The 57,671-nt window shown below is 38.0% G+C and carries 49 protein-coding genes, 1 other RNA gene and 4 pseudogenes (1 of these 54 running past the window's edge); 10 read left to right on the top strand and 44 right to left on the bottom strand.

The window, feature by feature from the left end:
* Positions 1-674: the 5' portion of a (Fe-S)-binding protein gene (locus ACFX4L_RS10830; protein ID WP_377405089.1), read on the bottom strand. It extends 658 nt beyond the left edge of the window; the window shows 674 of its 1,332 coding nt (coding positions 1-674); it begins with the start codon at positions 672-674; its stop codon lies beyond the left edge, outside the window.
* Positions 671-2,077 (bottom strand): FAD-binding oxidoreductase, encoded by a 1,407-nt coding sequence (locus ACFX4L_RS10825; RefSeq protein ID WP_377405086.1) that lies wholly within the window; start codon positions 2,075-2,077, stop codon positions 671-673. The genes ACFX4L_RS10830 and ACFX4L_RS10825 overlap by 4 nt, the downstream gene beginning before the upstream one ends.
* A gap of 84 nt (positions 2,078-2,161) precedes the next feature.
* On the opposite strand from ACFX4L_RS10825, the gene ACFX4L_RS10820 reads away from it, so the two are divergent.
* The gene (locus tag ACFX4L_RS10820) at positions 2,162-2,803 is read left to right on the top strand and encodes a hypothetical protein (RefSeq protein WP_089362242.1); all 642 of its coding nucleotides are present in this window, start codon (positions 2,162-2,164) and stop codon (positions 2,801-2,803) included.
* A gap of 64 nt (positions 2,804-2,867) precedes the next feature.
* Here the strand turns inward: ACFX4L_RS10820 and ACFX4L_RS10815 are convergent, their stop codons facing one another.
* The 16 genes and pseudogenes from ACFX4L_RS10815 to nirB (ACFX4L_RS10740) form a co-directional block, all read right to left on the bottom strand.
* Positions 2,868-3,674, bottom strand: coding sequence for an ABC transporter permease (locus ACFX4L_RS10815; protein ID WP_377383291.1), 807 nt, complete (start codon positions 3,672-3,674; stop codon positions 2,868-2,870).
* On the bottom strand, positions 3,674-4,618 hold the full coding sequence (locus tag ACFX4L_RS10810; protein WP_284470753.1) for an ABC transporter permease: 945 nt from the start codon (positions 4,616-4,618) through the stop codon (positions 3,674-3,676). Before ACFX4L_RS10810 ends, ACFX4L_RS10815 begins: the two co-directional genes overlap by 1 nt.
* On the bottom strand, positions 4,582-5,721 hold the full coding sequence (locus tag ACFX4L_RS10805; RefSeq protein ID WP_377405103.1) for an ABC transporter ATP-binding protein: 1,140 nt from the start codon (positions 5,719-5,721) through the stop codon (positions 4,582-4,584). Before ACFX4L_RS10805 ends, ACFX4L_RS10810 begins: the two co-directional genes overlap by 37 nt.
* Before the next feature lie 40 nt (positions 5,722-5,761).
* A complete protein-coding gene (locus ACFX4L_RS10800) occupies positions 5,762-6,862 on the bottom strand; it encodes an ABC transporter substrate-binding protein (RefSeq protein WP_377405083.1) in 1,101 nt (366 codons plus the stop codon).
* Positions 6,863-6,881: 19 nt separating this feature from the next.
* Positions 6,882-7,886: a TAXI family TRAP transporter solute-binding subunit gene (locus ACFX4L_RS10795; RefSeq protein WP_284470750.1), complete on the bottom strand. Its 1,005-nt coding sequence runs from the start codon at positions 7,884-7,886 to the stop codon at positions 6,882-6,884.
* Between the two features lie 162 nt (positions 7,887-8,048).
* Positions 8,049-9,425 (bottom strand): sigma-54-dependent transcriptional regulator, encoded by a 1,377-nt coding sequence (locus tag ACFX4L_RS10790; protein WP_377383215.1) that lies wholly within the window; start codon positions 9,423-9,425, stop codon positions 8,049-8,051.
* A 24-nt stretch (positions 9,426-9,449) separates the two neighbouring features.
* Positions 9,450-11,459: a transporter substrate-binding domain-containing protein gene (locus tag ACFX4L_RS10785; protein WP_377405080.1), complete on the bottom strand. Its 2,010-nt coding sequence runs from the start codon at positions 11,457-11,459 to the stop codon at positions 9,450-9,452.
* Positions 11,460-12,412: 953 nt separating this feature from the next.
* Positions 12,413-13,006, bottom strand: a complete 594-nt coding sequence (locus ACFX4L_RS10780) for a YdeI/OmpD-associated family protein (RefSeq protein WP_377383219.1) — start codon at positions 13,004-13,006, stop codon at positions 12,413-12,415.
* 82 nt (positions 13,007-13,088) lie between these two features.
* Positions 13,089-13,481, bottom strand: a complete 393-nt coding sequence (locus ACFX4L_RS10775; protein ID WP_377383294.1) for an SRPBCC family protein — start codon at positions 13,479-13,481, stop codon at positions 13,089-13,091.
* A gap of 93 nt (positions 13,482-13,574) precedes the next feature.
* Positions 13,575-13,892 (bottom strand): annotated as a pseudogene (locus ACFX4L_RS10770) (ArsR/SmtB family transcription factor); the annotation flags it as partial.
* 791 nt (positions 13,893-14,683) lie between these two features.
* Positions 14,684-15,145 carry a hypothetical protein gene (locus ACFX4L_RS10765; protein ID WP_284470746.1) on the bottom strand — a complete coding sequence of 154 codons (462 nt, stop codon included), beginning with the start codon at positions 15,143-15,145 and terminating at the stop codon, positions 14,684-14,686.
* A gap of 306 nt (positions 15,146-15,451) precedes the next feature.
* On the bottom strand, positions 15,452-15,772 hold the full coding sequence (locus ACFX4L_RS10760) for a hypothetical protein (RefSeq protein ID WP_125160794.1): 321 nt from the start codon (positions 15,770-15,772) through the stop codon (positions 15,452-15,454).
* A gap of 475 nt (positions 15,773-16,247) precedes the next feature.
* On the bottom strand, positions 16,248-16,673 hold the full coding sequence (locus ACFX4L_RS10755) for an OsmC family protein (protein ID WP_377383222.1): 426 nt from the start codon (positions 16,671-16,673) through the stop codon (positions 16,248-16,250).
* Between the two features lie 246 nt (positions 16,674-16,919).
* Positions 16,920-18,536 carry a family 14 glycosylhydrolase gene (locus ACFX4L_RS10750; RefSeq protein WP_284470744.1) on the bottom strand — a complete coding sequence of 539 codons (1,617 nt, stop codon included), beginning with the start codon at positions 18,534-18,536 and terminating at the stop codon, positions 16,920-16,922.
* Positions 18,537-18,742: 206 nt separating this feature from the next.
* Entirely contained in the window at positions 18,743-19,060 is a 318-nt protein-coding gene (nirD, locus tag ACFX4L_RS10745) for a nitrite reductase small subunit NirD (protein WP_284470743.1), read from the bottom strand.
* Positions 19,061-19,077: 17 nt separating this feature from the next.
* A complete protein-coding gene (gene nirB, locus ACFX4L_RS10740; protein ID WP_377405077.1) occupies positions 19,078-21,492 on the bottom strand; it encodes a nitrite reductase large subunit NirB in 2,415 nt (804 codons plus the stop codon).
* 205 nt (positions 21,493-21,697) lie between these two features.
* On the opposite strand from nirB (ACFX4L_RS10740), the gene ACFX4L_RS10735 reads away from it, so the two are divergent.
* Positions 21,698-22,024: a MerR family transcriptional regulator gene (locus ACFX4L_RS10735; RefSeq protein ID WP_483878233.1), complete on the top strand. Its 327-nt coding sequence runs from the start codon at positions 21,698-21,700 to the stop codon at positions 22,022-22,024.
* 171 nt (positions 22,025-22,195) lie between these two features.
* Here ACFX4L_RS10735 and cobA read toward each other — a convergent pair whose 3' ends face one another.
* The 4 genes from cobA to ACFX4L_RS10715 all read right to left on the bottom strand — a co-directional run bounded on the left by cobA (position 22,196) and on the right by ACFX4L_RS10715 (position 28,903).
* Positions 22,196-22,966, bottom strand: coding sequence for a uroporphyrinogen-III C-methyltransferase (gene cobA / locus ACFX4L_RS10730; protein ID WP_377383226.1), 771 nt, complete (start codon positions 22,964-22,966; stop codon positions 22,196-22,198).
* A 108-nt stretch (positions 22,967-23,074) separates the two neighbouring features.
* Positions 23,075-25,225, bottom strand: a complete 2,151-nt coding sequence (nasC, locus tag ACFX4L_RS10725; protein ID WP_377383228.1) for an assimilatory nitrate reductase catalytic subunit NasC — start codon at positions 25,223-25,225, stop codon at positions 23,075-23,077.
* Between the two features lie 96 nt (positions 25,226-25,321).
* On the bottom strand, positions 25,322-27,643 hold the full coding sequence (gene nirB / locus ACFX4L_RS10720; protein ID WP_377383230.1) for a nitrite reductase large subunit NirB: 2,322 nt from the start codon (positions 27,641-27,643) through the stop codon (positions 25,322-25,324).
* Positions 27,644-27,697: 54 nt separating this feature from the next.
* Complete coding sequence (locus ACFX4L_RS10715; protein ID WP_377405074.1) at positions 27,698-28,903, bottom strand: nitrate/nitrite transporter; 1,206 nt, start codon at positions 28,901-28,903, stop codon at positions 27,698-27,700.
* 644 nt (positions 28,904-29,547) lie between these two features.
* On the opposite strand from ACFX4L_RS10715, the gene ACFX4L_RS10710 reads away from it, so the two are divergent.
* Complete coding sequence (locus ACFX4L_RS10710) at positions 29,548-30,090, top strand: ribonuclease H-like YkuK family protein (protein WP_089362260.1); 543 nt, start codon at positions 29,548-29,550, stop codon at positions 30,088-30,090.
* A 216-nt stretch (positions 30,091-30,306) separates the two neighbouring features.
* Here ACFX4L_RS10710 and ssrS read toward each other — a convergent pair.
* The 5 genes from ssrS to ACFX4L_RS10685 all read right to left on the bottom strand — a co-directional run bounded on the left by ssrS (position 30,307) and on the right by ACFX4L_RS10685 (position 34,331).
* Positions 30,307-30,493, bottom strand: a non-coding RNA gene (gene ssrS / locus ACFX4L_RS10705) — 6S RNA.
* Between the two features lie 134 nt (positions 30,494-30,627).
* A complete protein-coding gene (locus ACFX4L_RS10700; protein ID WP_377383234.1) occupies positions 30,628-30,984 on the bottom strand; it encodes a Mur ligase domain-containing protein in 357 nt (118 codons plus the stop codon).
* Between the two features lie 343 nt (positions 30,985-31,327).
* A complete protein-coding gene (locus ACFX4L_RS10695; protein WP_284470736.1) occupies positions 31,328-32,581 on the bottom strand; it encodes an MFS transporter in 1,254 nt (417 codons plus the stop codon).
* Positions 32,582-33,035: 454 nt separating this feature from the next.
* The gene (locus ACFX4L_RS10690; RefSeq protein WP_377383236.1) at positions 33,036-33,917 is read right to left on the bottom strand and encodes a mechanosensitive ion channel family protein; all 882 of its coding nucleotides are present in this window, start codon (positions 33,915-33,917) and stop codon (positions 33,036-33,038) included.
* A gap of 21 nt (positions 33,918-33,938) precedes the next feature.
* Positions 33,939-34,331 carry a sporulation protein gene (locus ACFX4L_RS10685; RefSeq protein ID WP_250211803.1) on the bottom strand — a complete coding sequence of 131 codons (393 nt, stop codon included), beginning with the start codon at positions 34,329-34,331 and terminating at the stop codon, positions 33,939-33,941.
* 672 nt (positions 34,332-35,003) lie between these two features.
* Between ACFX4L_RS10685 and ACFX4L_RS10680 the strand changes: the two genes are divergently transcribed.
* On the top strand, positions 35,004-35,537 hold the full coding sequence (locus tag ACFX4L_RS10680; RefSeq protein WP_284470734.1) for an IseA DL-endopeptidase inhibitor family protein: 534 nt from the start codon (positions 35,004-35,006) through the stop codon (positions 35,535-35,537).
* Positions 35,538-35,714: 177 nt separating this feature from the next.
* Here ACFX4L_RS10680 and ACFX4L_RS10675 read toward each other — a convergent pair whose 3' ends face one another.
* The 4 genes and pseudogenes from ACFX4L_RS10675 to ACFX4L_RS10660 all read right to left on the bottom strand — a co-directional run bounded on the left by ACFX4L_RS10675 (position 35,715) and on the right by ACFX4L_RS10660 (position 38,698).
* Positions 35,715-36,704 carry a hypothetical protein gene (locus tag ACFX4L_RS10675; RefSeq protein WP_377405070.1) on the bottom strand — a complete coding sequence of 330 codons (990 nt, stop codon included), beginning with the start codon at positions 36,702-36,704 and terminating at the stop codon, positions 35,715-35,717.
* Positions 36,691-37,038 carry a PadR family transcriptional regulator gene (locus ACFX4L_RS10670; protein ID WP_061463248.1) on the bottom strand — a complete coding sequence of 116 codons (348 nt, stop codon included), beginning with the start codon at positions 37,036-37,038 and terminating at the stop codon, positions 36,691-36,693. Before ACFX4L_RS10670 ends, ACFX4L_RS10675 begins: the two co-directional genes overlap by 14 nt.
* Positions 37,039-37,260: 222 nt before the next feature.
* Positions 37,261-37,547: pseudogene (locus tag ACFX4L_RS10665) on the bottom strand (GntT/GntP/DsdX family permease); the annotation flags it as partial.
* 6 nt (positions 37,548-37,553) lie between these two features.
* Positions 37,554-38,698: pseudogene (locus tag ACFX4L_RS10660) on the bottom strand (glycerate kinase).
* A 118-nt stretch (positions 38,699-38,816) separates the two neighbouring features.
* Between ACFX4L_RS10660 and ACFX4L_RS10655 the strand changes: the two are divergent.
* A pseudogene (locus ACFX4L_RS10655) lies at positions 38,817-39,030 on the top strand (IS1595 family transposase); the annotation flags it as partial.
* A 923-nt stretch (positions 39,031-39,953) separates the two neighbouring features.
* Here the strand turns inward: ACFX4L_RS10655 and ACFX4L_RS10650 are convergent.
* Positions 39,954-40,547 carry a branched-chain amino acid aminotransferase gene (locus ACFX4L_RS10650; RefSeq protein WP_377383242.1) on the bottom strand — a complete coding sequence of 198 codons (594 nt, stop codon included), beginning with the start codon at positions 40,545-40,547 and terminating at the stop codon, positions 39,954-39,956.
* A 171-nt stretch (positions 40,548-40,718) separates the two neighbouring features.
* On the opposite strand from ACFX4L_RS10650, the gene ACFX4L_RS10645 reads away from it, so the two are divergent.
* Positions 40,719-41,837 (top strand): NAD(P)/FAD-dependent oxidoreductase, encoded by a 1,119-nt coding sequence (locus ACFX4L_RS10645; protein WP_377405067.1) that lies wholly within the window; start codon positions 40,719-40,721, stop codon positions 41,835-41,837.
* Positions 41,838-42,113: 276 nt separating this feature from the next.
* Here the strand turns inward: ACFX4L_RS10645 and ACFX4L_RS10640 are convergent, their stop codons facing one another.
* Together ACFX4L_RS10640 and ACFX4L_RS10635 are read right to left on the bottom strand one after the other, a co-directional pair.
* Positions 42,114-42,857: a uracil-DNA glycosylase family protein gene (locus ACFX4L_RS10640; RefSeq protein ID WP_377405064.1), complete on the bottom strand. Its 744-nt coding sequence runs from the start codon at positions 42,855-42,857 to the stop codon at positions 42,114-42,116.
* A 241-nt stretch (positions 42,858-43,098) separates the two neighbouring features.
* Complete coding sequence (locus ACFX4L_RS10635; protein WP_377405061.1) at positions 43,099-43,371, bottom strand: hypothetical protein; 273 nt, start codon at positions 43,369-43,371, stop codon at positions 43,099-43,101.
* A gap of 306 nt (positions 43,372-43,677) precedes the next feature.
* Here ACFX4L_RS10635 and ACFX4L_RS10630 point away from each other — a divergent pair, with 306 nt between their 5' ends.
* Entirely contained in the window at positions 43,678-43,986 is a 309-nt protein-coding gene (locus ACFX4L_RS10630) for a hypothetical protein (protein ID WP_377405058.1), read from the top strand.
* A 20-nt stretch (positions 43,987-44,006) separates the two neighbouring features.
* The gene (locus tag ACFX4L_RS10625; RefSeq protein WP_377405055.1) at positions 44,007-44,498 is read left to right on the top strand and encodes a hypothetical protein; all 492 of its coding nucleotides are present in this window, start codon (positions 44,007-44,009) and stop codon (positions 44,496-44,498) included.
* A gap of 205 nt (positions 44,499-44,703) precedes the next feature.
* Here the strand turns inward: ACFX4L_RS10625 and glaH are convergent, their stop codons facing one another.
* The 6 genes from glaH to fmdA all read right to left on the bottom strand — a co-directional run bounded on the left by glaH (position 44,704) and on the right by fmdA (position 50,275).
* Positions 44,704-45,642: a glutarate dioxygenase GlaH gene (gene glaH / locus ACFX4L_RS10620; protein WP_377383252.1), complete on the bottom strand. Its 939-nt coding sequence runs from the start codon at positions 45,640-45,642 to the stop codon at positions 44,704-44,706.
* Positions 45,643-45,969: 327 nt separating this feature from the next.
* Complete coding sequence (locus tag ACFX4L_RS10615; protein WP_377383254.1) at positions 45,970-46,311, bottom strand: DUF3870 domain-containing protein; 342 nt, start codon at positions 46,309-46,311, stop codon at positions 45,970-45,972.
* 29 nt (positions 46,312-46,340) lie between these two features.
* Positions 46,341-47,558: an L-2-hydroxyglutarate oxidase gene (gene lhgO, locus ACFX4L_RS10610; protein WP_230302683.1), complete on the bottom strand. Its 1,218-nt coding sequence runs from the start codon at positions 47,556-47,558 to the stop codon at positions 46,341-46,343.
* Between the two features lie 14 nt (positions 47,559-47,572).
* Positions 47,573-48,247, bottom strand: a complete 675-nt coding sequence (locus ACFX4L_RS10605; RefSeq protein ID WP_377405052.1) for a GntR family transcriptional regulator — start codon at positions 48,245-48,247, stop codon at positions 47,573-47,575.
* Positions 48,248-48,795: 548 nt separating this feature from the next.
* Complete coding sequence (locus ACFX4L_RS10600; RefSeq protein WP_061463260.1) at positions 48,796-49,068, bottom strand: zinc ribbon domain-containing protein; 273 nt, start codon at positions 49,066-49,068, stop codon at positions 48,796-48,798.
* Positions 49,069-49,096: 28 nt separating this feature from the next.
* Complete coding sequence (fmdA, locus tag ACFX4L_RS10595) at positions 49,097-50,275, bottom strand: formamidase (protein WP_284470726.1); 1,179 nt, start codon at positions 50,273-50,275, stop codon at positions 49,097-49,099.
* 1,069 nt (positions 50,276-51,344) lie between these two features.
* Here fmdA and ACFX4L_RS10590 point away from each other — a divergent pair.
* Complete coding sequence (locus ACFX4L_RS10590) at positions 51,345-52,097, top strand: alpha/beta fold hydrolase (protein ID WP_377405049.1); 753 nt, start codon at positions 51,345-51,347, stop codon at positions 52,095-52,097.
* Positions 52,098-52,104: 7 nt separating this feature from the next.
* On the top strand, positions 52,105-52,689 hold the full coding sequence (locus ACFX4L_RS10585; protein ID WP_284470724.1) for a TetR/AcrR family transcriptional regulator: 585 nt from the start codon (positions 52,105-52,107) through the stop codon (positions 52,687-52,689).
* A gap of 354 nt (positions 52,690-53,043) precedes the next feature.
* Here ACFX4L_RS10585 and ACFX4L_RS10580 read toward each other — a convergent pair whose 3' ends face one another.
* The 4 genes from ACFX4L_RS10580 to ACFX4L_RS10565 form a co-directional block, all read right to left on the bottom strand.
* Positions 53,044-53,235: a DinB family protein gene (locus ACFX4L_RS10580; RefSeq protein ID WP_377383296.1), complete on the bottom strand. Its 192-nt coding sequence runs from the start codon at positions 53,233-53,235 to the stop codon at positions 53,044-53,046.
* A gap of 75 nt (positions 53,236-53,310) precedes the next feature.
* Positions 53,311-53,883 carry a site-specific integrase gene (locus tag ACFX4L_RS10575; protein ID WP_250211804.1) on the bottom strand — a complete coding sequence of 191 codons (573 nt, stop codon included), beginning with the start codon at positions 53,881-53,883 and terminating at the stop codon, positions 53,311-53,313.
* Between the two features lie 489 nt (positions 53,884-54,372).
* The gene (gene uvsE, locus ACFX4L_RS10570) at positions 54,373-55,344 is read right to left on the bottom strand and encodes a UV DNA damage repair endonuclease UvsE (protein ID WP_377383262.1); all 972 of its coding nucleotides are present in this window, start codon (positions 55,342-55,344) and stop codon (positions 54,373-54,375) included.
* Positions 55,345-55,543: 199 nt separating this feature from the next.
* Positions 55,544-56,647, bottom strand: a complete 1,104-nt coding sequence (locus ACFX4L_RS10565; RefSeq protein ID WP_377405046.1) for a trans-sulfuration enzyme family protein — start codon at positions 56,645-56,647, stop codon at positions 55,544-55,546.
* Between the last annotated feature and the right edge of the window lie 1,024 nt (positions 56,648-57,671).

Below are 57,671 nucleotides of genomic sequence, written 5' to 3'. Positions count from 1 at the left end.
GTGAGCAGCTCGATGGAAAGACGGTTGATTCGAGACATCATGGATTCCATGATGCACCCAGCAAAAAATGCCACTCTTAATTTCGTTTCCCCTTTTGCCGGTATTATCGTTCCTGTCCGGATTCGTTTGGAGGACGACTCGATAGGAGGAAGTGCTTGTTCTAAATGTGCAAGGGCAGGGGAAACCTTTTGCAGTACATTCGATGAACGGATAAGTTTGGATAGCCCCGTTTTTTGATAAAGGTGGACTGCACTCCCAATCCTATTCATTCGTTTTGGATATGGAAAAAGATGAACCAATGCCAGTTTTTTGATTTTCGTCATTTTATTTTTTTTGTTCGCTGGTGGGGAGGCTTCAATCGCTTCTTTTGCCGCTTCCAGTATATGTCCGTATGGCACACCGACTGGACATGCGGTTTCACAAGCACGACAGCCCAAGCATAGGTCGATCGGTTCAGCTAAATCTTTTTGGAAATCTATTTTCCCTTCGGCTGCCAGTTTCACTAGATTGATTCGGCCGCGTGGAGAAGCGGACTCTACACCCATTGATTCATATGTAGGACATGCTGGTAAACAATAACCGCATTTTACGCATTGGTTTGTCCAATCATAGGCATCTGAATATAAATTTTGGACCGCTTCATTTGTCTCGTTGGATTTAACAGGTAGATTCATGTAACCAACACGATCCTTGTCTGGCCCTTATCAGGAAAAACCTTTCCTGGATTCATGATATTATTGGGATCCCATGCTTTTTTAATTTTTTTCATCATATTCACCCCTGTTATACCTAATTCCATTTCCATATATGGTGACTTTAATGTACCGATTCCATGTTCTCCGGAAAGAGTTCCCCCTAGTTCTATTGCCGCTTCAAAAATTTCACTGACTGCAAGCTCCACTTTTTTCATTTCCGTTATATTTCGTTTATCAGTAATGATGTTCGGATGTAAATTGCCATCGCCGGCATGACCAAATACAACCAAGTTCAATCCGTATTTTTCCCGGATTTGGTTTAATCTCTCCATCATCGCCGGAATTTGACTGCGCGGAACAGTTGCGTCTTCAGAAATCTTTGTAGGTCCCATTTGTGTAATGGCCGGGGAAACCGATTTACGCGCACTCCAAATCGTTTGGCGTTCTTCCTCTGTCTCCGCAATCTTGACGTAGGAAGCACCCTCAGCCCGGCATAAATCGGCGCACTTATTGATTTCCTCCTCAATCGCCAAAGGGTGCCCATCTATTTCAATGATCAGAATGGCCTCTGCTTGAAGAGGCAATCCAGAAGGACGATAACTTTCAACAGCACGGATACACGCATTATCCATTAACTCCATGGCTGATGGTAGGATTCCTGACGATAAAATGCTGGTAATGGCATGACCGGAGTCGATCAAATGATTGAAGTGGGCGACAAATGTATGTTTTGATTGCGGTTTTGGAATTAAGCGAATGATTGCCTCTGTAACGATGCCCAAGGTACCTTCCGATCCTACGATCAATCGTGTCAAATCATACCCTGTTACATTCTTTACAGTCTTTCCGCCAGTGCGGATGATTTCTCCCGTAGGTGTGACCACCTCCAGGCCTATCACATATTCTTTTGTCGTTCCGTATTTCAATCCCTTTGGCCCGCTAGAGTTTTCCAATAGATTTCCGCCAATTGTGGCAACATTGGAACTGCTTGGATCAGGCGGATAGAACAAGCCGGCTTCTTCAGCCTTTATATGGATATTTGCCGTTATCACACCTGGAGAGACAATGGCAAGCATATTTTCCCGATCAATGATCAATTTATCCCGTAAAAGGGTCATATCAAGAACCATCCCCCCTTTAACAGGTAAAGGACCGCCACTTAGCGAAGTTCCGGATCCTCTAGGGTAAACAGGTATTTTGTGAGTATTAGCCAATTTAACCACCTCACTGATTTCCTCCGCGTTTTTTGGCTGTATAACGATTTCAGGTAAATATTCCCCAAAAGAAGCGTCATAGCTATAACAATACCTTTCTGTCAAATCAAGGTACATTCTATCACTTGGAATTACCTGACTAAGATCGTCCAGGGCTTCTTTCTCCATAATTCTCACTTCCTTTCTTTTGTGTAATATAATGGTATTCTATTATCCTGCTAGATATAATGAAATAAAAAAGGAGGGTTTTTATTGAAAATAGCACTTATTCACGCAACCACCACTGCACTAAAGCCAATTGAAATGGCATTTCAGACAGTTGCTCCGAACATTGAACTCCTTCATTTCATGGACACGGGCCTTCTCGCCTTGATGGAAAAAAGCGGCAAGTTAACTCCGGAAATCATCCGCCGCTTTTCATCATTAGTGAGTTTAGCCTATGATTCTGGCGTTTCATGCATCCAACTTACTTGCTCTGCTTTTAATGACATCACTTCAATTTTACAACCTCTTTATTCTGTAAAGTTATTTCGTTCAGATGAGGCCATGCTTGATGAAGCACTTCGATATACTAGCATCGGCCTGGTTTCAACCGTAAAAGAAACGCCCGTCGCCCTTCAAAATTATTTATTGAATAAGAATCCGGACTGTTTGATCGAATCATTGGTAGATCCAGGGGTCATCCATTTATTATCTCAAGGAAAAAGAAAGGAACATGACGATCGAGTAAAAAAGATGGTGGAACAATTGGATGGAAAGACAGAAGTGATTTTGCTTTCACAATATAGTATGGAGCATGTCGCAAAGCAAGTTAACCCTTCTGTCCCTATCCTAACGGCACCACTTTTGGCTGCTAAAAGGTGCTTGGATCATTTGAATGGAACGTTTAGCTGATTTTTTTCTGGATAAAATCCGAACTTGGTCAGCAGGATCGATTGTCACATCACTAAAATCCTTATTAACCGTTTGTATGATGGAAACCACCAAAAACTTTTCCAACACCCTGAATTTTTTCAAGTATGACGATTAGAAGGACTGATATGAAAATAACCACGCTTGACACGGATGCAACGATTGGATTGTAGGCATCCTGCATTTGCGAGAAAATCTCGATCGGCAGCGTTCTCATCTCAGGTGATACCATAAAGAGCGAGACCGTTACATTATCAAATGATGTCAAAAATGCGAATAATCCTCCTGAGATGGCCGCGGATCCAATTAGCGGCAGTGTCACTTTCATGAATACTGTTAGTGGATTCGCTCCAAGTATGGCCGCGGCCCGTTCGAGATTATAATCAAATCCACTTAAACCGGTTAATACGAGCCGCATAACATATGGTATGCAAATGACGATATGGGCAATTAAAAATCCTGTAGATGTACCGGCAAGCATCATTGGTGTAAAGTACATTAAAAGTGCAATCCCTAAGACTAATTGCGGCACACTTAATGGAGAAGTTAAAAGGGCCGTAATATACGATTTTCCTGGTATATCATACTTTGCGATGCCAAGGGCTCCCAAAGTTCCGAATATGACGGAGAAAAGGGCAGCTAATGCTGCGAACTTCGCACTATTCAAAAATGCTTCCAAAAATTCAGGTCGCTCCAAGATCTTGGCATACCATTTCAGCGAGAAGCCTTCAGCCGGAAAACTTGGATAATTGGCACTTGTAAAAGAAGCGGGAATAACGACAATGAGCGGTATCAAGATATAGATAATAGCCAACACGGCTACGGCAATCCGAAGGCCTCCAATCGTTTTCATCATCGGAATACCTCCTTGAATTTCCCTTTTTCAAACGCTCTGGTAAAGACAGTTACTGATATGACAGTGGTTGCTAATAGAATATAAGAAAGAGCAGATCCGAATGTCCAATGTAGCAAATTATTTATTTGATCATAGATGACAACAGGCATCACGGGCACATTGGCTCCCCCCATTAATGCAGGCGTAACATAAGCACTCATTGACAAACTGAATACGAGAATGCAGCCAGATACGATACCAGGAATACTTAACGGCAATGTAATGGAAAAGAACCTTCTGAATGGGCTTGCCCCAAGTATCGCTCCTGCCTTATCCAGAGAAGGATCAATATTATAAAGACTTGCAACTATGGATAAGATCATGAAAGGAAGATAAGCATTGGAAAGGCCAATCACAACTCCGATTTCCGAAAACAATAGTTTCAATGGTGCATCTATTATGCCAAGGGCCATCAAGGTTTGATTAATCGTTCCGTTAGGCAATAGCAAGAGGTACCAGCCAAAATTACGGACGACTATACTTACCAAAAGCGGTGATACGATCAAGAGCGTGATATACCCTCTGATCCGCGCCGAGCTTTTGGCCATCGTCAAAGCTACAGGATATCCAAGAAATAAAGCAACCAGGACCGAATATAAACTGATTTTGACAGTCAGCCATAATGAAGATAAATAGTAGCTATCGGAAAAGATTTGTGTATAGTTTTTTAGGCTATATACTGCATCAGCAGCTCCAAGATTATCAGTGGATATGAAGCTTAAATATAAAATGTATAACATCGGTATGACGAAGAAACCAAATATGAATAGCAGAATCGGCGTTAAAAGGAGTAATCCAGGCAGCCAGACTTTCCTTTTCTTGAATTTAGGTTCCTTTTGCGGCTCAATAGGATTCGTTTCCTGTTCTATTTCTTGACTAGCATAACTTCTGATGGGCTCCATCCAATCAACACCTCACTTCCATTTTGCCATGATGAATCGAAAGCAGAAGTCAATACTTGAATACTTTTCCCCTGTAATAGAACATTGATTTCCCATGAGGTACCAAGATAGTTAATTTGGCTAATCCTGGCACGATGGTAATCCAAAGGAGATAAGGAAGTTTCATCAATAGAAAGGATGCGCAGTTTTTCTGGTCTAATATAAATCTTCACCTCATCTCCGGTTTTCAAATCACTATCATTTCCCATGATATTATCTGCGTCGACATGAGTAATATCAGAACCGATCTTGACTGATACTTTCCGCTTGTCCACGGCAGACACTTTCCCTTCAAAACAATTCGATTTTCCAATGAATTGAAAGACGAATTCTGTCTTGGGATGATTGTAAATCTCAGTTGGGGTACTGATTTGTTCAATTTTCCCTGCATTCATGACCACGACTCGATCTGACATGGAAAGAGCTTCTTCTTGATCATGGGTCACAAAAATGGTCGTTACGCCAATTTCCTTTTGTAAACGCTTTATTTCGGCCCTTAGTTCATGGCGCAACTTTGCATCAAGGTTTGAAAGCGGTTCGTCAAGCAAAAGGAGCTCCGGTTTCACTACAAGTGCCCTGGAAATCGCAACACGCTGACGCTGACCTCCTGATAATTCCCTTGGATAACGATTTTCCAATCCTGACATTTTCACTAATTCAAGCGCTTTACTTATCTTCTTTTTTTGCTCAGCTTTACCGACCTTGCGTAATTTCAAGCCAAAACTGAGATTTTCATAGACTGACATATGAGGAAAAAGCGAATAAGTTTGAAAAACCATTCCTAAATCTCGTTTATAAGGCGGAACCTTCGTAACATTATTGCCCTTAATATGGACCTCACCCCGATCTGCATCAAGGAACCCCGCAATGAGGTTCAAGGTCGTGGATTTTCCGCACCCCGAAGGCCCAAGAAGAGTGAGTAACTCTCCTTGTTTCACCTCCAGGTCGATACCATTAAGGACAACATTCGCTCCAAATTGTTTAAAAGCGCCTTTTATCTCTACATCATTTTTATTTGACCCAACCCCCAGAACTGCCTTCAGGTGCTGCCCATTGATTTCCATATCGTTTTTTAATACTTCCATGTAATCAACACGCTCCTTTTTATTTGAGTTTTTTGCCTAATTCAGGAGTAACCTCTTTCGCCCATCTATCTGACACCTCGGCACGGATTTCGGCAAACTTGGCGAAATCTGGTTTGAATGTTTTATCACTTTCTTTAAGTCCGATTGACTCTTCGAACTTCTCTGGAATTTTCATGCCTTCTACCGTCGGATAAAATCCTTTTTCGGAAATTAATGCTTGCGCTTCTTCACTGATTACATAGTTGATGAATTCAAGGGCTTCTTTGCTATTAGGCGTATTTTTCACTAGACCAGCGCTGAAAGCTTGAAGCGGTACACCTTCTTTAGGCACGGCCATCTTGATGGGAATACCTGAAACGGCTAGTTCACCTATGGAATAACTTCCCATGACCGTTACGTCAGCAGCTCCCTGTTGTATGGCTGGCATCATTTGCGTTGAGTTTTTATAAAATGTATTGGAATACGCTGCAAGATCTTTTGCCTTTTCAAGACCTGGTTCCATGTCTTCCGTACTGCCGCCGTTTGACATCGCCAGTCCATTAAGTGTATTGAAACCCCAGTCATTCGTAATATCTGAAAATGCCGTTTTACCCTCGTAATCAGGTGAGACAAGATCATTCCATGATTCAATTGATTTTAACCCTTTCTTTTTAAAGGTTTCCGTATTATAAGCTGGTGCAATGACTAAACCGAATGCTGGCGCGGCCGCCTTTTCAACCGGAATGAAACGTGGATCCACCGATTTCATATTGGGAACATTGGACTCATCAATTGGTACGATCAGTTCCTTCTCCTTAGCGCGAATTACATCAACCGGTACAAACAGGGCAACATCTATTTGCGGAGCGTTCTTCTGTAATTCCACTTTAGAAAGGATTTCACCAGATAAACCGGAAATGTAATTTACGGTGATTCCCGTTTTTTCTTTGAACTTTGGAGCGATCACATCTCGGATGGCACTTTCGATGACTCCGCCATTCCCTGCTATCGTTATTTTTTTCTCTCCATTTTTACCTGCACCCGTTTGTACCGATTCTCCTGGCTTTTGCGGAGTTGGATTACCACACCCTGCAAGAGCGATCAATGCGATTATCAATAAAAGACTTAATATTTTCTTCATATTCATTACCTCCCATTTTTCATTGATTTTCAATAATTCCTTGTTCGCTAAAATATTTCATGGCTCCTGAATGAAAATCGAGTGGAACTTGTTTGGTTGCTTCCTCTATTGAAATATCAGAAGCGGCCGGATGTGTATGCTGCAGCTCAGGCAGATGTTCATATAGTGTTTTCACCAGATTGTAAGCATGCTGGTCAGACATTTCATCATAGGTTACCAAAACATTTTTAATAGAAATCGTTTGGACACTTTTTTTCATTCCCTTATATGTATCACTAGGAATTTCATTGGCAGTATAAACACCATATTGTTCCTGAAGGTGTTCAATAATATCTTCCGGGATTGGAATGAAGGAGAGTTCCGTTTGCCTGGATATGAAAGCGATTTCATTATTCGGAATTCCCGAAGAAAAGAAAGCGGCATCAATGGTACCATTTTGCAAGGCTTCCGCAGATTGAGAAAAAGATAGATAGGATAAATTCAATTGATCAAGCGGTAAATCCGTTTCTAATAGGATTCGTTCTGCCATAAGCCTTGTACCGCTTCCGGTCGTACCAACACTAATGCGTTTACCAACTAAATCTTCCAAGGAATCAATATCATTTTGTTTCGTTGTAACAATTTGAACATAGTTGGAATATAGGGCCGTTAAAGCTCTTAACTTGGATTTATCCGTTTCAGGCAAATCAAGTACATCTACTGAGGTAAAACCAATTTCTGCGCGATGACGGCTAACCAATTCAGTATTTTCGATGGAAGCATGGGTTACCTGGGTTCCTGACACAGCTCCATTATATTTTTCAAACATGTTTGACAATCTTTGTCCTAATGAATAATAAACCCCTGACATATCTCCGGTTGCAATGATTAGGAGCCTATTTTTTAAATCCTGTCCTTCAGAAACTAATTGCCTCTGGATCAAGGTAGCAGGTTTTGAAATTTCCTGCTGCTCATTCATAAAAGAACATCCTGCCATGAAACAAAATAACACAGCGACTTTTATAAAGAGTGCTCCATTTTTCATAGTGGCCCTCCTTTCTTAATGAAAATAGATGCAAGTACTATGCCAAGTCGATTAATTGCTCTAAAACGCAAAGTTTGCCGATTTAGAGCATGATTCACCATCATAAACCGGCATTTTTTGCCGGGTACCCAGAAAAAAATGCCGGTTTAGACTATTAGCCTTTTATTCTTCTTTTGAAATGAGCTTGATTTTATCACGAAGGCTTCTTTCAGAAATTTTTAGGATTTGGGCTGTTTTTTGCCGATGGTTTTTACAATATTGAAGAGTGGCCGTTATGACTTTTTCCTCTATTTCTTTCATGGATATGCCAATCGGGATTCTGAAACTGTTAAAATCATCGTCAATGCCATTCGGCTGGAGAATGAACTTCTGTTCTTGAACATATTGTGGCAAGTCGGTATCTTCCATTCTTTTCGAGTTTGATAGGGCAACAGCATATTCTATAATATTACCAAGCTCACGGACATTCCCTGGGTAATGATAATCCAGCAAAATCCGACGTGCGGTTGCCGAGAAAGCCTTGTCTTCCCGGTTCATATCGGTAGAGTGCTTTTTTATAAAATAATCCATAAGGATGGGTAAATCTTCTTTTCTATCCCTTAACGGCGGCATCGAAATGGGAATGACATTTAACCTGAAATACAAATCCTCCCTAAATTTACCTTCCATTACCATTTGCTCCAGGTTTTTATTGGCTGCACTTATAATACGGACATCCAGGGATATTTTTGTATTGGAACCTAGAGGCGTCACCTCTCGTTCCTGCAACACCCGTAATAATTTGACTTGAAGAGGAAGGGGCATTTCACTAATCTCATCCAGAAAAAGGATGCCTTCATTAGCAGCAACGAATTTCCCTTCCTTCCTCTGAGTTGCACCGGAAAAAGCGCCTTTTTCATAACCGAACAATTCAGATTCCAGCAGCATCTCAGGAATTGCAGCACAATTGACAATCTGCATGGGTTTGTTTTTCCTTCTTCCCAGAGTATGGATGTTTCGGGCTACAAGCTCTTTTCCAGTTCCACTTTCACCTGTGATAAGAACACTTGAATCAATATCTTTCACTCTTTCGATCATTGAAAAAATACGCTGCATCGCTTTGCTATTACCAAGGAAGTTCCCAAATCCCTTTTGCATCTCTAATTCTTCGTGTAATGTCTCCAATTGATTGGACATCTGTTTGAATTCGGCTGCCCTCATCAAGAGCAAAGAAAGTTCTTCTATATTAATGGGCTTTTCAATATAGTAGTAGGCCCCTTTTTTTATGGCATCGATGGAAGTTTCAATAGATGAATAGGCAGTCATCATGATGACTGTTACATTAGGTGCTATTTGTTTAATTTTCTGTAGGACATCAAGTCCACTTTTATTTCCTATTCTCAAATCAAGTAACACAATATCAAAAGGCTGATTGTCGATCTTCCGAAGACCCTCATCCGGGTCCGTAGTTGTCACGACTTGATAAGAATCTTCCAATGCAAAGCTAAGAGCGGTGCAAATAGCAGGTTCATCGTCAATCACCAATACATGCATTTTCATATTACTCCTCCTCATTCCAGGCTTTTATTCGATATATAAAGGTAGTAAAATCGTGAATTTCGTTCCTGAATTAGGATAACTTTTCACATGGATATCTCCGTTATTTTCTTTAATTAACCTATACGATAACGTAAGTCCCAAACCGACACCCTTTTCTTTATTTGTGAAAAAAGGCTCGAAAATATGGTTCAGTTCCTCCTGTTTCATCCCCTTTCCTGTATCGGATATGGCAATCCGCCCTGTTTTTTCGTTTTCTTTATCAATGGTGATTTTAATGGTCTTTTCCTTTGTTTCTTCAACGGCATGAATCGAATTCAACACCAAGTTAAGAAGTACCTGTTGAATTTGTTGTAAATCTATATAAAAAATAAGGTCCTCCTCAATCGTTTGCTCGAAATTTATTTGTTTTTTTTCCATTGTCACCTTATGAAAAGCAAGTAATGATATAAGGTCATTAGCGTGGCAATTGGTAATATTTGGCGGTCGCGGACGAGCATATTCAATTAAATCGGTAACAATCGCATTCAGCCGGTTTACTTCAGTAGGCAAGTGTTCCATTAGAACTTGTCGGAATTGAGGATTATCATATTTACTCGGTAGTAAATCAATGAATGCTTTAATCGATGTTAAAGGATTCCTGATTTCATGTGCGACACCTGCAACTAGTTGGCCAAGAGCGTGCAGTTTTTCTTGTGTGACCAATTTTTTCTCCAATGTTTTCTTTTCCGTCTCATCATTCATGGAAAGTAAGTATCCAGTTTGTATTTCTTCAGAATTGAACATCTTATGCATCGAATATGAAATGACCTTCTGTTCATTTTCTTCGTTTATTACCAAGATCCGAAAAGAACCCGTACGATTTTTCTTATTTTGTTCTTGATGGGAAGCTTCGAAATTTCCCATTAATTGCGAATGATTCGAAAAATTCAGAATCATTTCCTTGGAAATGTTTAGAATGTCCGATGCCTTTGCATTGCAGCTGGTAATCATGAAATCGAGATCGAATGTTATGATGCCAGTATTGATATTGTTTAAGATTTGTTCTTTGAACGCTTTACCATTAGCGATGTTTTGCCGTTGTTTCTCTAAATCCTTATTTAATAAATGTAATTTCAACGTCTGGTTATGAACGGATTTTTTCAGCTTTTGATTCCATATGTATATAACTAGAAGGATAAGGGCTACTACAGTTAAGATTATGATTAGCCAAAATATGAATTGCTCCAACCTGGCAATTTTTTGATTGGACTGTGGCATGATCCATTTATCAATTATCCCGTTGATATTTCGGTTCGCTTTAAGTTCTGTGAGTGTATTGTCCATCATGAAAAGAAGCGTTTGATTCCCTTTTTTTACTGCAATCGTATAATCCGCGGGTTCAATGACTTCATCGAGAATGATGTAATTTTTTTCCTGGCGGAACTTTTTCAAATAGAAGTCTGCAGTCCATTTGTTTCCAATGAACACATCTGCACGATTGTTCAATAATGTTAAAATGCCCGAGTATTGATTTGAAACGGTCGTTAAGTTTGTATTCCTCATATTGAGAAATGTACTGATTACAGGTGTGTTATAGTCAAGGACAACATGTGAATCACGTAAATCCGTTAACGTATGAATATCCTGTTTCTTTTTACTAGGGATGATAATTGATTGGGACATGGTAAAATAAGATTGAGTGAAATCAAGTTGATTATCTTTTTTAGTATTATAGGTACTTCCAACAATTGCATCAATTGTTCCGTTCATTAAGGCTTTTTCCGCTTCTTGCATCCCCATCGGAATATATTCGAAATCAACCCCATTATATTTTGCTATTTCCTCCATTAAATCAATATTGATCCCTGTCAGCCCACCAGCTTCATTTTCAAATGAAAATGGAGGAAGGGCACTTTCTCCAGCAATTTTAAAAGTTCTTTGTTCAGCAAAAACAGCGGGAGACCATAATGTTTGAACAAAGAATACAAAACAAAATATACATAGTTTAAACAGCCGCTTTTTAATTAAGAACCCTCCTTTTATGTCGATATTCATGCAGTCACTAATCCTCGACTAAAAAACATCCTGATAATAATACTTCTCCAATTAGGACTTGAACCCTTTAAAATGTAAAAGATTCTTAGTATAATCTGACACAATCCAACAATTACCTACAAAATGGTGTGTTTCTGAATTTTATCCTGTCCTAACCTAGCTAAGGTGTTTAGCAAAATTAAAGTAGAAGAAGAGCCAGTTTGCTAAAAAGATCCAGATAATTTCAGAAATCCGCTCCCTTTCCGCCGACTGTCTGCCAAGCCTCATCAAAGCAAGCGTCTGTGGGGTCTCTTCTAGCCAGTTATTCGGCAGGAGTGTCGCATATTTCTTCAATCTAATGAGGGTTTCATCTTAAAAACATCAAGGATAACCAAGTTTACTTTAAAATCATGGTTTGTAATTAGACCCTTCGAAGCATCCAGACATTGACAAAATTATGTTAAAGTATTTTCAATTTAACGACTTATTAACATTTGCCGTAATGCTCCAAGATGATAAGCCAAGTGGGCAATATCACATTTACATTTGTCAGCCATTCTCCTAAATAGAAATTTCAGAATTAAAAGCCCAATTTCTCAGTATTAAAATTGAGAAATTGGGCTTTTTTGTTACTCCATATAAGCGCCCTATAATGGAATAACACATTATTTTTATTAGGTGGTTTTGTTGAAGATCATTACTTAAACCTTATTCAAGATAAGCACCCGTTAGTTCAAGAAAAGCGTACTTTTCAGCAAAAGCCAAAGGATACACTTTTGTGCGCAGTATTTTTCTTTTCTTAGGTGGAATGCGTAAAAACTGTTACACGGTAGTTTGCTTTCACTCTACGGATCACTTTTTGTTTTTTCCCTTATATGATTGAGTGGTTACCTGCGAACCAAAAAGGAGTTCGAATTAACGCAAAGTAAGGTAATATCTTAGGACTTGATTAATTTATTTTCTCATCGAATATACTAATCCTTTAATCCCTTTCCATCGAGAATTTGCTGCATATATTTTTCAACCCTTGACACTCGAGTTTTGGATTGTTTGGGTTGTGAAAAATAAAGAATGTATGCTCTTTGCCGTCCCGGTGTTAATGCTTCAAAAGCAGTTTTCAAGGCAGGGATTTCATCGAATTTATTTTGAAGTTCTTCAGGAATCATAAATTCTGTACTACTTTTAAAATTCACTTCCAAACCGGCTTTTTCAACTTCAATGGCATCATGAATATAGGCTTTCAAGATGGTTTCCATTGCAACTATTTCTTGAACATTGGTGAACCGAATCTGGCGCGCCCCCTGTACATTCTCCGTTTGTTGGATTAGAATCCCATGGGTATCCTTTAACAGGGCACCTTTGTGAAACAAAAGCGCACAATATTCTTTAAATCCATGTATTAAAACTATGTTTTTTTTCTCAAACGTGTAACAAGGATGCATCCATTTAAATTCTTCGGTCAGCTCACAGTCAAGAACGATATTCCTCAACATCTCATATTCTACCTGCCACTTTTTAGCTTTACTTAAAAATTCATCAACCTTAGGATTCATTCTACTATTTGTCATCACGGAACACTTCTCTTTCCGAGCAGTTTGCTTTTTCCAATACGTTAGCTAAATACTAAAAAACAGGTTCAGAGGTTCGGTTCTACATTGCCTCTAACAATTTTTTAAGTTGTTCGCCCATTTTCGCCCAACCATATTTCGCACCATTGAACGCTTGATCTTCTTTTTCGAATCCTGTTTGTTCAAGATTTAAATAGGTTGTTCCATCCTCGTTCTTTAATGTCCATGTGACTGTAGTGTTTATTCCACCACCTACCCAAGTGTAAGATAACTTATAAGGCTCCTCCACTTCAAGAACTTCGGAATCGATAATTAAATTCCACTGTTCATTCCGAAACTGAAATTTATGTCCGACGACAGGTTTTAAATCATTAGCCATTACCCATTTCGCAAGCGTATTTGCATCCGTTAAGGCGAGCCATACCTTCTCGATCGGGCTCTTAAAATTAAAATCTTGTGATACTGTTAAACTCATATTTTGTTCCTCCTCTAATATTTGGTTTAAAAGTAATATTCTTTCACTCCAGAATTTTTTGTAAAACGATACCCAATCCTCAATTTCTCTCAATGGGGCAGCATTCAGCCGATAACGCGTTTCCCTGCCGACCTTTCTGCTGATTACGAGACCAGCCTCTTTAAGGATTGCCAAATGCTTTGAAACCGCAGTACGACCCATTTCAAAATGAACGGTTAACTCATTGAGTGGCAATTCTTCCACGTCCGCCAACAAACGTAACAATTTGCGTCTTGTTGGATCAGCGATGCCTACATAAATATCACGCTCTTGATTTTTCTCGTTCAAAATCACCCCCCCTTTAATTGGACACCAATTGGTGTCTTTATTATATGACACCAATTGGTGTCCCGTCAATTTTATTATTGCCATCACGGTATTCGTTTTATTCTCCTATCATCAAGTCTATAGGTTCCTTCTTTATTATTTGTTCAATAGATTAAGCTTTAAACTTATTAAATCCTTTTACAACTAAACTTCCCTGTTAGTTAAATTAACATTTTTACACAAATAACCAATATTGTTGGTTGCTTTTTTCGAAAATTGGATAAGCCCGTGTTTCAGCAAAAGATCAAAATTCAGAACGGCAGTTTAAAAAATTTCGTGATCTTGGAATTGAAGAACGATATATCTTCATTGATAAGCAAAGTGCAAAAGATTTTAACCAGCCTCTATATCAGGGGATGCTCTTGATCATTCGCGATTTGATAGTAGGAAATCCAGAGGTATGGGTGATACTGAAAAATTAATAGAAGCCCAATTATAAAAACTCTGCTTTCATATGTGGCTGAGCAAGAACGTAGAAAAAATAAGCAAACGATAGGCTGAAGGAATTGAAGTGGAAAAGAATAACGGCGTGAGATTTTGGACGACGTAAGTATGAAATTAATAATGACTTCATTCAAGTATATGTTAATGGAATCAACGATCAGATTTTACAAACCCTAAAAAAGTTCCAGCTTGTTTTCAGGAATCCGCTCCCTTTCCTCCGACTGGCTGCCAAGCCTCATCAAAGCAAGCGACTGTGGGTTACGAAAGGTACGAGACTCGTGCGGGAAAAACGAGAACCCCGCCCACAGGCGCAAAAAGCGCCGCGGGCGGACCGTCCGCGGCAAGCGAATGCCTGAAGAGGAAATCATTTTACAAACCCTCAATATCTTAAATTATTTTTTTATTTCAAGGCTTTTTAACATTTGCCTTAACGCTCCAAGATGATAAGCCGAGTGGGCAATGGTCGCGTTTACATTTGTCAGCCATTTTACTAAATCGATTGTTTCGATTTCAGCGAAAAGAGTTACATATTCTTTTTGTAATCCCTCCCTGATTTCCGCCCATTTCACCTCATCAACATGAGTAATGGTCCAACTTGCGTCCCAATCTTTTTCAAAGTCTGTGCCACTGATCATTGTTCGGATCACCCATAAATAATACCGTATGTGGTCAGAATGAGCAGCAATGGTTGATCCGTTTATGAACCGTGAAGCGTCTTCTGCTGTTAAACCATCAAGTGTCCCGAAAACCCCTGTATTCGGTTTTGAATCAGTATAATAGCTTCCTTCATTTCCAGGTCCCTCAAACGTTTCTTTCAAAAGCGTTTTTATCGAACTTGCCAACGTCTGGCTCATTTCAATTCCTCCCAAATGTTTTAATCGACTTCATTACTTTATAATACACTAAGAAAAATCAATAATCGTTTATTTTTTGTTAAATTAATCCAAAAAATATTGGGAGTTTAAAGAATTACTCGATCACTTGGCATAAGGTAAGGGTTTCCTTAACTTTCGAGTACAGTTAACAACCTTATATAGTATTGACGCTGCTCTTAACGTAAAAAAAATAAAAATACCTTAAAAAGACCATTCCTTAAATAAACAGGAACGGCCTTAATTATTTATTTGAAAATATGATTCAGTCTGAAATGTTAAAAGTTTTTAATAGCTTTTCAAACGCTCCTCCAGGGACACAATTCTAAACTTTAACTCTTGATTCGTGTCTAACCCGCCTATTACAATTTGATTATCTTCGGTAATGGTGACATATCTAAAGGTCTCATCACCGTGGATCTTTATTTTTGTTTCCAATGTTGTTTCCATTTTTGCAAAGACATGATCTGTGTATTTAAGCGGTAGTAAATCATCTAATCCTTCTTCGGGGCTACCGAGCCACTTAAACATGAAATCTTTCAATGAAAATTGTTCAATCATCGATAAATGATCTTTAAATGCCAATTTGTCTATTGTAATCTCTTTCAACTTAACCACTCCTCAATCGTATTTAAAGTTTATCTCGATAAACTCTTAACATCAAGGGCATTCCAATGACAAACGATTACATTTTGATTACTTGCTGTCTAAATAAACCCATCCATACCAATAAACGGTACAAGACAATGGCAGGTGAGCTTTTTTGAAATACAAATTAGGAATGAATTTTTTCACTTGTGTAGATATTTAATGGCCTGGAGAAATACGTCTTTCATAAATATTCAGAGGAAATACTTCCTACGGTTTTCAAGCGGGGCACAAATTTTAGATGAATTTATGCAACATTTTATTTATATTTTTTGACCTCTTTACGAAAATCTGGCACCAAGATTCATTCTGTTAATCAGGATGTTCATTCCAGCCTCAAAAACAGCCTCCATTTCTTTAAGGAAATGAAGGCTGTTTTTCTTAAATGATAAATGTAAAAACGATTTTCTGGTAAATGATAGCCCTTAAATTAACATTATAATTCTTGGTTTCCTTTAACGCCATTTATCGAATAGCTCATTTTTATGTTGGCATTTAATGAGTGATATACTGAACAGTACGTATTTTTCGATAGTTGAATCGCACGGATCACTTTATCTTCAGGCAGATCACCCTCCAATAAATAGTGGATATGAAAATCGGTAAACCGCTTAGGGTGGTTTTCTGATCGTTCCCCTTCTATCTCTATTTGAAAGGCCTTTGTTTCAAATCGCATTTTTTTTAAAATCATTACAATATCAATACCTGTGCACCCGGCAAGAGAATGCAAAAGTAACTCTGTGGGTCTTGCTCCACTATTTTTTCCTCCTACGTCTTCGGCAGCATCCATCTTTATTTCATGTCCCGACGGAGTTGTGCCAGAAAAGGCCATTTCCCCTGTCCATGTAATCCTTGACTTCATTTAATTCAATTCCTCCCTTTCTTGATGTTTTGTTCTAAATAGGCCACATGTCTATTTAATGTAAGTACAGGTCATTTAAGTCTTAAAATAATATTTCCCCAATATTGCGGTCAGTACGTATATTAAAAGTACTTGGCTTCAGGATTGTATTTTGACCTTAATTTGTGATGAACTTTCAATAATATTATTTCCAAAAGACTTGCTCAGTTAATCATACTGATTTAACCTATAGCCCTATATATCCATCTACCATGAAGTTTTATAGTTTCCTTTTCCATTTAAAGGTGTTTTATAATTATTATTTTCCCCTTTTTGCCAAATAATATTGCCATTTTCATCTTTCATGACGAACTTGAATTCATAGAGTCGATCTGCTGCTAAACGGAATGTTCCACTCCAGCTCCCTTCTGTGTTTTGCGTGAGTTTATATTCGTAATCTTCAACATTCCATCTGCCGATTTCCCCTCTATCCCCTATTAAGTAAACTCCCTGTGTGACAGGTACATTTTCAACTGTGAATGTAACTGGAATCGACTTGCCTTCCAATTTATCCTTCATCATCCTGAACTCATTTGTGGGATTTCCTTCATCGTCGAATAAATAGGACAGCCTCAGCAAGGTAAATCCCTCAAAACCATGGTTAAAAACCATTTCTGCTATATTTTCAAAGCCCCATTCATTATTGATCAGCGGGAGTGCGTTTTCTCCGTTTAAAGAAATTCCTTTTTCATTAGCTAAAGAGGCAATATGTGTCACCAACGTTTTAGGCGCGCTATATGATGGTGCAGTATGTGCGTCTTGGTCTCCCATTTCCAAACAGGTGAACGTGAGGGCCATATTCGATTTCTTAAATTGATTCAATAATTGGGAGTAGTTATAGTACCCCGCACTATACTCTGCTGAATGCGGTAGTACTGGATCATTCATTTTCCAATGGACCCCTGAGATTTTAGCTCCAATTGGCACGCCAAAGACTTTATCAAAATGTTTATGGGCAAATTTAGAGATTTTTGCAAGATGTTTTTCGAGTGCTCCTTGATACCATTGCATAAAGTCGTATCCAAATTGTGTATCGATTGCTCCGCCCTTGGTGAAAAATTCATCCCCGTTTCCAGGTGGCTGAATCTCATTCCAGTTTTTATACGTTTCACCCCAGGCAGCATTTAATTTTTTTATCGTTGAATATTTTTCTCTCAAGGTAAGCCTGAAATCCCGTTTCGCTCCTTCTGTATAAACTTGAAGCTGTCCCCTTTCAGGATAATCCCAGCCATCAGCATTTTGATAGGAGGGATATCTTAGTTCCCCAGCTGGTCCTGCACTTAGATATATTTTAGCTATTAGGTCCTTCTTATCAGCAAAGTTCTCTGCAAAGGATTTATACAATTCGTTGTACTGATCGGCTGTACCTTCCCACCAAGGAGCAAGTACTTCTTTATTCCAGAAACCACTTTCACTCTTGAATGCCATGTTATCTAGAGTGTCTTTATTCCAGAGCCAACTCGGGATAGGATAGTTACAATCATCCCCCACATTACCGCCGCATTGATGTGTAGACAAAATGGGCACCCATTTTAAACCGGATGCTTTCACTGTTTCCGCATATTTTTTATAATAGGACCAATCAAACTGATTATCTTTTTTACTCTCGACTAACCCCCACCAGATATCTGTCGTTATTGCATATACTCCATTTTCCTTCAACTGAGTTAACTGTGCTTCAAATGCCTTCCAATCTGTTATTTCACCCAATGGGGCCATTACATAAAGTTTGTAATCTGGTTTTACTTCTGCTAATCCAGGTGAAGTACTTAAAGGAACAAAATACAGCATAAAGGTAAAAACGCCAACAGATAATTTGTTCATGAAACGCCAACCTTTCCCCTATAACTTTATTTGTTTAAATTTCGGTTCACCACCGAAATCGTTTACATTTTTTTGTTTTTTAGTCATTCCTTTACTAGAATTATATTTGTTATGGAAAAATTTATCAATTATTTCATCGGAGGAATTTAGTTCAAAAATCGACAAAGAAAAAATGGATAGTCTAAGAGACTATCCAGAGCAGCTGGTTATAAAACTATATAAACATTACCATCTTCTATTTCAACATGGAATGTCTTTACACAACCATTATCAGGTTTTTGGACTTCTCCATTCTTGACACTGATTTTCCAGTCATGCATCGGGCAAAATACATGATCACCACTCACAATGCCTTCCACCAGAACCCCACCTTTGTGTGGGCAACGATTTTCAATAGCCCGGAATTCACCATTTGCTAAATGAAAAAGAGCAATTTCATGAGATCCTATCGTTACTGTTTTCCCCAGGTTTTTTGGCATTTCATTTACGGTTGAGACCTTTATCTTTTGAAGTGTTTTCCTCATTTAGGCTGCCCCCATATTCATTTATTTAATATAGCCGGAATTTTCACTTTTTGAAATAAACCGGTTTGGATCGCATTGCTCTCAATGATTTCTTTCCACGGTTCTTGCAATACGGATAAGGCCTCACCCAAGCGTTGGTTAAGCTCCATCCTATTTTGCTTATCACCAATAATCTCCTTAATGGTATCGAACCCAACACGCTCAACCCAAACCGACGTTCTTTCTAAATAATTGGCAGTCTCTCGATAATGTTGGATGTACGCACCCGTAATTTCAATTACCTCATCACTTGTTTTCACTTTACATAATAATTCAGCAGCTCGTAAATGGGTACCGCCATTGCCGCCAATATAAATTTCCCATGCACCGTCAACACCGACAACACCAAGATCTTTGATACCGGATTCAGCACAATTACGAGGACATGCCGACACAGCCATCTTAACCTTATGCGGTGTGCCTACACGTTCAAATTTCTTCTCCATGGCAATGCCCAGACCGATTGAATCTTGGGTGCCAAAACGGCAAAAGTTTTCACCGACACATGTTTTCACAGTTCGAAGCGTTTTTCCATACGCATATCCAGAAGGCATATCCAGGTCGGCCCATACGCTTGGAAGGTCTTCTTTTTCAACGCCGAACAAATCTATTCTTTGACCGCCTGTTACCTTAAGTAACTTAACATTATACTTATCGGCAACATTTGCTATTTTCCGTAATTGATCGGGATTTGTGACGCCGCCATACATTCTTGGCACAACGGAAAATGTACCATCCTTTTGAATATTTGCATGTAGCCTTTCATTGACATAGCGGGATTCTTTTTCATCTTCATAGTCAACAGGATGGATCATGCCTAAGTAATAGTTCAGTGCCGGTTTACATTTAGAGCATCCATCACTTGTATTCCAGCCGAGAACATTCATGACTTCACGAGTATGTGTCAGATTTTTTTCGCGTATTTCGGCACAAACCTCATCTCTTGATAAAGTGGTGCACGTACATATGGATTCCTTCTGGTTTGACTTACTGAAATCAGTGCCTAATGTCAGCTCGAGAATATCACCGACTAACGGCTTACAGCCACCGCATGATCTCGAAGCACTTGTGCAGCCTTTTACTTCCTCAATGCTTGTTAAACCGTTAGATTCGATAGCCGTCACAATATCACCTTTCGTTACACCATTACAACCACAGATGATTTCTTCATTTGACATCGAAGTGACAAGTCTGACACTTGGTTCACTTGTTCCAACATTTAAATACTCAGAAACGTCGGCATTTTTATTGATCATGCTCAATAGGGTATTGCTTTCCTTTGTATCCCCGAATAATACCGCACCAGAAATTTTCCCATTTCGAATCATTACTTTTTTGTAAGTACCATTCCATTCATTAAATTCCTTGATTGATTTGGCTTGTTCATCCTCAAAAATTTCTCCAGCCGAAAATACATCAACACCAGATATTTTTAACTTAGTAGAAAGCACGGACCCCTCGTAAGCTTTGCTTTCCAGTCCGCAAATCCTTTTGGCTAATACTTTGCCCTGTTCATATAGGGGAGCGACCAAACCATACACCATCTCACGGTGTTCCGCACATTCACCAACCGCAAAAATATTCGGAATCTTTGTCTCCATATAATCATTCACGATAATTCCCCGATTGACAGGGATGCCGGAATTTTTGGCCATTGCAACATTTGGTTTAATCCCAACTGCCATGACCACTAAGTCGGCGCTAATTTCCTCGCCATCACTAAAGCGTAATCCTTTGACATCAATTTCACCTAAAACCTCCTGAGTCTGTTTCCCAAGATAAAAATCCATTCCCTGGCTTTCAAGTTCCCTTTGCAGCATTTTTCCTGCTGCTGGATCTAACTGCCTATCCATCAAATATTCCGAAAGGTGAATAACATCTACCTGCATACCTAGATTCAAAAGCCCCCTTGCTGCTTCAAGACCCAGCAATCCTCCACCAATGACAGCAGCCTTTTTGTTATTTTTTGAATATTCAATCATCTTTTCGCAGTCTTCAATATTTCTAAAGGCTGTCACTCCTTTTTTATCAGCCCCCTTTATCGGCAGAATGAATGGGATTGATCCGGTAGCTAAAATTAATCGATCATATGTGACTTCGCGATTAGCATCTGAATATATGATTTGCTTAGTGGTGTCGATGTTCGTGACTGTTTCACCTGAAAAAAGTGTAATATTATTCTCTTTGTACCAGTTCCAATCATTTATTGTAATATCATCTATCGTCGTAGCCCCTTGCAATACATTCGATAGTTGGATTCGATCATAATTCGGATGCGGCTCACTTCCGAAGACAGTCACCTCAAACCTTTCCGGTTGAATTTTCAAAATTTCTTCTATACATCTTACTCCAGCCATACCATTCCCAATGAGTGCCAATTTCTGCTTAGCCATGTTTTGTCCTCCAATAAGGTTTTTTTGAAAGGATGATATGATTGATTATAGGTGACGTCACTTTTTATATCCACCAGTGTGTTATAAATTCTTACATGGTTTTTAAAAAAATAATAATTAATGTTAGTTTTTATTACAAATATTCAGAAAATTAGGATATAATATCCTTATTGATCTAGCATAAATCAAAAATGAGGTGATTTTCATCGTTCAGCAAAAAGAATCTTATATAGATAGAAAGGTAATTTCCATAGGAGTGGTCAGAGAATTAACCGGACTATCCGATAGACAAATCCGGTATTATGAAGAAAGAAAACTCGTTTTCCCCGAAAGGTCTAAGGGTGGTAACCGTAAATACTCTTTTTCCGACGTCAAGGCATTAGTGGAAATCGCCGATAAAATAGAGGATGGAGTGCAAACCCATGAAATTAGACAGGAAAAATTAAAAGAGAAAAGAAAAATTGAACAGGAAAAAATGCGAAAAAAAATGCTGCAGGGCCAAATAAATGCACACTTTGGCATGCGTAATTGATTTTCTAAGCAACCGTTATAATTAACCGATTCAATAAGTACTTTAACTGTCCATAAACCCTTGGCTTTTTTAAAAAATAGCAGTTAACATTGTTAAACTGGACATGATGACCTTCATGTCCAGTTTTCCATTTTCATTACAGTAAAAGTTTTCTAGGTAATCATTCCTTTTCTAAGCGAACTCCCTATCTTTTGTTTTCTCGGAAAACCATGATAATTTCTCGGATAAATTCACCACTTCTCCTATTACAATCATAGCGGGATTGGCAACCTGCTCTCTTGTAACGATCGCCACTATTGAATCGATTGTTCCTGTAATAGTTCGTTGAAAACCTGTCGTTCCTTGTTCGATGACTGCAATGGCAGTTTCAGGCTTCATTCCGCAGGAGCGTAATTGTTTACAGATATATGGAAGGTTTTTCATACCCATATAAATAACAATGGTGTCAACACCATGTGTCAAGTGATGCCAGTTGATGTTATCAGGTTTGCCGGTCACGCAGTGTCCTGTGACAATTGCGAAGGAACTCCCCCATTCCCTGTGAGTCAGGGGAATTCCAGCATAAGCTGGCGCAGCGATTCCAGATGTGATTCCAGGGACTATTTCAAATTGAATTCCATGCTTTGCTAGCACTTCTGCTTCCTCACCGCCTCGACCAAAAATGAAAGGATCCCCCCCTTTTAGACGAACAATCGTTTTTCTCTCCATTGATTTACTTATTAACAATTGATGAATGCCCTCCTGAGGGACACAATGTATCCCAGGCGCTTTACCGCAATAAATGTATTCAGCTCCAGGTTTACCGTATAAAAGCAATTCACGATTTACCAATCGATCATACAAGATGACATCCGCTTCCGCGATGCATTTGATTGCCTTGACAGTAATTAAGTCCGGATCACCAGGTCCGGCACCAACTATATAGACCTTACCTTTTTCCATCCTTTATCCCCTTTTGTTGTTTAGTCATGTAAGCCTATGTGATTAGGCTCAACTATTCGATTATGATCGAACCAAAAAAATTGTCATGAATGGGAAGAAAGCCTCCCCTTAATGAGACGTTAACTCTAATATAGGATGTACTTTTACAGCACTTACTTTAAAGCCAGGCATTTTGCATGTCGGGTCTAAAGCCTGTGAAACGAGTCGATTGACATTTTGTGAGTCTGCCCAATGAAAAGGAACGAATATGGTATCATGGCGAATGGTTGCTGACCATTTGCTTCTTACAACAATACTTCCCCGCCTTGATTCGATTTTCACCAAAATATTGTCTGGAATATGATATTTCTTGGCTGTTTCCGGATGGATTTCCATATATGATTCAAAATTTCTTGCTGCTAATGATGAGCTTTTTCCCGTTTGTACTCCTGTTAAATAATGTGACATGATTCTTCCTGTCGTTAAATAAAGTGGAAAATCCGTACATGGCTGTTCTTTTGGAACAAGAGGCACATTATTAACCACAACCATGGCCGCCTTTCCATCTGGGTGGGCAAAAGACATTTCGAATAACCTTTTTGTCCCTTTATGGTCAATGGATGTGCATGGCCACAAAATGCCTCCTTCTTTTCTTAATCGATCATACGTTATACCATAATAATCAGCGTTTCCCCCGCTGCTTGCCACTCTTAACTCTTCGAAAATCTCATTTGCTGATTGAAAGGGAAAATGCTCCTCTTCTCCTAGAACTTTTGCTATATCACAAATGATTTGCCAATCATGCTTCACTTCCCCAGGTGATGAAAAACTTGCTTCCCGCAACGTTACCCGTCCTTCTAAATTTGTCATCGTTCCCTCATCCTCTAAATAAGACGAAGTAGGTAAAATTAAATCAGCCAATCTAGCAGTTTCAGAAACGAACATATCCACTGCGACAAGAAACTTTAATTTTTTCAAAGCCTTTTTGACAAAGTTAGCATTGGGATTTGAAACAATTGGGTTGGAACACATTAAAAACATGCCGGTAATTTCCCCTTCATTAATCTTCTCTATCATTTCGTATGCTGAGACACCTTTACGAGGCAAATCAGCCTCATCGATTCCCCATATTCTTGCAATATGTAATCTGTGCTCCTCATTTTCAATCATACGATACCCCGGAAGCTGGTCTGCCTTTTGGCCATGCTCTCTTGCTCCCTGCCCATTCCCCTGTCCAGTAATAGCTCCATATCCCGAATTCACTTTTCCAATTTTCCCTGTAACAATAAGAATATTAAGAAAATTACGAACGGTAGCTGAACCATCTGTTTGCTGCTCAACGCCCCTTGCTGTAAAAATCATTCCTGATTCTTCTTTCCCGAACATTGCAGCCGCTTTTTGAATTTGGTCGCTAGGAACCCCTGTCATTTCTCCAATTTCCTCCAACTTTAAAGATGTAACATACTCTTTAACTTCGTTGTAGCCATTTGCACGTTCCCGGATAAATGCTTCATCAATCAAATCCTCTTCTATGATCACTTTCAATAATCCGTTTGCCAAGGCGGCATCCATCCCTGGTTTTACTTTTAGATGTAAGTCAGCCATTTTCGTTGTTGTTGTTTCTCGTGGATCTACAGCAATAATATATGCACCATTTTGTTTCGCTTTCTCAAAGTACGGCATGATTGTCGGCTGACATTCCGCAATATTCGTGCCTGCCAAGATAATGCACTTTGTGTTCGGAATCTCTGATAAGCTGTTGGTTAGGCCTCTGTCCATACCAAACGTTTGGCTTGCTGCCGAAGCAGCTGCGGACATGCACAATCGGCCATTATAATCTATATACTTTGTTTTTAATGCTACTCTAGCAAATTTCCCAAGCAAATATGCTTCTTCATTTGAAATGGATGCACTCCCATAAACAGATAATGCATTTACACCATCTTCTGCTTGGATCTTAGTGAAATTCTCCTTAATGTGATTTAATGCTTCCTCCCAAGATATGCGAATAAATTCACCATTTTTTTTAAATAATGGGTATTTAATTCGATCTTTATGCAGAGCATGTTGGTGTGCATTCATTCCTTTAATGCATAAGCGCCCCTCTGAGGTTGGATTGTCTTTTCCAATCGTCATATACTTTTTTCTTGTCACTATTTTTTGTTCCAACAGCTGCATCTTACATTGCATGCTGCAATATGGACATTGTGTATCATAGCGTTTCTCTGATTGGACCTCTTGTTGCTTCGTGCGGAAATACTTTAACAATAATTCGGTCAAGGCTCCTCACCCTTTACTCATGGATTTCTTTAGATAACAACCCGTTAGTTTTAGACGTGCCTCAAAAGGTACTTTCCACTTTGTTCCTTCTCTGATTTAAGCCATTTCCAATCGTTGAGATAGTTGCTGACTAAGTTCATTATCAAACAATACTTCTCTAACATGAATTAAACCCACCCGTTCAATCCATTGCCAAGTCCGTTCTAAATAATTGGCTGTTTCCCGATAATATTGAATAAAGCCGATGATGATTTCAATTGCTTCTTCATTTGTCCCAACTACACATAACAGTTCACCGGCACGAACATTCCGCCCGCTGCTTCCGCCCACATATATTTCCCAGCCCCTTTCAATGCCCATAACACCTATATCTTTCGTTGTTGATCCTGCACCGTTATGCATACAAGCAGATATGCCCATCTTTATCCGGTAAGGTGTTGATACATGCTCCAATCTTTTTTCCAAATCTACTGCAAGTAAAAGGGATTGCTTTTTATCACAAGAACAAACATGTTCACCGATACATGTTTTGACGTTTTGAACGGTGTTACCATATTTCGAACTTAACGGCATGTCTAAATCAGCCCACACACCTGGGAGATCTTCTTTTTTCACACCCATTAAATGAATCCTTTGTTCACTTGTTACCACCACCTGGGATATATCATATTTAACTGCAACATTTGCAATTTTTCGCAAGTCTTTCGCATTCGTCATCCCGCCGTACATTTGCGGGATAACAGAGTATCGGCTATCACTTTGAACTGTTGCATTCTTTTGTTCGTTTATGAAAAGAGTTTGCTGTCTGATCTCGTACTCTGGATGAATCATCCCTAAATAATAACTCAGGGCTGGCCGGCATGTTGAACAACCTCCTGTATTTTCCCATCCAAGAACATCCATCGCCTCTCGGACGGATGTTAAATCTTGGAGCTGCATTTTGTACACGACTTCATCTTCCGTTAATGTCGTGCATGAACACAATGCAGTTTGTTCATTAGCCTGATCAAAAAGATCACCTTGAATATATGCCAAAAGCTCGGTCACTGCAGGCTTACATCCTCCGCATGAATCTGAAGCCTTTGTGCATTGTTTAACTTGTTCCACTGTTGTTAATCCCTTATTTTGAACCGCTCCAATGATTGCCCCCTTTGAAACAGCATTACAATTACAAATGATTTCATGATTTGCCATAGAAGCGATTAATCCCTCAGCCATACTAGGTGATTGGAACAGAGCATGCTTTTCCACTGACGATACTTCTTGCCGCTTTAAAATCATATCGAGTATTCGTGAACTGACCTTTGTATCTCCATACAGCACAGCACCTATGATTTTTCTTCCTTGAATAACCACCTTTTTATAGACACCATCTAATTCATCAAAAGTTGTGATTGATTTCGTTGTTTCATCACCAAGGAAATCTCCAACAGAGAATAACTCAACTCCTGATATTTTCAACTGGGTGGAAAGGACCGAACCTTGGTATCCGGTGCATTTCATCTCACAAATATGCTTTGCCAGCACTTCACCCTGTTCATATAGGGGTTTCACCAGTCCATAAACAATTCCGTGATGTTCAACACATTCACCAACCGCATAAATATTTGGGATGCTGGTTTCTAAATAGTCGTTTACAATAATGGCACGATTTGTATCAATTCCGCTTTCTTTGGCCAACTGAATATTCGGTCTAACTCCCGCAGCCATAACGACTAAATCTGCTTCCACCTCCGTTCTATCTTTAAAACGGACACGCTCTACACGCTCGTTACCGATTATCTCCTGAGTTTCCTTTTTTAAAAGAAAGTTCATTCCCTGGTTTTCCAACTCTTTTTGCAGCAAAAGTGATGCCGTTGAATCAAGCTGCCTTTCCATTAAATGGTCAGCAATATGAACGACATTCACTTCCATACCAAGGTTTAACAACCCTCTCGCTGCTTCTAAACCTAATAAACCGCCTCCGATGACGACTGCTTTTTTATGCTTGCGCGAAGTTTCAATCATCTTTTGGCAATCTTCAATCGTCCGAAATGCAATGACTCCTTCCTTATCAACACCGGTAACAGGAAGAATAAATGGGATAGAACCTGTGGCAATTATCAGCTTATCGTAGTAAACTTCCCGTTCTTTGTCTGTTTTTATCTTCCGAGTCTCTTTATCGATTTTCACAACCGTTTCCCCTGTAAACAATTGGATATTATTCTTTGTATACCAGTCCCTATCATTTATCGTAATATCTTCAAACGAAGTGTTGCCTTGAAGCACAGTCGACAATAAGATTCTGTTATAGTTAACGTGTGGTTCACTACCGAAAATAGTAATTTCAAATGCAGTCGGATCCTTACTTATAATTGACTCAACGCAGCGTAATCCCGCCATTCCGTTCCCTACTAAAACCAGTTTTTGTTTATACATTTTCTCCCCCCAAACAAGTACTGTAACAAGCCAATATAACTAGTAAACAAAGTTCTAAATTTTAACTGAATTCTTTCCGAGTACCCACGTTTTTTTCCATGAAAGCTGAGCTAGGCCCAGGATAAGCAACGCTACGATTCCAACTGCGGAAAATACTAAAAATCCAGTAGCATATGTGCCAGTAATCTGTTTCAACGTGCCTAGTATGTTTGGAACCAAGAATCCGCCAACACCTCCGGCAGCTCCTACAATCCCTGTGATAAAACCAATTTCTATAGAAAATCGCTGTGGAACTAACTGAAAGACAGCCCCGTTGCCCATACCGAGAAATAGCATTCCGATGAATAGGAGGATCGTAACGAAAGTAAGAGAAAAAAGAAAACTAATCCCAAACATACATATTGTGAGTCCAATAAATAAAAACATAAGCAGTTTAACTCCACCTATTTTATCGGCAATAAATCCTCCGACGGGACGAAAGAAACTTCCGGCAATGACACATAATGTAACAAATTCCCCTGCCCTTATTCGTGTTAACCCATACTCATCAACAAAAAAGATGCTTAAAAAGCTAGTAAACCCGACAAAGCCCCCAAAAGTCACACTGTAAAGAATACAGAAATACCAAGTGTCCGTTATTTTAAATACATTGAAATATTCCTTGAGCGGTTTAGCAGGCGGTTGAGATGGTGCGTCTTTTGCGATTAAAATATAAAGGACAAACACGATGGTTAAAGGAATCAAAGCTAGTCCCATAACATTATGCCAGCCAATAGACTCTGCAATACGCGGCCCAAACAATGTCGCAAAAAGAGTTCCGCTGTTACCCGCTCCCGCAATTCCCATAGCAAGACCCTGCAAATGCGGGGGATACCAGCGACTAGCCATAGGAAGTGCTGCAGCAAAACTTGCACCTGCCACTCCGAGCAAAATCCCAATTAAATAAAGCTCGGCTAAACTTTCTCCAAATAACCATCCCCAAAAGAGCGGAATCATCGTAACAAGCATCCCGCCGATCGCTGTTTTCCGCGGGCCGATGCGATCGGTCAAATAACCAAGGACGATTCGAAAAAACGAGCCTCCCAAAATCGGAATAGCTACAATCAAGCCTTTTTCGGCTGGAGAAAGTCCGAAATCCTTTGTAATATAGACACCGAGTGCACCTAATAATACCCAAATCATAAAACTGATATCAAAATAAAGGAATGAAGCTAATAATGACGGAGCATGACCGCTTTTTTTCAATTCAGATATTTTCATTTTTCATCTCTCCAATACTTTATTAATTGAATATTCGTTTATTTTACTCTTGTAAAAGCAAGATTTCTTTGTTTATGTAAGAAAACATCACACACTTTTTTTGTAAGTTATTAAATGTGAATACTTTAAAGGAGCTATTGGTCAAAATTTAATAATTTCATTTCGTTTTTCTTATATAAATTGAATGACTTGAAATGATTACTCTAGATCAACTGGTGCCATCGAACCATTGGTTTCTCTTTCGTGTATGACTTGGTGAAGATTTGTATTCAGAGGTAGGACGCCCAAGTATAGATCCAGTTATTATTGTCTATAACTGCTTCAAACCCAATAAAAAACAAGGTTTCGGTATGAGAGCATTTCGAAACCTTTTTATCTACAAACTGAAAGAGAAGCGTAATACTTAGGCTTCTCTTCGCTACAAACTCTACATTTTTAAATTTATAGCTTAAATAACATGTATACTAGGAATCAATAAGCTGGGCACCGAAAATATTTCTTTTATTAATGATGGCTTCATCTTCATTATAGGGCAGGTTCTTAACATAGCACGAAACAAGGACCTCCTTCATAAGATGTGTTATGAGCGGCATGTAGTAATTTAATAATCAGATTATAGCCGGGGAAAGGTTGGGTGCAATAATATGAGGCAATATCCAATTCATAATAATCCATTTCAAAATCTTCAGGAAAAAGACATGTCTTTTGAAGAGGTATTCGTTCATATTGTAGAATTCATGAAATTAAATCCTTCCGGTGACTATCGATTAATGGTCGGTACAGATTCGCAAGTACATAAGAAACATACAGTGTTCATTACAGGCATCGTGATACGTCAGGTCGGGAATGGTGTATGGGGTTGTATTAGAAAAGTGATGATTCCTAGAAGGATGATGCAATTACATGAACGTATTTCCCATGAATTGTCGTTAACTGAGGAGATCGTATCCATGTTTACGGAAGAAAGAAAAAATCAGTTAATCGATATTGTCCTGCCTGCTGTATATCAAGGGGCAACGTTCATCATGGAAGGGCATATTGATATCGGGATTGGAAAGCGGAACAAAACCAGTGAGTTTGTTAAAGAAATGGTAGCCAGGATGGAATCCATGGGAGTGGAACCTAAAATTAAACCCAATGCTTTCGTTGCTTCAAGCTATGCCAACCGGTATACAAAGCAGGAGTAAATGCCTCCAAAACATGCAAGAAGCCTAAACTGTGAGCAATGGAGCTTTTTGCAAAGTAGGTAAGATGGATGATAATAAATTATATTAGAACAATATAGGTTGGAAATTTCCTGTTCTTTTTTTCAAGCTAAAAGTTGTACATATATTCCTCTCGTACGTTGCTCTGAATAACGCAAAAAAACCGGCCTCAGACGAGACCGGTTTTAACGTTTAAAGATAGAAGCCGTCATTGCCGTATTCAGTAAGAAAGTTTTAAACCACCACTCCTCAAAGTGGGTGTTTGCAGAAAAAATCCTGTTGTCCAAGTCAGTGACGAGGCATAACATTCCTGTTTCAATATAAAACTCCCTATTACAGCTTAAAGGTTAAAACTTAAATATCATAACGAACAGTACAGCTTGTATTGTTATATTACCTGAATTCCTTATATCTTACAATGGTAATGATATCCATACGAATAACCAATCAAATTGGCTTTATCTTGGAATGGACGCCCTATTATCCCTTTATTCAATTAAAGCATTCGTTAGGATCAAACTATTGATCAAAATAACTGATAATATCCACTTGGTCTTTATTTTGTATTTTTTGATTGCCGGGATCTCCATAAAACCTTTTCGCGATTACCTCTAATGCCTTTCTGCTGTTCTCCACTCGTAGATAAGGAACATCCAATCCCTTTATGTCGCGATCGCCAATCACAACCGAAGCGCCCTGACGAATTGCATCTTTAATGTAATTATGGTCATCCTCCTTATATCCGTTAACGGCAACAAAAAGGTATCCATTTTTTATTTCTTTTGAGTTATCGGCGACACCTGTAATGGATATATCTTCAACGTCCTTCGGCAAACCCCAGTTTATTGCTTCATATATTACGTCTTTAAGGATCATTAACTTTTCTCCTTTTTCAATAAGCTATTCACCCTATATTTTGTATAAATCATAATTAACAACATGCCATTATTAGTATTAACAAGTACCCTAAAAATAATTGTTAATATATAATTTGTTTGTTGGTAAAAATTTTTTTCAGGTTGAGTCCGCCAAAATAGATTAAAGCCATTACTAAAAGCCCGTACATTATGAATAAAAAAAAGCAGCATGAATTGGCTGCTTTTCTTTAAAATCAATATGGATATAACTGGTATATCTTCATGTTAAATTGAGATTTTCTCCTCGTTTTCCCCACCCAAGTCAATCACTAAATTTACTATTCTTTTCCCATTACCTATACTTACGATTGAATTTCCAAGGGTTTTGTTTCGTCCTTTTGATTGTACAATGGCAAAATGAAAAACATCCCTAGTATAAAAAAGAAAGCCGCGGTTTCAAATATGGGAACGAGTGAAAATTGCTCTTTCAAAACGCCGGCAGCACTCATGGTCAAAACCATGGAGCCAGTGAACAATGGGCTTAAGATTCCATTGACTCTTCCGATGAAATCGCCTTCGGTCCTCTGTAATATCAATGTATTAATCCCAATTTGAATACAAGGCAGCATCAGTCCATTAAAGAACTCGGCAGTAAGTGTAATCCAAAGGTTTGTTGACAGCCCCATTACCGCTATTCCAATGGCATTCACAAGCATTCCAAATGCTAATAATCTCTGAGGTGCCACCTTTTTGGCAAAAATCATCACTCCTGCTCCGCCTAAAATCATACCAATCCCATTCAACATAAATAACCATTGAAGATTTTCCTTAGGCAGACCCAGTTGTTCGGTAACAAGGAATATCGAGAGCGGCTGAATGAAACCCAGTCCGAGCCCGGCTGCCAGAAAACATAAACCAAGCAGACTCAGTTCTTTTTTTCGCAACACGTAGCTCACTCCGCTTTTCATTTCCTGCCACAATGTTGTTTTGGCCTTTTGTTCATCAAGTTTGCGATCTTTTGGAAGGAAAGCTAGTGCACCAGCTGAAAATAAAAACGCGAGGCCAGTTATAGCAATCGAGATATTGATCCCGAATGATTGGAAGGCAAATGTACCGAGAATCGGACCTAAAACCATAAATACTGCGAAAACTGTCTGATAAACTGACATCCCTGTCTGAATTTGACTTTCTGGCAAATGCATTTTAAATAGCTTCATGCCTGATGGCTGAGAAAATTGAGAAAGTATCGCCGAAATCAAAGTTGCAAAAAACACCATTTTCCAACTTCCGAAGATAAGCGTGATAAGCACAGCAAATACGGATATTGCACTTAAAATATCACACCAAACCATCGTTCTTTTCGGACTCCAGCGGTCAGCGAACGTCCCTCCAATAAATGAAAAAATAAAAATGGGTGCGAATTCCGCTACTGAAATCATTGAAATGGCAAAGGCATCCCCATTTGTCTTTTCCATGACGAATAACAAAACTGCAAAATTCCGCACCCATATCCCTATTTGTAAAAACAAGCCTGAAAAGATGATGGCCCGAAATACACGATTTGTAAATAAGTTAGGTTCCTTATTACTCAATGTTACAGATGAGTTTTTTCCCAATATAAAAACCTCCTGTGAAATATCTGGACAGGAGGCAGTACAATACAAATTTAAAAAGGCATAATATCCCTAATTGAAGGAACACAATGATCTTTGTTTGTATTTTAATGTACAGACTAATCCTATCCAGAAAAAAAGATCGTATTTAAAACGCATTTTTTCTTAAAGAATAGGATTAAATGATCATTGTTTAACCGTTCCCCTTCCATTTTATGCTAAAATCATAATAATCCATTTAATCTGAAAAATCAAGATAAAAATTCAATGATAATCCTTTTTTGGATCAGACTTGTTCATTTTCTTATTCAAAAAGAACTTCCTTTAAAAGAACACCCTTTTATATCGTAAGTTTTCAGGGTTATTGCTGATTGGTGCTTCTGCACTTTGTTCCACTTTGCCACAATTTTTTTCATGACCTTTTCCCGGAATAGCTCATGCAAGTGTATGCTTCTTATCAGTTCTCTAGCATACGTTCATGATTCGGATTCGCCTGTACAAGTAAATGGGAAGATGGCATAAGAATTTGATGCTCATGTAAAGCAGCCATCATCTCAAACCTGACATTTCTTGCTGTTTCAAAGTAATGTTCAGGTTTTACAAGCCCCACTATGCATAGTTCATATCCCACATATTTAAGATTCGGATTTAAATCCGTAATGCCTATGTATCTAAAATCCTCTTCGGGTGTACCATCCTCTAGCCTTAGAAGATTTTCACCATACTTATCATTACAGATAATACATATATCCTCCAACAGCCGTTTTACCTTTTCAGGATTTTCTTGGTAACTTACTGTAATGCGTTCAATGATTCGCATTCTACCTTTATTGAAATTTTGAATCGTCCTGATTTCACTGTGTGGGATGGTCAGCAATTTTCCTGACCATTCTCTGATCTGCATGAACCTGATACCGATTTCCTCTACGGTTCCGGAACTTGTCCCATTGAATGTCACAAAATTCCCTACACGAAATTCATTATCTGAAAGCCTTACAAATCCCAATAAAATATCCTTAAGCATTTGCTGAGCGGCAAACCCGATAACGATTCCCACGATCCCCGCTCCTGCTAAAATTCCTTTTATATCAATGAACTGCCCAATCAGATAAATGAGGAAAATCAAAACTATGCCGTACCTGAGACTGGAACGAGTTACCCCCTGTATCGTTTTTTCCACTTCTTCCTCAAAAAAATCAGATCTTTTAAAGAACCATTCGACCATTTTATTCAAAATATAATATACCGCCAATAACAGTAAAGTTAATATAAACAGCCTCATTAATAAGAATTCCTTCAAATAATCCAAAGCACGCTCAGTAAAATTCAAGATTTCCATGTTCACACCTCTATTTCAACTTTATTCAGAATCGATTAAGATCCAATCATCATCCTTTCCTATTATCCCTTCATCCAATATAAGTCTTGTTTTAAGGCGATAGGAAACCCCTCGCTTATAAGGCTCCTTCAATATAGGAAGACTAAAGTTAAAAGGAATTTCATTGCTTTCCCCTGACTCAATCTCACTTGAAGCTAAAATGGTGCTCGTCTTAAGGGTATTTTCCATTCCCGTAGAATGAGTATCCATAATTAAATCACATTCGATCCTCCTTATTCTTTGCTCCTGGGTACCACCCTTAATCAAGAAATAGCCGTTTATTAATTCACCTGATTTATACGTATTTTTTGGAAGGATTAAATCTATTTGTGCAGAACCTATCCCTAAAAGTAACAAAGATTTTCTAAGTATCAAAGAATACACTCCATTTATATTTATTTGTTTTTCTATTAAACCACATATTTATACATTTCCTTTAGGGCTGCATCATCCGGACTACAAAAAAACCTTTACCATTTTGGTAAAGGTTTATATTAGAAAATAGACCTTTACCAATAGGTAAGGTCTGGCTAACAACAATATGCTGCCAACAACACCGAGAGCAAAGAGCTCCGTAATGACGACATTGTTGTAAAAGCTACTCCCCTTAGGAGAAAGTATTCAAGTATATTATTTATCATACGTTAAGATTAGAAAGTTTGTCAAACCTTTATATTTTATTTTTTTCGGGTTCTGCCTGGGTAATTCGAATTCTTTGTACATATATTGGTAATAATAAAAATATAATGAATTAACTTGTCCTGTAATTGCAAAAGAATTAACTGCTAGGTTTTAAATAGGCCAGTTGGTGGAATATGAAGTATGTAACAGCTAGTGTCCTTCTATTTACAACTCGGTGAACGCTCCTTTCAAAAAGAATAAAGTGAACAAACTATGTATATTTAATAAAATCTATAATTATATTTAAAAATTAACAAGATTTCTCTTTTACTTTCGCCGATCATGTTGTAATATAAATGTAACAATTGTAATATTAATTAAACTTTCGTTACATAAGTATCCTATTAGGGATTGGGGAGATAAAATATGAAAAAATTTTCAGGTGTGCTATTATCCATTATCATTTTATTTTTCACATTAAGTGGTCAGGTTACCGCCAAAACGTCATCACAGAATTTATCTGATGCAAATGCATTAAAGATAGCCGATAATGCCAGCAAACATTTTTGGAATGCTTTACATGGGTACAAAACCCAATCATGTTCACAAAAAACTTTCAATTATAAAGGGACAGAGTATTCATACATTTGCCAAGAGTTTAATACAAAAGATAAATTGACTGCCTACCTGGCAGAGACATTTACTAATAATGCAGTTGAAAAAGGACTGACTAAATATAATTACATTACCTATAAAGGGAAATTAGCACGTCCAATCGGAGATGGCTTTAGCATGTTAGAGTGGAAAAAAGCCAAAATTAAATTGGTCTATCAAAAACAAAACGTTAGGTCATACAATTTAACTGTACCTACAGTCGACGGTGAGTCAGTAAAAAGAACGGTTACCTTTTATAAGTCCGGTTCCGCTTGGAAAGTCAATCAGTTCGATGCAGTTCAATAAAACATTGGTTTAAATGTAACGCCTCATATGCTGTATAGTTAGTTAAAAACTATATGTCATATGAGGTGTTTTTTTGTTGTCCCTTGTATCGGTTGAGAAATAATATTTCAGACTTGTAACAGCTCACTTTTCACTTCAGGGAACTTTCAAACAAAAAACACAGCTAGATGCTGTGCATTAACGGATTTTTGCCTTACGGAAGCCTTGATAGGTATCGTAGGCGGCAAAAATGATGAAGATGAGTATGAGACCCCAGTATATCGAGCTTTTCCATTCATCGATTGAGAATAGTGTTCTTTGGTATGCAAGGAATTCCGGGTTCAATAAATCAGGATTACTGATGATGATGATGAAAGCCAGAGTGTACAACAGCTGGTAAATGGCATGAAATAAAGCTAATTTCAGGGTCCATCGACCTAAAAATAATTTATATATAGCTAAGAGCACCCCAATGATAATGACGCATGATACCAGCAGCCAATAGGAATTCAATACATCTTGATTGAAAGAAGGTGTCACGAAAATGAGACTGCCATTTCTTTTTTCATAGACTCCTAAGAGGTTTGCTGCATTGAAATAAAGGGCCGCGAAGACAGAAAGACCTAACAAACTCGCAAAAATCTCGATCATAGGAACCGCTTTTTTCTTTGAAATGTTCGGCATAACTTTTAGGTTTTCCGGTGTCCATGGTTTCCAGTCTTTTGTTAAAGGCGACTGGTCTTTTGAAGTATCCATGCGTTCTAAAATGGCAAATGAAAGCGTTAACCAGAAAAACACTTGGATACCTGTACTGATGATACCGGTAATCCCTTTCCCGATTATTATTAAAATTGCGTCCACAACCGTATTCCCCATATCCCGAAAAGGATTATCCCCCACTAATCCGATCAGTGAAATGACTGCAGCTATTGGTAAAATCATCTTCAACAGACAGATATAAACATCAAAATAACGCGGTCCAATCAAATGCATCGGCCGATCGCGATAACGACTTGCCAGTATAACCGGATCTCCTAATTTTAAAAGGACGGCTTTCACGTCTTGCTCCGTATGATCCACCGGAAGCATGTCTTCGATTGTAGATTGAAGCTCAAGCGCAATATCCCCCCGTTTTTTTTCTGGCAGCCTGCGAGTCACTTCCTGAATATAAAGTTCAATCAGCTCCATCTTCTCCCTCTCCTTTTAATAATATATAAAGCTCTTGAGAAGTTTTTTCCCATTCTTCCTTTAACTGAATGAATATTTCTCCCCCATAATCGCTTAAAGAATAGTACTTGCGCGGTCTACTTTCAGAAGTATCCCAGCTGCTTGTGACCAATTCTTGTTTTTCCAGGCGGCGAAGCAAAGGATATAAAGTACTTTGATCAATGGTAATTCCCGACTTCTCTAAACGCTGGACAAGCGAGTACCCATACTGAGGGGTTTTGAGCTGACTTAGAACAGCTAACGTCAGAGTGCCTCTGCGCAGCTCAGTGGTTAATGAATTCAGTAAAGTGCTCATCCAATCACCTCTTCTCTATACTATGTGACATACACCATACCTTATACTATGCATCATACACTATTTTAGTTCTTACACCAATATGAAAATGAAAATATATTTTATTTAACGCATAAAAAAGAGAAGCTTTTCACGCCTCTCCATTTTCCCAATATTAATATTACACAAGAATGACCCATAATATCATCGTCGTGATAATCGTGACTACCCCTTGTATTAAGGTTTAGGACCGATAATCCTCAATACGACTTCGGTCATTCGTAAAACGGCCACGGCCTTTTCCAAAATGGTTCCGATTATTGAACCGAAAACGATTACAAGTCCAATGCTCGTCATCAGTCCGCCAAAACCGCTGTTAATATTCTCAAGTATCTGATCCAGAGGCATTCCAGAAGCAAAACCCACAAATAAGTGCCTACTAATAGTAGCGATAAGAACGGATGCAACTTGAATTTAGTTGTCGCAAAAACAATTAAGAACACGCAAATGGCCAAAACAATAAATAACACATATGATTACCGCCTATTTTTACTCGCTGCCAAAAAAGTCCGCATTACTTGTTCAGCTGCTAGTTCCAAAAATTCAGCCCCTCTTTCCATAGCTTCCTTTAAAGGCATAGGAGCGTTCACCAGACTATGGACACTAGTTATTCCATGGTCATATAAAGCTTCAATACCTGTTCCGATTGATCCAGCCAAGACAAATACGGGAATATCATACTTTTTCGCTTCTTGAGCAATTCCCATTGGTGTTTTACCTGAAGCTGTTTGGTAATCGATTTGGCCCTCACCGGTAAAGACACAATCAGCATCGTAAAGTTTTTCACCCAGTTTCGTATATTCCATAACAATATCGACGCCCCTTTTTGTTTCCGCATGGAAAAAGGCCTGAAATGCACTTCCAATTCCACCAGCAGCACCAGCTCCAGCTTTATCATGCAAGTGAATGCCTGTCTTGATTTCCACCAAATCAGCCCATGTTGATAAAGCTTTATCAAGCATTTCAATCATGGCAGGGGTGGCCCCTTTTTGGGGTCCGAATACACTTGATGCCCCATCCGGTCCGACTAACGGATTTTGAACATCCGAAGCAATCAAAAACTCGGAATCTGCAATTCTTGGATCAAAAGCCTCCGTATTTATTTCAGATACACGCGATAATTCGGCACCCCCTAATCCCAAAGGACTCCCCTCATCATCAAACACCTTCATTCCCAAAGCCTGAAGCATTCCAACTCCGGCATCATTGGTAGCGCTTCCGCCAATCGCTAAAATGAACTTTCGACATCCATCATTCAATGCTTTTTGAATGAGCTCCCCTGTCCGTATGTAGTTGTTATCAATGGGTTCAACTCATCTGGATCGATTAGACATAAACCGGATGCACTGGCCATTTCAATCACACATGTTTCCTGATCACCCAAAATTCCATATGCTGCCTGTACGTCTTCAAGTAAAGGCCCTTTAACGGTTACTTCAACTTTTCGCCCATTTGTAGCTGCCACAAGACTATCCATCGTACCTTCACCGCCATCCGCTGCAGGAACCAATTCAGTCTCGGCATCCGGCAGCGCCTTCCTGACCCCTCGCTCGATTGCTTCCGAAGCTTCTAATGCTGACAAACTCCCTTTATAGGAATCTGGTGCAATAACAATTTTCATGATCAGGTCCCCTTTGAATTTTTTTTATATTAGGTTAATTATAATCTTCGAAAATATTTTAATCATCATTCAATAACGAAAATTAGTATGACATATTTATATTTTTTTAGCTATTCTGCTAAAGGGCTGCTGGATAAATCGGTTCAATGGCGTGGCGACAAAATTCCTAGACCATTATTTGAGTTGGTTTCAATTCCATGATTGCATCAGGCATTGAAATGATATATGCGTCGGTAAGCAAAATGATTGTTGATAGCTGCCTGTTCTCAGCAGAAGCAACCTATGACAAACTTAAATTACTACAATTCTCCAAATGGTTGATAGAGGATTGATGCAACATTAATATTAGGGAGCTCAATATGAAAAAGATGATTTCGCTCGAATTCATCCAAATCTTTTATCTAGTGAAGGTCACAGGTATTGGCTACAAGCTGTTGGTAAAGAAATTACATTTGAATTACTAGATGACAGCACTTCTCTGTAAGCAAAAGTGTTTCATGCTTAAGATCAAATGGTGAAAACTCTGATTTTGGTTTGTTTGGTGAGGTAACCATTTTTAACTCTTCCTTGATAAGTTGCTCTATACTTTATGAATCCTCTGACTTACTTCGTCCATAATAAAAGCGACATCTAATAATCCTTCAATTATCTGTTTTCTCACCTTTTCGTCAGAATGTGCAGGCTTAAAGACAAGCTAAACATTAGGAAATTCAGCCTTGAACTCTTTATGAATTTGGTAGTAATCGATAGGTACACTGGCTCTCCTGTGCTCCTATTGTAAGTGTACCAGTTAGTTCTTCTTCTCCATTTGCCGCCATAATTGCTTTTGGACTTAGTCTGATCATCTTTTCAGCATATTGTTTAAACTGGTGACTGCCCATGATTCAGCAGTTTAACTATATCTTTAATTTTATTGGAATGGACTTTGAGGGATATATTATTCGAAAAGGAAACAAACATGAGGCCGTCCTTCGAGACAAAGAGGCTCTTTTCGCTGTTTCTCAAATTCATAATAAGTTGAGATTCTAACCGAAGCAAATGAACTCAAAACATAAATTGGCTGCGTTCCACATCGAGTGCAGACCCTGTTTTTTCCACTGTGAAATAAAGTGTTAAGTTATATCATTAAAATTAATTTGCTGAATTCTTTAAAGTTCACCTAATCTAAAGGGCCTTAAACCATGTCTAGAGGTATGGAAATAAAGCTCTAAACTTAAAAAAACCGCCATCAAATTGATGGCGGTACCTCGTTTTTTTACATATCTTCCTCGATCGTTTCAACAAGGATAAAAAGAAAATGATAGATTAAATTAAAAGTTTCTTCTAATGATAGGTCTTCTCGAAACCCATTTACATTATCCAAGGCAAAATTCACATCCCATAGACCATCGCCCTGGTTAAACATCAAGCTGAATGATCCAATGCCTTCTTGAAGTTCCTTTGTTAAATACGTTTTTAAAGATTCTCCCATTTTTTTCTGGAATTTCAATCCGAACATCGCGTTATAAGTACCGAAAACATCATCCATTTCCAATGAAAGTGCCTCAACACCGATTAATCCGAACCATTTGGATTCAAAGTAAAGGAATTCTTCTTTATTATTTTTCAAATACTCGATCGATTGTGTTAAAAATGCAGAGTTCTCTTCAGAAATCAATTCTTCACTCTCTTTATTACTGCGCTCGATATATGCATCTGTAAATCTGGATGTATTTTCTTTTTCCACTATAGTGATATCATCAGCGATTAATTTATGCTTTTCAACATAATCCCTTTCTTCTTTAAACAACTCAACTTTGTTTTCGATTATGGATTTTGATATGTATGATTCCATTTGTTTTTTTAACATGTTATGTCCTCCTAGTATCTTTTCAAGCTTTCGCAATTTCAATCATAGCATATTCACTGCAGATAAAATAACTTTGTGAAAGAAATTACAATATCGGTTGTGGTAATCGTTTCGTGTCTTCGATATAGTAATGGTAGGTGTTATACATACGAGAGAAATGGGATGTTAAATATGCAAAAAATCATTGTAGTTGGAGCGGGGATTTTAGGAGCTTCCACTGCCTATCAGCTGGCTAAAAACGGGGCTGAAGTGATCATTATCGACCGCCAAGATGAAGGACAGGCAACATCTGCAGCTGCAGGAATCGTATGCCCATGGATATCCCAAAGGCGCAATCAAGCTTGGTATCTCCTTGCTAAAAATGGAGCGGCTTTTTATCCCGGGTTAATTGAAGAACTTGAACGGGATGGGGAAACTGAGACTGGTTATGCCCAAGTTGGGGCCATAAGTTTACATACAGATAAAGAAAAACTGATTGCCATGAAGAACCGAGCAGCAAAACGGAAAGAAGATGCACCAGAGATCGGGACGATCACATTCCTTACTCCAGAGGAAACAAGTGCCTTATTCCCGCCACTTTCCAGTGAATATGCAGCAGTGCACGTGAGTGGTGCCGCTCGGGTCGATGGTCGTGCGCTACGTGATTCCTTATTGCGGGCATCACAAAAAAACGGTGCGAAACTAATGTACGGTGAGGCTATACTTAAATATAATGGTGCACAAGTGACAGGTGTAATGGTTGAAGATGAATTCATACCTGCAGATAAAACGATTGTTTGTGCTGGAGCATGGGCACCAGAATTACTGAAACCTTTGGGTGTGAATTTTCAAGTCAGCTTCCAAAAGGCCCAAATCATTCATCTGAAAATACCAAATGCAAATACGAATAACTGGCCTGTCGTCATGCCTCCAAGTGATCAATATCTTTTGGCTTTCGATAATAATAAAATCGTCGCTGGGGCGACTCATGAAAATACGGAAGTTTTCGATAACCGAATGACCGCAGGAGGATTACGGGAAGTTTTCAATAAAGCATTAAATACCGCTCCTGGCTTGACAGACAGTACTTTTGTTGAAGCGAGGGTGGGCTTTCGTCCATTCACACCTGGATTCCTTCCGGTTATTGGTCCTTTGCCAGATTGGGAAGGAATAATCGTTGCCAATGGTCTTGGAGCATCTGGTTTAACAATGGGCCCCTATATTGGCTCCCAATTGGCAAACCTCGCACTTGACAGAAAAATGGATATCGATTTAGAAAATTATGATGTAAGAGGTGCGATTTTAATATAAATTTTATGCCTACACTCAACTGACCCTGGAACTTGCCTAGGTCAGTTTTTTTAAAAACAGTTCCTTTCATTTGCAATAAAAATCGTTGTTACCGTATGGTTTTTCTCTAAAGGAAATTGTTGAAGCCACAAATAACCATCATCACCAATACATACATTTTTACCGAGTATTTACTGTAAAAGGTGGTAGTTACTTTAATTGTATTCAATACAGTTATATATCCATTGAACTTTTCTGTATCAAGATAGGACAGAGTGCATTACCTTTTTATCTCATTTATTTCGAAAAATAATGATGTAACATCATTTGCATTTGCTCTTTATTTTCTGCAAATTGCTTATGTCGATGACCATTTCCTCCAGATGGATGAGGAAACCCTAGAAGTATGTTGTTTGAATCTAAATAATCTTGACCCGCTAAATAGTTTAATACCTTGGAAACATTAACGCCTAAAGGAATAATGAGCGGGCGATCGATGGCACCTATTTCGGTAGCAAAGCCTTCCATTATATTTTTTTTAAGCAACTCGGTCTTTAATATGTTCGGAGTTGTTCCGTTGTAATTTTTCCCGTTATAAAAGACAGGATAGGTTAAAACAGAGGTGGTATGAACGATGTGACTAGCTTCTTTAAAAAGGTCCAGAGTGGACGATATGCCTAAGTATATGTGTAACCCAAGCTCATCTAACATTTGAATCAAATTTTTTCTCATCGATCCTTCAAAGCTGGAATTCTTTTTTACTTCGTGTAGGATCTCTTCATCGCTATGTATGTCCTCTAAGTTAATTACGGTAGAATACGATTTTTTCATTTGATGTAAACCAGGAGTGATTCCGACAATTACCACTTTGGCCAGTTCATTTACATATTCGAAAGGTGCGTAATAAATTTCGAGTTTTTTCTTTTCATCTCTTTCAAGCAAAAATTGCTCGCTTTGTATCATTTCATCTGTATAGGCAGCAGGTAAAGCATTAATTAAGTCCTCAAAGTGCGTAAAATTAGAAAAATTAGCGATCCCCATAAACTATCTCCTTTTTTCATGAATTTTAATTCATATTATATCTCTCTTTGTTTAACTAACATACCTAACAACACCCTTTAGCAGAGTATTTTTAAAAGCATATTTTTGATGATGTTCAATTATTGTTGTTTTTTCCTTTACGGATGATTTTTCTCAGATATCCATTTATAGGAAATACTTTCAACTGACAAATGCTACTTCTTACGTTCCTCTACAACCTTAATAGTCGTTATGGACCCTGTTAAAAGGATAAGATATGTAAAGTAAAAGAAATAATTAAAAATAGAGCAATAGAGATGCCCGCTTTAATCCAAATTATTTTATTGCTTATTCCAGCTTTTTTTTCTAAGTAATTTATGTAACCGGTAGTAAATAAAAAACCAGTATAGGCAATGATGTATCCTTCAAAATCATCCATTACAACTTGATACTTCAAAGCACCTACACCGATTAGAACTATACCAATAGTTCCAAAAAACATATTTAAATACAAATGATTTCTAAATTTATCCATTTTTTCTCCCCATAAAAATAGTTTAAAAGTTCATTAATTTAACCACCTTCCAATCTTGAACTACCTTTCCTAAAAATTCAAGTGAAACCATTGTGAGTTTAATAATGTTAATAACAGCCACCGTAAAAGAATTTTACGATAAAAGAGCAACTTGCTATGGTGGAAGTCATTTTTTATTTTAGAATTGTTCAATAATTTTTGTTGCTTTTTAGGAGAACTATACCATCTGATAGCAAATAATTGTAAAATTTTAGTGTGTGAGCTATCCTTAAATTATCTCAAGGCGCAAAATTAGAGGAGAAAAGTATGAGTTATCTTGGAAAGTACTTGAAAATGCCGCCAACCTTTGAAATGCTCCAGAATTTAGAGGAGGTTATTGAAAAAGAAGGATACTCATTAGGTGATTTAAGCCTTTGTTTACAAGTAGACTTCTCACCTTATGAAATGACTCCCTACGATGTCATTCCGTTTGCAAATATAGGTTGTGGCGGCATTCATTATGGCTTCCTAACCGATTTTGGAATGGTATCTAATTTGGAGAATGCGTTTATTGTATGTATCAGTCCAATGGATTTTGATACACCTATAAAAATTGTAGCAAGGAATATAAGGTAGTTTGTTAGCTTAGTTTGTACATGAAAGATGCCACTACAATTTCTAACATTAATTTAATTAAAGAAGAGGAACAGTATATTAGTTTGTTCAAAGAACTAAAAAAAGAAGTAGATGAGGAAAATGAAGAACAAGCAAACTATGTAGTAGAAAAGATAAGATCCACAATTGGATGCAAAATAATAGAGAATGTATATCATTATGTGGAAAAAGAAGTAATGACAGCAAGAGAGCAACAAACAATGTTATCGACTCTTGATGGTATTGGCATAGTATCTTTAGGCCGTATGAATAGGAAACATATCAAATACAAACTTGAAAAAGATATGGAGATTACCTTGGAAGACGTGAAATCTTTTTTTAATTCAGCAACAACGGAAAGCAAACTGGCTTTCATAAGAGATGCTCAATTTACTTACTTAATTTCAGACAAGATAGAGTTAAAAGAATGGATCATTAATGAAATGGTTAAATTAGGTTTGAATGATGAAGCAGGAAGATTAATGAAAATATAGAATAGATTAAACTTTGAGTTCAAGATGAATAACTAGAGAAACAATTGTTTAAGGTCCTCTTTTTTCACTTCAAATTAAAAACATTAATCTTTAATAGAACCTTGCAAAAAAAAGATAAATTGCTTTCCAATCAAAGAGTGGAAAAGAATTTATCTTTAAATGGTATTTGGGGATGGAGAAAAACATTTGGGTTTACAAAATGAAACTATTGATTAAATCTTCCGCGCTGACGTAGTAATTCACGGTTCAGGTTCGGATCTTTTTCAAATGCAGCGCGGCCGTGAAGCCAAAAAATATTGTTGACGACAACTAAATCTCCAACAGGCAGTTCCAGTTCAACTACACTTTCATCGTTTTCTAATGAATTTGAAAAATCCCGTAAGTATTTTGCTTGTTCAATTGATTCAGGATAAACAAATTGATCGATAAAACATACACCAGGCTTGTTATTATGATTGAAGAAAGTCAATCTTTCAATCTCCTGATCAATGTTCTTGCTTTTTGGAGCCTTATACGTGAATTTTTGACTTGATAATGGATGATTAACGTACATATCAAGCTCTTTCCAATCGTCTAGGTGCAATAAGCGAGATTCGCCACCGCTGGCATTTTGTTCGATCATCTTCATCATTAGTAACCAGTCCGTTGGTTCATCTACAAAAGTTCCGTCTGTATGAAGTGTAAATAAACGATAGGCTTGACGTAAATATGAATCGCTGCTATCCGTGTCTTGAACACTAAAACGTGCATAATATTTTCCTGACATCGCATCATGGTTAGGTGTTCCAAGCAAGTATGAAATGGCCGTTGCAAAAATGACATATTCATCTGTATTTTCAGTGACACCTTCCAAGCCGAGGGTGAACCCGCCGGAATCCCGATCATGAACGATGTTCCTAAGCACTTCACCAAAGTCTTCTCCTACTTGATCCAATAGATATGATGCAACGATGAGTCTTGCGTATGGTGTATATTCCAGATGTTGAACAGACTGAGAATCCTTCAATGCCGTTTCTAAAAATGCGGCAATTGCTTCTTTAGAAATTTCAATATGATACAATCGGCTGGTTTGAGGGTGGACTTTCACCTCATATTTTTCTGTTTTCCTTTCAAATTTAACTCTCTTTTTTTCTGCAATGCTCATGAATAATTCCTCCTGTTATTTGTTATATGGATGAAAAAATTAACAGGAAATATAAAAAGCCAGTCGCACATGATCCCCAAATAAAATAGGAGTCCAACTGTACAACTGGCTTATATTCACTTCACTGCTCTATGCAAATAGAGTCACAGCGAATATGCAGTTATGTATGATTTATTTTTCCTGTTTCCAATCATTAAGATCTTTACACGATTCTGAAATGGTATTTTCCAAAAGGTGTTAATGTCATAATATTGGCTTAATTCCATTTAAACGTTTTTCAGTAAAATTGTCAATGGTTTTTACAAATTATTCTGATAAATTATATTACTAACTTGGTAGTTTCGTTTTTTCTCCTGCTTTAATTTGCTGAAAATGGAGATCCAGGTCCTTTAAGGCAGCAATCAATGCATTAGCCGCTTTCCCCCGATAATAAGTTTGAATCGATTCTATCGCGTCATTAACACCATCATTTAGACTGGTCCCTTTTAACAAACGCCCAATGAATTCCCGGCCATGCTCTGTTGCCAATGTACAAGAGGCTTCCAGGACAACCCCATATTTAGCATCGATTTCTGCAGTGATGGTCAATGTTTCAAAGACACTTTTCGCTGCCATTCCTTGAGGTAAACGTGCATGACCTGCAATGAAAATTGTTTTACCATTGAACATGAGGCTTCTTCCTCTCTCTTTAACGAATTTTATTTTGTCAATACAGCTTCCAATAAGTGTGATTGTTCCGGAATCCGGTTAACAACCTCTTTTCCAATTTCAATTGAGGCTGTTGCAGCAGGTGACGGTGCATTACATACATGAATGGTCCGTTTCCCCATTATAATATGAAAATCATCCACCATATTACCATCATCCTGTAACGCCTGGGCCCGCACTCCAGAAGGTGCAGGGATTAAATCATCTTCTTGAATTTCCGGAATTAATTCCTGCAGGCTTTTCGTAAATTGCTTTTTACTAAAAGAGCGGACATACTCATCCATCCCTTCCTTCATGAATTTACTAGCCAGCTTCCAAAAACCTTTATAGCTTAAAACTTCAGTTAAATCTTTCGCATTGAAGTCGGTTTTTTTATAACCTTCCCGCTTGAAACTTAGTACAGCATTTGGTCCAGCATCTACTTCCCCGCTAATCATCCGTGTGAAATGAACCCCTAAAAATGGGAATTTCGGGTTAGGTACCGGATAAATTAAATGGTTGACAAGGAAGCGCTTTTCGGGCTTCAGTTTAAAATACTCACCGCGAAACGGGACAATTTTCATATCAGTTTTATACCCCGCAGCAGCTGCGATACGGTCACTGTGCAACCCTGCGCAATTAATGACTATCCTTGACTTAATGGTACCATTGTTCGTTTCGATGATGACATCATCAAAATTCTCGTCAATCTTCTCCACCTTTGTATTCAGCTTGATTTCACCGCCGTTGCCCCGAATGATATCCGCCATCTTTTCACTTACCTGACGATAATTGACGATGCCTGCTTGCGGGACGCGTATCGCACCAAGTCCATTGACATGTGGTTCGATTTCCTTTAACTCGTCCACACCGATTCGTTGTATAGCTAGCTCATTTTGCAAACCGCGTGAATATAAATCATCCAAAAGGGGCAACTCTTCTGGCTTTGTTGCAACAATGACCTTTCCGCAAATATCATGTTCAATTCCATGCATCCGGCAGAATTCCGTCATTGATTTGCTTCCTTGACGGGCAAACCGTGCCTTGAAACTGCCTGGTTTATAATAAATTCCTGAATGGATGACGCCGCTGTTATGCCCCGTTTGATGATCTGCAACAACGGCCTCTTTTTCAATGACTACCACTTTAGCATTAGGAAAACGCTGATAAAGTGCCATTCCCGTCGATAAACCTACTATTCCCCCACCAACAATTGCAAAATCATACACAATTAACACTCCTTTTATTGATGATTTTTAGTATTCAGCAACGCCATATACGTAATTAAATTATTCTTAGTTCGTAAAATGTGAAACTCTACTGCTGCCCTTAGTTCTGCAGGATCCCCTCTTAGTGCCGCTTCATATATCATCCGGTGTTCCCTTTGCGTTTCTGGATAATAATCAATCAGCAAATTCGGCGCAATGGGTGAGATACCGAGTGTCTCTACCATTTTTTGAACCCTTGGCCATGGACACCCTTTGCGAAGGGTTTCATGGAAAGCCGCATTTAAAAGGATATAATGCTCATTGGTTTCATCAGATAACTGAATTCCTTCCATTTCAATCAAAATACCTTTTAATTTTTCCTTATCCTCCTTTGTTAAATAAGGAAGCGATTTTTCCACGGCAAGCCCTTCAAGCAGGGACCTGGTATGATAAATTTCTTCAATATCATCCCGGGTAATAGGTGTGACGACTGCTCCTTTATGAGGAACCATTTCCACCAAGCCTTCCATTTGAAGCTGTGTAAGGGCTTCACGAATGGGCATTCTGCTAACTTCCAGGCGATCTGCCCACTCCTCTTGGATGAGTCGCTCCCCCTTTTTCAACGTCCCATTCAAAATCGCATTCCTAAGGCTTTTGGTTACATTTTTAACGATGGTTGATTTATCTCGATCGGAATTAACATTATCCAATTAAGCGTCCACCTTTCAATATTGGATACAATTTTAACTATATCAACTATATAAAGCGATTACAACACTAAAAAATTAAATATATTGTATCCAATAAAAAAAACTCTGGATACAATATATTAAGTAAACATCTAATTCACATCTGATTATAATTTGTGTCACCTGTTTATATTTAACTATTTAAACAAGATGCCAAACTGGATATCAGAGCATCCCTCACCCTCTTTAATTATGTTCGTGATTTTAAAGGATTATTTAATTGGTTACGTTTCAGAAGGATTAGTTTCTTGTTCCTCTATTAAAGAAATTCAACCAGAAGTACTGGAACAGCTTGAATTAGTAGATGCTAGTAACTATTTTAAGTAATGACCACCGAAGCAGAATTAAGTAAGCATGAATCGTATTTTCATCGCAATGTGATACAAAAAATCGCGGTAAAATCTTAGATGTTACCTTTTATCCCTTTAAATAAAAACCAAAAGCACAAAAAGGAATTTGATCTTCCTTTTTTTGCTTTTTTAAGTGTTTATAGGAGAAATCGTCTTTGCTTACTGCCCAACTTGCCATGGACGACTGACTTGTGGTTTCCTTTTACTTTGTTTTGGCCCTAATTCTTCTTTTGTCATTCTACGAGGCTCCATCCCCCGTTCAATACGGGTGCGTATTTCCTTCGAATTAGAAAATAAATTGGGTGGTTGGTAGACACGGGAAGCCCCTTGATGGCAGCCCGGACATTGCGCTGTTCCTTTATTGCCTGCCATTGACTTAAAGAATAGTGTGAACTCACCGCATTGACTGCAGTTAAAGGTGTAACTAGGCAAGGAAATTCCCCCTTCATCCATCTATTTATTACTTTGGATTAATATCTTTATCAAATATTTGGGTCGGAATGGCCACGGTACAACACGCATTAGGGATGTCGACGATACCATTTATCCGGCCTTCAATAGGCGCTGTACCTAATATCATATATGCCTGCTCTCCTGTATAACCGAGTGTTTTCAAATATTCGATTGCATTCAGGCAAGCTCGGCGGTATGCAATATGTGCATCCAAATAATGTTGCTTTCCTGTAAACTCATCTACCGAAATGCCTTCAAACACTAAATAATCGGAATAATTTGGTTCAACCGGACCAGGTTTGAAGACAGGATTGTCTTTAATTTTATATTTCTCCATACCTCCCTTAATCACGTCGACACGAAGATCAATCCATCCCGCCATTTCAATCCCGCCGCAGAATGTAATTTCGCCATCTCCTTGTGAAAAATGGAGGTCACCTACCGAAAGTTTTGCTCCGTCCACAAATACTGGGAAGAAAATTCTTGAACCTTTTGATAAATTTTTAATGTCACAGTTTCCTCCATTTTCCCTTGGAGGCACGGTTCTGGCTCCCTCTTTGACCACCCGATCAAATTCTGCTCCTTTTAACGTGCCTAGCACTGCATGCTCTGCTTGAGGAGAAGTTGCTAGTTCAGGTACACGGTCGGGATCTGTCATCTTCAATTCATTTTCTCGTTTATTCCACTCTTGCAGAAGCTCCATTGAAGGCGCCACACCAATTAACCCAGGGTGGATAAGTCCGGCAAACTTAACACCTGGCACATGCCTTGAAGTCGTATAAATTCCTTCAAAGTCCCAGATAGATTTCGCTGCTTCCGGATAATGTTCTGTTAAAAAACTTCCTCCATTTTCTTTGGCGAAAATTCCATTAAAACCCCATTCAGACTCAGCAAACGCACCGATATCCAAAATATCAACAACTAATAAATCACCCGGTTCCACTCCATTTACATAAACCGGTCCGCTTAATACATGAACTCGCGGCAAAATAACATCCCTAATGTCACGAGGATCGTCATTGTTGCTAATTTGTCCATCCGTCCAATCTTTACACTCCATACGAAACGATTGGCCCAGCTCTACTGAAAAAGCAGCGGGAATATCCGGATGCCAACGATTATGCCCCGGGTGTGCTTGTTGCTCCATCGGTTTACTAAGATCCAGTTTAAACAAAGTTTTAGGCATGTTACTCCTCCTTCAATCTATTAATCTATGAGGTTAAACTATGTATGCGTTTTCATAATAGTATTTTTAACAAATATAGTCAAATTATTAATATTATAACAGTTGGGTTTAATGAACTTAATCTTGATGAAGTGAGTAAAGTAATATTAAGAATGTTTTTAAAATTTAGTTGAATTAATCGTTTTTACTTAGCTTTTAAAGGTGCACGCTCCATTTTGTTCTTTGTTATTAATTCATATGAGATTAGAACAACCTATTGATTCAATAGATAAATAGGTTTATTTTAAAATCCCCCTATTTATTCCCGTTGAGCAAAGGTAAATTTTTTAACTAATAACTTGAAAAATCCTGAATAATATTATAAAAAAGGCATTCCTCAACAGAATGCCTTTTTATAATATTGAATTTCCCCTGAGATTCTTCCTCTAAAATAAGGATTTTACACGAAATTTAGTTTTAAAAGACAGAGCATCCTCTCCTTCTTATACTTTGATAAATATTATTCAACATTGGCGTTGATTGCCAGAGTTCATTAAAAAAAGAAAAACCTTTCTTTAGTTGAAGATTGTCTACAGTCTGGAACCCTATAATTATAGGTTTTTTTATGAATAGTAGAATAAATCAGGAATAGTAGTTACCATAATTATATTATGGTAACTACTTAATGAGGCCTGTTTATTCATTTCTGAGATCAGCTAATTCATTAGTTGTTCAACAAGACTTAATGACATGGTTCTTGCTCTGGACCGCAAAGTAAATATGGAGACTAATAAAATACTCCTTATTCGTTTATTTCTTTCAGTTTTCATCGATTTATTGCCTTATATAGAGAACCTTGAGATATTCCGGTTGCTGAGACTATCACTTTAACAGAATGTTCTATACTGTCGATTCAGTAATCAATCGTTACAAAAATACTGATTTTTGATAATGGTTTATAATAACATGGCAGTTATGTTATTTTAGAGAACGGGCGATTTTGCGAAATTAAATTGCGTTTTCTATTGACTAAATGTTCATTCAATAATAAAATAATACTGAAAATTCAGTAAAAATCGGAGGGGTTGTATTGGATTTATATTTCGAGATTACTGGTAATGGTCTTCCGGTTGTTCTTATTCATAGTGGTGGTGCTGATTTGAGGCAATGGACATTTTTGGCATCTCTTTTATCTAAGGATTACAAAGTGATTGCTTTTGATGGTCGTGGTGCCGGTAAATCACCATCCCCAATAAAACATGCAAACTATGTTGAAGATGTATTGGCTCTAATGGATTACCTGGAACTTGATCAGGCAACGATTATAGGCCATTCCATGGGCGGACAGATTGCAACTGATTTCGCTCTTAATTACCCTGAAAGAGTATCGAAACTTGTATTAATCGCTCCTTCTTTAACAGGTTTTCCCTATTCAAAGGAGTTTGAACAATATCATGCCAAGATATTAGAAAGTGCCCCCAATATAGATAAGATGTTGGAGCTTGCCCTTCATTCACCAACTTACCAGGTTGTTATCGATAGTCCGCACAAAGATCTCACTGTTCAAATGCTCAGGCATCATTTCGGGCGCATGCTTAAGTGGCCCGCTGATTTCTGTATGAAATGGCCTCAGCCGCCAGCAATGGAACAATTAGAAGAATTGAACCCCGAAACTTTATTTTTTATTGGCAAAAAAGACTTGGCAGACAATTTTCGAGTTGCCGATTGTTTCCGTAAGGTTCCAAACATCCGTTTCATCGAACTAGAGGATGCCGATCATATGCTGCCCCTCACCCATTCTGAAGTTTTATATCAAGAATTCACTGCCTTTATGGAGGATTGAAGTTAAAATGCCACGTACACCCGAAGAGAATGACCGTATTCGCCAAGCATCCAAAGAAAAAATTCGTACTGCAGCCATGGAGTTATTTATGAAACAAGGATATTACGCTACTTCTATAAGCGATATAGCCAAGAAGGCGGGTATTTCTAAAGGGTTACTCTATAACTATTACAAAGGAAAAGAAGAACTGCTTTCTGAAATGGTCGAGGCCAGAATCAAGGAAGTGGTTGAAGTCATGGAAGAAGCGTTCACCTTAAATACACCTCTTGAACAGCTTGAACATATAGTCCATGGTGCCATTGATAATATCCAGAAAAAACCGGAAGTCCACCGGTTCTATCTGCACTTGCAAACACAGCCAGAGGCTGATGAAGAGTTGATTAAATACAATCATCTCCTTATCGAGGAAAACACTAGACAGTTTGAGTTGCAATGCAAAATATTTGAAATAATGGGAGAAAAGGAGCCGAGGAAACGATCGTTATATTTTTCATCTGTGCTCCAAGGTATTATGTTGATGATATCTACCTATCCACAGAAGTTTCCGATAGAAGAAATAAAGAAGCAGATTATAAGGGAGTTTTGTAACTAGTCTATCGTTTAAAAGCCGCTTACCTTGAATAAAGTTTAAACAAGGATCCTTCAACAACTGGGCGCTTTTCTGGAGTGAAAAATTGCGCTCTTTTCACAGCTAAGTGTTCATTACAAATAACCAGCTAATATCTTGACCCGATATTGGCTGGTTATTCTCCGATCAAAATGATAAAAACTATGACACTTTCGCTCACCCCAAGTATCAGTTACAATTTTCCCATTTGTTACTGTGTCATAAAATAATTTATTTTCCAAGTTCTTATTCCAATTGTATACAAAGCCCTTCACTTCCGTACGAAAAACAGCGTCCAATTTCATTACTTGATCCAAACTCTTGTAATTTTCAAAACTCTCAGTGAGGTTTTTTCCCTTGTAAAAGGCGTATCCAACTCCTTTCTACATCAACTAAATGGAAAAGTGTTTGGATTATGTCCCCCACTCCGCTAGTTGTGGAACGGAGAAGCTCTTCCTCTTTCATCTCTCCGATTAACGACCAGTCTTCTTTAACCATCCAGTTATATCGAAATAATGTTTGCGCTGGAATACCTCCCTATTATAGGAATGTGGTAACCAATAACAAACTGAGTAATACTTGTCGGCTATAAATCGGCCCGGTCAGTTAATAATAGAAATCCATTAATGTTTCGTCCATTAAATCTTGTGTAAGACCTATGTAAATCATCGTATCTTTTGGATTGGAGTGATTTAGGATTTGCTGCAGTAATGCGATATCCTTGAATTTTTGGTAATGCAAATAACCGAAAGTTTTTCTTAAGGTATGTGTACCTACATCCGGAATGTCTGCCATTTCAGCTGCTTTGTTCAAGACCCGGTAGGCTTGTACCCTAGTGATCGGTCCATTCCCTTTTCGACTTGGAAATAAATATTGTTCATTATTCAGGTTCATTTTCCGGACATACTTCTTTACTTCCTTACGAAGTTGAGGATTGACGATGAACCGTTTAATTTTATCTGTCTTTTGCTCCACAATGACTATATGCGTGCCTTCTAGGATATCTTTCACTCGCAATTGTAAAAGATCCCCTATACGCAAACCGATATTTATCCCAATTGAAAACATCATATAATCCCTGTAGCTGCAATATTTTAATAGTGACTTTTTCATCTTTTCTATGTGATCGAGCCGGCGTATCGGCTGGACATTCTTGATTCTTTGAGAGGTCGCTTGCATGAATGTCTCATTCCCCTTTCCCCTTCTTTCATTGTACGTGAACAGGCGAAAAAAAGGCAAGTTTTTTTAATTTCAATACCCTTATAAACCTTGATTTAACGCGATTTCGAATGTATCAATAGAGGTCCTTTGTTACATTCGGAATATTCTTGCGAAATTACCCAATAAGCCCTTAAAATCTACCAACGTCCTTTAAACGTCTGTATAGATCCATATAGCGTTTTTAAGACAGTTTTGATTAATGACTCTATGGATTTAAAACAACGGCTTTAAAAACTAAATATGAAGCTCGTTTTTTTGTCTTTTTTAATATTTTTGTAAGTTAATGTATACTTTTGAATATTTCTATCATTTAATCATATTGTTCATTTTTATAAAATCAATTCGATTGACCATAACTATGTTATGTAAACAATATCTTCAATTATTATTTATTACATTTGATAAAGAGAATCTTATGCACCCTCTTTATCAAATCACCTCAATTTATTAATGAATATAAAAACTGGCTCCATCAATGATCTCTATATCTTTGTAAACTTGCAGCTGATCCATCAACTGGAAAAGTGCTCCATCCTTTTGTTTTGCTTCAATCATACAATCCAATTGTGGTAAACTCCCCTTAATTTGTTGCAAAAAATCCATGAAGATTCCTGTATCCACAAAGTCAGCATGTGCTCGAAATTCTTTATCGGACCTTGGACTTGAAATATGCATTTTAGGAGGTAGTTTGGAATTACTCCAGGTATTTAATATTCGGTCCCAATGATCTTTCCAATTTTCACTTGGTAACCGATGTGCGAGGTAATGGTGATAATCAAAAACTATAGGAATCCCCAATTTCTCACATAAGTAAAGTGTTTCCGTCAAAGTAAAGGTAGTATCATCATTCTCGAGAATGACCATTCTTTGAATCGATTCAGGAATCAACCCCCAATTATGAATAAACTGCTCCAAAGCCTGTACATGTTCGCCATAACCGCCGCCAACATGCAGAACACAGCGATGCTCAGGGTTAATCCCCATTTTCTCCAATAAAGTATAATGCATCCTTAATGTTCTTAATGATGTCTTCATTATATCTATATTTGAACTATTCAAGATGACGTAATGATCTGGGTGAAAATCTATCCTTATTTTTGGATGATTTGTAATAAATGATTTTAATTTGGCAAGTTCCTCCAAAAGAGGATCTATGTAGTCCCACTCTGGGATTTCTGGATGATTGGCTAAAGGTATGAGTTTAGAAGAAAGTCTAAAGAATTGAATATTATTAGCTTCGTTATGAATCAGTAAACGCCAACAATTGTGAAGATTGGAAATCGAAATGCGTTCAAGTTTCCTTATCGCCGCATCTTTGTCCTTAATTTTCGAAAACTGAGTAAAAGTCATCGTTTGCGATGGTGAACAGTTTGGCACATGAGTACTCATGGCTACATAACCTAGTCGGATTAATGTCAAGTGGATATCTCCTTTACATTTTTTTGTTTATTGGAAGTATCCCATTAAATCATTAATAAATCCATATGGGAAAAAATCCATCCCTAACAGCAATTATAAAAAATAGATCGCATAAACAAATGCCAGTTATTACTTAAGTAATTCCCCATTCTAGTGTCAAAAGGATGATACATTTCAGGTTATCCTGCAAACAGAGATCTCATAAATCTAGTGCTTGTTCAAGATCTGCGACTAATTTTTCTGCTGGTTCCATTCCTACAGAGAGACGAATTAACCCAGGGCTTACATGTTCCTTGATTAGATTGTCAGCATTGTTACCTAAGTTTGGAGACATAATAAGACTCTCGAAAGAACCCCAGGACACGCCAATTTTAAAGATCCTTACTTTGTTTATCACTTCCTTTACTGCTTCATAATTTGCACTTTTAAGTTCGAAAGTCAATAAACCCGAGAAGCCAGTTAGCTGTTGATTATTTATTTCTGTATTACGCGGTGAGTGAAGTCCAGGGTAATTTACCCTTGATACAGCTGGATGGGAAGAAAGGAAACCTGCGATTTGCTTAGCGTTTTCTTGATGTACTTTCATACGTAATGGCAATGTTTGATATCCCCGCAACAATAGTGAGGCTTCGCGCGGCCCCATCGTTCCACCAAACAATAAATACTCCTTATTAAAAAGATCCTTCATTACTTCACCACTAGTAATTAATGCACCGCCTAACAAGTCACTATGTCCTCCTAAGTATTTAGATGCGGAATGAACTACAATATCAATCCCATAAGTTAAAGGCTTTTGAAAGAGGGGGGTGGCCCATGTATTATCAATGATCGTACGAACACCACCAGACCTTGCCATATCACCAATAACCTTAAGATCGACAAGTTTGAGATTCAAATCTGTCGGATTTTCCAGGTATATTAATTTTGTATTTGGCATGATAGCTCTCTCGATATCTTTCTTCACAGTCGAGTAAACAACTGAATGGTTAATCCCAAACTTCTGCAAATAAGTTAACAGATCCATTGTGGATTTATATATATTACTTATACATAACACATGGTCTCCGGCTTTTACACTGTTGAAAATTGCTGCAGTAATCGCAGCCATTCCTGAAGCAAAACATTTACATTGCTCCCACTGCTCCAATGCGGCTAATTTTTTTTCGGCGATTTCAACAGTTGGGTTAGTCCCTCGTGTATATACATAATGATTTTGTTGATCATTTTCTGCTTTGACAAACTCTTCATGTGTGGGGTAGACAAATAAAGAATTCCCGAATATTGGAGGAATGATCGCTCCCACCAAACAGATCGGACCCCGTATCAAAGTGCATACAAATTTCTTGATCACTAAAGAAGTTCTCAGGATTCTGCATGGTTTCCTCCTTCTATTTACCTTTTTATGAGTAGTTTTAAAAGTGATTACCCTTTTAGGATCAAATCAAGCCCCCTGCTTTATCCAATTCTTTGGTTTCAATAATATAAGAAGTTAATTGTATAGTGGTAATCCGGTTCACTTTAATGGATATTTGTATTTCGCGGTCCATATTAACGGGTATAGGAATGTAGGTAGGTGTGGGCTGCAAATGAACATCTTTTGGCGGTAATGGTTTTACACTTTCAATAAGAATAAAACAAATCTCTCCTGTCTACTCCATATCCGTATATCCATTAACTCTCATCTGGGCTATTAAAGTATGTCCCTATTCTATAAAATTTATCCGTACTTAATTTTATAAAACAGGTTCATGATTCACAACCACTCTATTTTTTCATACACTCTTCCACTCGTTCTGAATGTGTTACTTGCACAATAAAAGAACATTTCCTTTCCCCTTTAAAAACTTGACCCTTAAGCCGTTTCTCTGCTCTTTCTTACTACTATCACAAATACTATCTTTAAAATAGAAAATGCTCTGGTGACACAACCCCAGAGCATTTTTTACTATTATAGATACATATTAACATTTTCTGTTAATGGCTTTTTACACAAACGTTCGTAAAGTGTTTTCTACCTTTTATAATGCATTATAATAATCAATAGAATAATATAGATCTGTTCCTTCATCATTATGATGACTTGCATTTAAGTATGGATTAGATGATGCATTATACTTGTTAGAGAAATCCCCAGAATCTTATTGATAGTTCACAAAACAACTCCGTTTTTATCTATTAGGGTTAGGGGTCCTGCCTTACCCTTTATCACTTTTTTATTTTCTTCGTTTTTTCATAAGTCTTTGATTTTCTTGGATTTGGGTCAATATTTTGGACACTAAAAAGTTAAATCTTAAGCTGTATTCCTAATTCGATCTTCAATGGCTTGT

The organism is Peribacillus sp. YIM B13482, from assembly GCF_042787975.1.
Classification (GTDB): domain Bacteria; phylum Bacillota; class Bacilli; order Bacillales; family DSM-1321; genus Peribacillus; species Peribacillus simplex_A.
This window is presented reverse-complemented; position numbering and strand designations above follow the sequence as displayed.

Excerpts from the sequence above, each read along its gene's own strand:
- ACFX4L_RS10825 (WP_377405086.1), bottom strand. The coding sequence starts at position 2,077 with ATGGAGAAAGAAGCCCTGGACGATCTTAGTCAGGTAATTCCAAGTGAT.
- ACFX4L_RS10815 (WP_377383291.1), bottom strand. The coding sequence starts at position 3,674 with ATGAAAACGATTGGAGGCCTTCGGATTGCCGTAGCCGTGTTGGCTATT.
- ACFX4L_RS10810 (WP_284470753.1), bottom strand. The coding sequence starts at position 4,618 with ATGGAGCCCATCAGAAGTTATGCTAGTCAAGAAATAGAACAGGAAACG.
- ACFX4L_RS10805 (WP_377405103.1), bottom strand. The coding sequence starts at position 5,721 with ATGGAAATCAATGGGCAGCACCTGAAGGCAGTTCTGGGGGTTGGGTCA.
- ACFX4L_RS10800 (WP_377405083.1), bottom strand. The coding sequence starts at position 6,862 with ATGAAGAAAATATTAAGTCTTTTATTGATAATCGCATTGATCGCTCTT.
- ACFX4L_RS10795 (WP_284470750.1), bottom strand. The coding sequence starts at position 7,886 with ATGAAAAATGGAGCACTCTTTATAAAAGTCGCTGTGTTATTTTGTTTC.
- ACFX4L_RS10790 (WP_377383215.1), bottom strand. The coding sequence starts at position 9,425 with ATGAAAATGCATGTATTGGTGATTGACGATGAACCTGCTATTTGCACC.
- ACFX4L_RS10785 (WP_377405080.1), bottom strand. The coding sequence starts at position 11,459 with ATGAATATCGACATAAAAGGAGGGTTCTTAATTAAAAAGCGGCTGTTT.
- ACFX4L_RS10780 (WP_377383219.1), bottom strand. The coding sequence starts at position 13,006 with ATGACAAATAGTAGAATGAATCCTAAGGTTGATGAATTTTTAAGTAAA.
- ACFX4L_RS10775 (WP_377383294.1), bottom strand. The coding sequence starts at position 13,481 with ATGAGTTTAACAGTATCACAAGATTTTAATTTTAAGAGCCCGATCGAG.
- ACFX4L_RS10765 (WP_284470746.1), bottom strand. The coding sequence starts at position 15,145 with ATGAGCCAGACGTTGGCAAGTTCGATAAAAACGCTTTTGAAAGAAACG.
- ACFX4L_RS10755 (WP_377383222.1), bottom strand. The coding sequence starts at position 16,673 with ATGAAGTCAAGGATTACATGGACAGGGGAAATGGCCTTTTCTGGCACA.
- ACFX4L_RS10750 (WP_284470744.1), bottom strand. The coding sequence starts at position 18,536 with ATGAACAAATTATCTGTTGGCGTTTTTACCTTTATGCTGTATTTTGTT.
- nirD (WP_284470743.1), bottom strand. The coding sequence starts at position 19,060 with ATGAGGAAAACACTTCAAAAGATAAAGGTCTCAACCGTAAATGAAATG.
- nirB (WP_377405077.1), bottom strand. The coding sequence starts at position 21,492 with ATGGCTAAGCAGAAATTGGCACTCATTGGGAATGGTATGGCTGGAGTA.
- cobA (WP_377383226.1), bottom strand. The coding sequence starts at position 22,966 with ATGGAAAAAGGTAAGGTCTATATAGTTGGTGCCGGACCTGGTGATCCG.
- nirB (WP_377383230.1), bottom strand. The coding sequence starts at position 27,643 with ATGTATAAACAAAAACTGGTTTTAGTAGGGAACGGAATGGCGGGATTA.
- ACFX4L_RS10715 (WP_377405074.1), bottom strand. The coding sequence starts at position 28,903 with ATGAAAATATCTGAATTGAAAAAAAGCGGTCATGCTCCGTCATTATTA.
- ACFX4L_RS10710 (WP_089362260.1), top strand. The coding sequence starts at position 29,548 with ATGAGGCAATATCCAATTCATAATAATCCATTTCAAAATCTTCAGGAA.
- ACFX4L_RS10700 (WP_377383234.1), bottom strand. The coding sequence starts at position 30,984 with ATGATCCTTAAAGACGTAATATATGAAGCAATAAACTGGGGTTTGCCG.
- ACFX4L_RS10690 (WP_377383236.1), bottom strand. The coding sequence starts at position 33,917 with ATGGAAATCTTGAATTTTACTGAGCGTGCTTTGGATTATTTGAAGGAA.
- ACFX4L_RS10680 (WP_284470734.1), top strand. The coding sequence starts at position 35,004 with ATGAAAAAATTTTCAGGTGTGCTATTATCCATTATCATTTTATTTTTC.
- ACFX4L_RS10675 (WP_377405070.1), bottom strand. The coding sequence starts at position 36,704 with ATGGAGCTGATTGAACTTTATATTCAGGAAGTGACTCGCAGGCTGCCA.
- ACFX4L_RS10670 (WP_061463248.1), bottom strand. The coding sequence starts at position 37,038 with ATGAGCACTTTACTGAATTCATTAACCACTGAGCTGCGCAGAGGCACT.
- ACFX4L_RS10650 (WP_377383242.1), bottom strand. The coding sequence starts at position 40,547 with ATGTTAAAAAAACAAATGGAATCATACATATCAAAATCCATAATCGAA.
- ACFX4L_RS10645 (WP_377405067.1), top strand. The coding sequence starts at position 40,719 with ATGCAAAAAATCATTGTAGTTGGAGCGGGGATTTTAGGAGCTTCCACT.
- ACFX4L_RS10640 (WP_377405064.1), bottom strand. The coding sequence starts at position 42,857 with ATGGGGATCGCTAATTTTTCTAATTTTACGCACTTTGAGGACTTAATT.
- ACFX4L_RS10635 (WP_377405061.1), bottom strand. The coding sequence starts at position 43,371 with ATGGATAAATTTAGAAATCATTTGTATTTAAATATGTTTTTTGGAACT.
- ACFX4L_RS10630 (WP_377405058.1), top strand. The coding sequence starts at position 43,678 with ATGAGTTATCTTGGAAAGTACTTGAAAATGCCGCCAACCTTTGAAATG.
- ACFX4L_RS10625 (WP_377405055.1), top strand. The coding sequence starts at position 44,007 with ATGAAAGATGCCACTACAATTTCTAACATTAATTTAATTAAAGAAGAG.
- glaH (WP_377383252.1), bottom strand. The coding sequence starts at position 45,642 with ATGAGCATTGCAGAAAAAAAGAGAGTTAAATTTGAAAGGAAAACAGAA.
- ACFX4L_RS10615 (WP_377383254.1), bottom strand. The coding sequence starts at position 46,311 with ATGTTCAATGGTAAAACAATTTTCATTGCAGGTCATGCACGTTTACCT.
- fmdA (WP_284470726.1), bottom strand. The coding sequence starts at position 50,275 with ATGCCTAAAACTTTGTTTAAACTGGATCTTAGTAAACCGATGGAGCAA.
- ACFX4L_RS10585 (WP_284470724.1), top strand. The coding sequence starts at position 52,105 with ATGCCACGTACACCCGAAGAGAATGACCGTATTCGCCAAGCATCCAAA.
- ACFX4L_RS10575 (WP_250211804.1), bottom strand. The coding sequence starts at position 53,883 with ATGCAAGCGACCTCTCAAAGAATCAAGAATGTCCAGCCGATACGCCGG.